Consider the following 57,236-nt stretch of genomic DNA (forward strand, 5'->3'; position numbering starts at 1 on the left):
TCCGCATTTTTTTCGAATAGACAGATATTGTTCTTCAGTGAATTTAGAGACTTCTTGTTCGTCAATCCAGATCTCCCCTTCATCCGGGGTTAACAGACCGACAAGATTTTTTAGCAAGACAGATTTTCCCGTCCCCGATGTCCCCAAAATAAAGAGGATCTCGCCCTCACGGATTTCTAAACTCAATCCATTGAGCACAGTTCTAGAGCCGAATCGTTTAACGAGGTTCCGAAATTCTATCACGTATGTATGTTAGAGAGGGCCTTAGGCCGTTGTCAATGGACCCTCGAGCAAACCGCGAATGAATTGATAAACTCGTGGGTCTTTGTGGTTTTTTGTTTCTTCCGGAGTACCCGTAATCAATAATCCGCCATCAACGACGACGCCGATTCGATCCGCCATTTGAAAAGCTCGATTCATATCATTCGTTACGGCTAAAACTGTCGATTTGTTTTTGGCTCTTAATTGCAAAATCAACTCGATTATTCTTTTTGATGTGATGGGATCAAGTCCCGCCGTCGGATCGTCATAAAAGATGATCTCTGGATCGAGTGCTAAGGCCCGAGCAATTCCTAAGCGCTTTTGCATCCCGCCACTGATTTCATCGGGATAAAGATCGCGTGCATGGGCGATACCTACGGCATCTAAAAAGAGCTCCGCTTTTTTAATGATCTCGATCTCTTCCAGGTCTGTAGTTTCGCGCAACGGGAAACAGATATTCTCAACACAAGTCAGAGAGTCAAAAAGAGCATTTCTTTGGAACAAAACGCCCATTTTTTTTAGCAACGGCAAACGCTCTTTATTGCTAAGCGTTAGCCAGTCTTGTTGTTCAATAATTACTTTGCCATTCTGCGGACTTATCAAACCTGACAACGTTTTTAGAAGTGTCGTTTTACCCTGGCCACTGGGCCCAATAATGACGAAAGATTCCCCACGCTGAATTCGCAAGTCGATATTTTTTAAAACGGCCTGACCATCAAAAGTCACACTGACATTTTCTAAGGCGATAACGTCCATAAGGGTCTCGTCCAGTTCTGCTTTGTAAGCTCTCAGCGCCGAGCGGTAATTGTTGTCTCTATATCTGATTTGATATTGAATGTGGCATCTACGCAAGTTTTAAGTTTTTCCATTCATTTTGCAGCCTTAAGGAGATAAGTCATGGCTTTCAAAAGAAATAAAATTGCTGTCATTGGTGCGGGTTTCGTTGGTTCAACAACGGCTCATTGGGCAGCTCAAAAAGAGTTGGGTGATGTTGTAGTTCTAGATATCAACGAAGGTGCTGCAATTGGTAAGTCATTAGATCTTATGCAAGCAGCCGCTGTTGAGCAATTTGATACTAACGTTAAAGGTACTAGCAACTATGCTGATATCGCAGATTCAGATGTCGTGATCATCACTGCAGGTATGCCACGTAAGCCAGGCATGAGCCGTGACGAACTTGTTGGCGTGAATGCAAAAATCGTTAAAGACGTTTGCGATGGTATCAAAAAATACGCTCCAAACTCATACGTTATCGTCGTTTGTAATCCCATGGACGTTATGGCGGTTTACGCAAAACAACTTTTGGGCTTCCCACGTGAACGCGTTCTTGGAATGGGCGGCTGCTTAGATTCCGCTCGCTTCCGTGCAAACATCGCTGAAGCGTTGAATGTTTCTGTTAAAGACGTTACTGGTATTGTTATCGGTAACCACGGTGATGCGATGATGCCCCTTGTTCGTATGGCTTCAGTCTCTGGCGTTCCTCTTACAGATCTTTTACCGGCTGACAAAATCGCCGCCATCGTACAAAGAACTAAAACAGGTGGCGCAGAAATCGGCGGACACCTTAAAACAGGTTCAGCTTACTATGCTCCATCACGGGGTGCGGTTGAAATGGCTGAGGCAATTCTTAAAGACCAAAAACGTGTATTGCCTGTTGCGGTTGAACTTAACGGCGAATTCGGCGTTAACGATAAATTGATGGTGGGCGTCCTTGCTCGCATCGGTGGCAAAGGCATGGAAGGCATTATCGATTTGAAAATGAATGCTGATGAAAAAGCAGAATTCGACAAATCCGTTGAGGCTGTTCGCGTACTTGTATCTGCACTTAAAAACGTAAACTAATTGTAATCGGAGTATTTCAAAATGAATATTCATGAGTATCAGGCCAAAGAGGTCTTGAGAAAATTCGGAGTAGCCACCTTAAAAGGTAAATTGGCTCACTCTCCTGAAGAAGCTGTTGCGGCAGCAAAAGACATGGGCGGAGCTGTTTGGGTTGTTAAGGCCCAAATTCATGCCGGCGGACGCGGTAAAGGTGGCGGTGTAAAGCTTGCTAAATCTATCGACGAAGTAGGCACGTTGACGAAACAAATCTTGGGTATGACTTTGGTGACTCACCAGACAGGACCTGAAGGGAAAGTTGTTCAAAAGGTTTTCATCGAACAAGGTTGCAACATCGCTAAAGAATACTACGTAGCATGTTTGATCGACCGCGCGACAGGTCGTGCCGCGATGATGGCCTCTTCTGAAGGTGGCATGGACATCGAAGAAGTGGCAGAACATCACCCAGAAAAAATCGTGAAAGTGGACATCGATCCAGTGACTGGTTTGATGCCTTTCCAAGCTCGCGAATTGGCATTCAAAATCGGCATGGCTCCAGAAATCGTCAATAAAGCCGTGAAATTCTTCACCGGTCTTTACAATGCTTTCATCACGACTGATTGTTCGATTGCCGAAATCAATCCGCTAGTGGTGACTAAAGAAGGCGAAGTTCTGTGCCTAGACGCTAAAATGAACTTCGACTCTAACTCTTTGTATCGTCATGCAGACATCGTTGAAATGCGCGATTTGAACGAAGAAGAGCCTTCAGAAATTGAAGCTTCTAAATTTGATCTAGCGTTCATCAAACTTGATGGAAACATCGGTTGCTTAGTGAATGGTGCGGGTCTTGCGATGGCAACCCTAGACATCATCAAGCTTCACGGCGCTTCGCCAGCGAATTTCTTGGATGTTGGCGGTGGCGCTAATAAAGAAAAAGTAACTGAAGCGTTTAAGATCATTCTTAAAGATCCAAACGTAAAAGGAATCTTGGTTAACATCTTTGGTGGTATCATGAAATGTGACATCATCGCCGAAGGTGTGATCGCGGCTTCTAAAGAGCTTGGATTGAAAGTTCCACTTGTTTGCCGCCTTGAAGGTACAAACGTAGAACTGGGTAAAAAGATGTTAAGAGAGTCTGGATTGAATATCACTCCAGCAGACGATCTTACAGATGCAGCTAAGAAAATCGTTGCTGCGATTAAAGGACACTAGTCATGGCTATTTTAATCAATAAAGACACTAAAGTTATCTGCCAAGGTTTCACCGGGGCTCAAGGAACTTTTCACTCTGAGCAAGCTATTGCTTACGGCACAAAAATGGTGGGTGGTGTGACCCCGGGCAAAGGTGGCACAAAACACATCGGTCTTCCGGTTTTTAATACAGTTAAAGACGCAAAAGCAGAAACAGGCTGTAACGCTTCTGTTATTTTCGTTCCACCTCCGTTTGCTGCTGACTCTATTATGGAAGCCGTTGATGCAGATCTAGATTTGGTTATCTGTATCACAGAAGGTATTCCGGTTTTAGACATGGTTAAAGTGAAGCGCTATATGCAAGGTAAGCGCACGCGTTTAATCGGTCCAAACTGCCCTGGCGTCATCACTCCAGGCCAATGCAAAATCGGTATCATGCCTGGTCATATTCACAAGCCAGGTCGTATCGGAGTTCTTTCACGTTCGGGTACATTGACTTACGAAGCTGTTGGTCAATTGTCAGCATTGGGACTAGGCCAATCAACGGCCGTTGGTATCGGTGGTGACCCCGTAAATGGAACAAACTTCATCGACGTTTTAAAATTGTTCAATGAAGATCCAGACACAGATGGCGTTATCATGATTGGTGAAATCGGTGGCTCGGCTGAAGAAGAAGCTGCTGAATGGATCAAAAAGAACTTCAAAAAACCTGTGGCTGCGTTTATCGCGGGTGCTGCGGCTCCTGCTGGAAAACGCATGGGTCACGCTGGTGCCATCATCAGCGGGGGCAAAGGAACAGCAGAGGCGAAGTTCAAAGCTCTTGAAGCGGCAGGTTGCAAAATCGCACGCAGCCCGGCTGACATGGGCACGACTTTAAAATCTATGTTGAAGTAATTTAATATTGGATTTGAAAAGTAAAAAGCCCCGGGAAACCGGGGCTTTTTTTTCTTAAAATCCCTCTACCGTACCAATCTTGCCCTTATCGTCGTCGTCAAAAGGCAGGATAGACTCGGCTTCCGCCGCGCGCGACTTTAATTTCGTCACATTTTTAGGGGACGCATGGCTTTCTCTAGAAGCCACCGCCAACTTAACTGGGGTTTTGGTCGCTGACGTGGCGTCCGGACCTTGATGATGAATTTCCCCACCATAAACAACTTTGTTTAACTGCCCGGTCAATTGTTGGGTCGTAGCAGCTAGACTGTTGAACTCTGAAATCGTTGAGGCAATGGCTTCCGCCGATGCCGCATTTGTTTGCGTCGAGGAATCCAATTGATTCATCGCCGCACTGATTTGTTGAATCCCGATAGCTTGCTCTTGAGAAGCCGTCGCAATTTCTGAGTTAAGGTCCGCCACTTTTTTTACTGAAACTACGATGCTGTTTAGCACCTCACCACTTTGATCAGCAATTTTACTGCCGGCCTCAACTTGGGATACAGACTCTTTAATAAGCGTCGTAATATCTTTGGCGGCCGCGGCACTTCTTTGAGCTAATGAGCGGACCGCTTCTGCTACGACAGCAAAGCCTTTACCTTGTTCGCCCGCACGAGCTGCTTCTACCGAAGCATTCAGCGCCAATAGATTTGTTTGAAAGGCAATGTCGTCTATAACATTAATGATTTCTTCAATTTTTCGCGAAGACTTAGAAATCCCCGTCATTGAATGAATAAGGTTATGAATTTCTTTTTCACCTTTTTCCGCAGCCCCTTTTGAAACATCTGAAAGAACCGCGGCTTCTTTGGCATTTTCAGAATTACGCTTCACCATCGAAGTCAGCTCCTCAAGCGAAGCAACGGTTTCTTCTAACGACGCGGCGGATTCAGAAGATGCCTGAGAAAGCTCTTCACTGGATTGACCTAGCTTATCGGCAGAGTCAGCAACGCTATAACCTGCGTTAGTTAAATTAGACGCCACACCCGCGATTGTCTTGGAAACAGATGTCGCAAATAGATAGCCAAACACCATCGACACCAATAAGGCTGCCACCCCAAAGACGACAATCAGAGTCTTACCATTGTCTTCCGAAACCACCGCCGCCGATACCGAGGCGGTTGACTGACTTATATTTATGTCCGTCTCTTTTTGCAAAGCCTCGTACACCGCGGCCGCCTTTACCGGGCACACGTCGCGGATCATAGAGACAATCTGATCGCGTTCTTTTTCGTAATTGTTTGTTTTAGAAATCAGCTCGCCACCGAATTTTTTAAATTCCATCCACGCCTGTTTAAGTTCAATGTAAGTCGCGCGATGGACGGCCTCGGGATCGACCTTTTCATATTCAACAAGGCTTTTTTCAATGGCTTCAATTTGCGGAAGAGTCAGGTCGACATATTTTTTTACATCAGCGGACGTCGTTCCCTCAAAAGCTACGCTTCGAACTTGAATCCGAAGCTCCCGGAACTCTCCGTGGAGATCTCCAAGAATCTTGATAAGTGGAAGATCCTCGGCGGTGATGGCTCTATAATTGGACGCAACTTTATTAAGGGTGAAAAACCCAACCACCCCACCAGCCATTCCTAACAGGGTAACAAAAAGGCAAAGTCCCATCATTTTGGTTCGCAAGCTCACATTTTTCATAAACGACCCTTGTGAAGTTATATTGACATTTACGGACCTATTTCTCGGTTTATTGTGCCTGATACGTAAGGAAATTGACCCAGAATTAAAATAATAAACAATAAACTGGCCTTAACTCATTTTTGTGGATTAAACGGATTTTTAATTTGTCCACTTGTTAACCTTTCTTGACCGATTACTTAGGCGATCAAATATTACTGTGTTGCAATACACATTTTGTACTCGCATTTTCCGAGCCTTAACCTTCTCTTTGCAAATAGGGTCGATGGACCGGCTGTTGGTCCAGCTCCCCTGCCCCCACCCATCAAGTTTCGTTTAAAGAACGCGTCCAAATCATTGCCTCTCTTCGGGTGTTTTCCTAACTTTTTTCCAAAAACCGACCTGGTCTTTCAGCTTAAGCCCCTCCTTACGGCATTTTAGTTTGACTCTCTTAGGGGGCAGACATATCAAGGGTCCCTCGGGAGAATCTAACATGAAGAAATTATTGATCTTTGTCCTATTATTGGGCGCCACGGCGCATGCCAGTAAAATTGATGAAATCCTAATCATGACAGATGAAAGCATTCAACAAACGCTAGGCCTTTACGAGCCCGGTGCGTATGAAGTCACTTCTCAAGACTTTACGAAAGCTGCTGTCGAGCGAGATCTCGCAATAAAAACAGAGTTGATCGAACTACGTGGACCAAGGAACGCTGCTCAACAGTGGACATGTGTCACTCAATTCGTTAAAACTCCCAAGTTCTTTAAAGTTTCAGAAACAGAGTGTAAATAACTAAGGAGATTCCATGGCTATCGAGCAAACATTCTCAATCATTAAGCCAAACGCAATGAAGAAAAACGCTATCGGCGATATCATCAGCATGTTTGAAGCAAACGGTTTGAAAATCGCAGCGGCAAAAGTAACTATTCTTTCTAAATCTAAAGCAGAAGAATTCTACGCTGAACACAAAGAGCGTCCTTTCTTCGGCGAGCTAGTTTCTTTCATGACTTCTGGTCCGGTAACTATCATGTGCCTTCAAGGTGAAAACGCAGTTGCGAAGAACCGTGAAATCATGGGCGCTACTGATCCTAAAAAAGCGGCTGTTGGTACAGTTCGCGCAAAATTCGGCGATAACGTAGGCGAAAACGCAGTTCACGGTTCAGACAGCACAGCGTCTGCAGCTCGCGAATTAGCTTTGTTCTTCGAAAAGCACGAAATCTGCAACGTTTAATCGTTCACAGAATTATTCAATGTCCAAAGATAATCTCAAGGGGGGAGCGCAAGCTCCCCTTCTTGGTTCTAAGATTCAGTTGAAAATAGAAAAGCTCGCTGTAGGTGGCTCCGGCATTGCCCGTCACGATGGCATGGTGATCTTTGTTCCGCTGGCTGCGCCCGACGATGAAGTCCTGGCCGAAATCACGCTGGCTAAAAAGAATTTCGCTGAGGCTCGCATCGTCGAGGTGTTAAAACCTGGACCTTCACGTCGCACCCCTCCGTGTTCTTATTTCCTACAAGGCTGCGGGGGTTGCAATTGGCAACATCTGACCGAAGACGAGCAACGTCGACAGAAACATCAGTTGGTTTTTGAAACATTGAAAAAATTCAATCCGCAAGTTGAATTTGAATACCTTCCTTTAAAACCAAGTCCTCGAGTTTTGCGCTACCGTAATCGTATTCAACCGAAGGCCAAGGGAAATCGTTTTGGTTTCTTTGAACGACATTCACATGAAATTTTGGATATCCAAGATTGCCTAATCACCGAAGATGCTTTGACGACAAAGTTTCCTGAAGTCCGCCAATGGGCCGTAAGCAAAGGCGCTAATGATCTTAAGAAACTCGAGATGTACATCGCGGATGATGAAAGTATTCGTTATGGACTCATCACTGACGAAGACGATGGCGTCGGTTTTTCTCAAGTAAATCGCTTTCAGAATGAAGATCTTTTGCAGACCGCACTTTCTTGGGCGGGGGATCATGAATACTCAAAAGTCTTCGATCTTTATGCGGGGTCCGGAAACTTCACCTTTCCCTTAGCAAAAAAGTATAAATCTGCACATATTTACGGTGTTGAGCTCAACCCCAAATTGGTGGATAAAGCGCGCACGCAAATACGAGACAAAAAACTCACATATTTTCTTTCAGACGTGGAATCTTATATGCGTCGGGCCGTTATCGGTACCAACGACTTGGTGGTGCTAGATCCTCCTCGAGCAGGAGCCAGTGAATACATTATGCGCGCGCTTGCCGCAGCACGCCCTCGTAAGATCATTTACATCAGCTGTCATCCGGTCTCTTTGGCCCGAGATTTACAATGGTTTTTTGACTGGACACAGAAGTTGGGACTGCGCGCCCATTTAGACCGAGTGCAAGCTTTTGAGATGTTCCCGCAGACCGACCACGTTGAGACTATCGCCGAGCTGAGGGTTGACTCTTAAGCCTCTAATGATACCTTTTTAACATGTTGAAATGGATCATCGCCCTAGGGTGTCTTTCGTTGATTGGCTGTGCAAGCACAGCGACTAAAAACAAAGAAAAAGCAGAACTCTATCTGCGGATGGGTTCTACCCAAATGGAGAGCGGCGACTATCCGCAAGCGCTTCGCAATATCTTGCAAGCCGAAGAGCTTGATCCAACAAATCCTGTCATTCAAAACAATCTCGGCATGGTTTATTTTATGCGTGAACGTTATGACTTAGCCGAAAAACACTTGGCTAAAGCAATCTCTTTGGACCCGAAATATTCGGATGCGCGTAATAATCTAAGCCGCGTTTATATCGAAGTTTCAAAATTTGATTTAGCCGAAAAAGAAGTCCAGCAAGTTTTAAATGATCTGACTTATCCAAATCCAGAAAGAGCTTACATGAATCTGGGGCTTGTGAAGTTTAATCAAAAACAATACACTTCAGCACGCGTGGCTTTTTCTAAAGCTCTTAAGCAAGTTCCAGATGACTGCGCGGCGGCGACTTACTACGGTCGCACTTTTTTTGAAGTGGGCGACTATTCTCAAGCTGCCGAGGCCTTAGACAAAGCCATCGGCTTCTGCCAAAAAAGTCAGTATGACGAACCTCACTACTACAGCGCCCTTGCGTATTACCGTCTTGGCGAAAAATCAAAATCCATCGCACGCTTTGAAGGACTGATTAAGTTCTATCCTTCCGGCACCTATCGTGAAAAGGCCAAGGGAATGCTGAGCCTGATTAGAAAGGGACACTAATGAAACGTACCGGAGAAATTCTAAAAAAAGCCCGAGAAGAAAAAGGGCTCTCACTTCACGAAATCGGTCTTTCATTAAAAATCAGCAGCAAAGTTCTTAAAGCTATCGAGGAAGGCGATGAATCTCAATTGCCCGCAAAAACTTTTTTGCGCGGGTTCGTCCAAAGCTATTCGAACTATTTGCACTTAGATCCCAATCAAGTTTTAGAGATTTTCTATCAAGAAATGGGGTCGACACGACCAAAACCTTATATCCGCACAAGCGACAACGAACGACCGCCATCAAAAGAAGACATCGCGGCCGAAACTCCGATGGAAACTCCGTTAAAACCTCAAGTGCGTTCCACACCACACGATGAAGCTAATGCAGAATCGGTCGTCACACCCTTTCGAAAAAAATCTTCATCAAGTGATCGTGAAAATTTGAAATCTTTGGGCCAACCTAAATCAACCAGAACAATTCTGATCACCATCCTGGTCGTTTTTTTGGTGGGCTTAATCATCTTTACTAAAAAGATGATCGACAAATACTCCAAAGAAGCCGAAGTTCCGACTAACGAAATTTCTCAGACCATGGAGGGCGCAACTCCTGTTGATGAAACTCAGCCACCAACAGAAGCCGTGGTGAGCGCTACTGAGGAATCAAAACCTGAAGAAGCAACCGCCCCGCTGACCCCAATTTCAACAAAAGCTTCACCGGCGCCGGTGACTCAGGCAAGTCCATCACCATCGCCGTCTGCAACGATAGTGGCTTCAACACCTAAACCTTCACCAAGCCCAAGTGCCACGCCAACGACCACTCCATCAGCGACACCGACAAGCTCTCCGTCACCGACAGCAAGTGTTAGCCCAAGCGTGTCTCCAAGCCCCGCGGCTTCAGCAACGGCAAGTCCTTCACCTACGACAACACCAACCCCAAAAGAAGCCAAGCCCGTTGAGCTTATCGTCGAAGCTTTAGACACAGTGGAAATTGAATACGCTTCGCCAAGTGGTAAGCCTCAGAAAATCAAACTTTCGGCGGAGCAAGTGCATACTTTCAAAAGCCGCAGTGGTTTAAAAATCAATTTCTCTAACGGAGGTGCTGTGAATCTTATCCTTAACGGAAAAGACATCGGTATCCCGGGCGATCTCGGAAAGCCTATTAAGCTGAGTTACTAAGAGTGAAAAACTCTTTCTGGCGCATCTTTTATATCAGTCTTGCGGTTAAACTTGTCTTAGCGGCCCTTATGCCGCTAGGGGCAGACGAAGCTTATTATTGGGTTTGGTCGCACCGTTTACAATTAAGCTACTTTGATCATCCGCCCATGGTGGCTTGGATTTTATATCTTGGACATTTCTTAGAACCCTTCATGCACGCCGTGCGCTGGCCGGCCGTGATCATGGGTCATATGGTGATCCTAATGTGGTATTACTTTCTTAAAGATCGTCTGCCTTGGGAGAAAATCCGACTGTGGCTTTATCTAGCTCTCTTCTCGCCGCTTTTAGGTTTTGGATCGCTGATCGTCACTCCAGATCTTCCGGTGGTTGTATTTTGGACTTTGTCTTTAATCCTTACGGTAAAAGCTTTGGAAACTCGTGAGACAAAATATTACGCCTTTTTAGGTATCGCCTTAGGATTGGGATTCTGCGCCAAATACCACATCGTTATTTTTATCCCTTGTTTGCTGGCTTATCTTTCTTTCGAAAAACGCTGGTCCAATGTGAACTGGAAGGGCGTTATTTACACCGGCATTTTAGGTCTGATTTTCTGTGCACCTGTATTATTGTGGAATTATCAAAATGACTTTGCTTCGTTTGAATTTCAATTGCGACACGGGCTTGAATCCGAGGCTTATGAGTTGGATTGGACGACTTCATATATCTTTGCACAGATTCTGATCATGTTCCCTTTGATTTTCTGGGCTATCATCAAAGCCAAACCCACGAATGACTTTCGCTGGTCCATTTATTTCACTTGGGGACCACTGCTTTTCTTTTTACTGACCTCCTTTCGCGCATTGGTTGAAGCTAATTGGCCGGTGATTGCTTATCCAAGCTTACTGACCTTAGCTTTGTTTCATCCAAAGACATTGAAATGGTCAAAATCCTATATGATTTTTTGGGGCACAGCCATCTCAGTTGTCGTATTAAGTATATGGGTCCCGCAGTTTCGTAATATCAATGAAAAGGTCAGCGAGCCTTACGAGTTTCAATCATTTGTGCCCTTGGTCCAAGAATATCAACCACTTTATGGGGCCAGTTATCAGATCTCATCTTCACTTTGGTATTTCAGCAAGATTCCGGTTTTTAAATTGAAAGATACCAGCCGTTTTGATTTCTTTGATACGTTGCCGGAATCAATACCCACAGGTTCTAAATTCTATTTACTAAAAAAAGAATGGACTGGGGCTCCTTACTGGGTGACCGAACAAGGCTGGCAAGCACGCGAAGTTAAGAAGCTGGATTATAAGTATGTGATTGTGGAGTTCACAAAACCATGACTCGTTTTTTTGCGCTTCTGTCATTTTTATTAATCGCTTACTTCATGTATGGGTTTTATATCAATCAATACGAAGTGTCGGTCATTCCTACGCAAATCGCGCGTGATCATTCCTCGTTACTAAACGATTACAAAGGGGTGATGAATGTGCACACGGATATTAGCAGCGGCTCAGCCCCGGCAAGCTTCGTTATTACTTCAGCTAAACTTGCCAATTTAGATTTTCTATTCTTCACTGATTTAAATATCTTCAATATGCCTTATTCGGTGGAATCATATCACGGGAATCTTTTGGTTTTTTCCGCCGGTAAATACAGCTATTTAGATTCGCGCTTACTTTACTATTCTTTGAATCAAGAGAGCATTGGCAGCAACCTAGGAGAAGCTCAGGTAAAGCTTGCTGATCTGTTGTCACAGAAAACGGGGGCCAGCAAAGACACCCTCACAATCCTGGCCCATCCTTATAAGGCCGGATTTTCGTGGGTCGGTGATATTCCTTCAGGCCTCGATGGTTTTGAAATTTTGAATATGAAAAGTTTGATCAATCGCGCTTGGGGCGAGTCCAAACTTTCAACGATCTGGAGCCTTTTAATTTATCCGTTCAACCCCCGCCTGTCTTTTTTACGTTTATACACCGAACCCGCTGAAGAGTTGGCCCTTTTTGACCGCCTTAGCAAAGACCGCCGCATCGTCGCCTATGGGGGCACGGAAGCTTCAGCACGAGTAATTCCTCTGGCGAACTATTTTATTCGTTTTCCAAGCTATAAGCGTTCGTTCGAGTTCATGAGCAATCATATATTGCTAAAATCTGAATTGACCGGAAACTTTACCAGCGATCGCCAAAAAGTTTTTACCGCCATGAAGAATGGAAACTTTTATGTTTCCTTAGATATGTTGGGCGACCCCAAGGGTTTTGTGGCGGTGATGGAAGAAGATGCGGGCAAAATTCATCTGATGGGGAACGAAGTTAAGTTCAATCCCAAAAAAGGCATGAACCTAAAAGTTTCACTGCCCACAAAACCCACGTCATTTTTTGAGATCGTAATTTACAAAGACGGCGAACCTGTCGCCCGTATTAACGAACCGGAAACAAGTTTTCCGCTGCCAGGACCGGGAACTTACCGTGTTCAAGTGCGCGTAAGCCCTTTATTGCCGCTGCCTGACGCTAAAAAATGGATCACCTGGATTTACACGAATCCATTTTACGTGAAGCCTTAAAAGCTGTAACCCAAGTATATTTTAAAAGCGGCCCATCGAGGAAAATAGCCCACGATCTTAAGGGCCGTATCAATATCGTCTTTGTTTTCTTGGTTTGTAGAGTTATCCACAAACGGGGCTTCTTTTTTTAAGATTACCAACGGCTGCGCCCAGCTGAACCAGTCAATGCCAAAAGAAAAACGATCATAAAACACCCAGCGATGTCCCACACCAAGAGTTAATCCCAACGTTTGCACGTTGAATACATCCGAAGCTCCATTAATCGCCGTGTTCATGAACGACTCATTGATCGTCGCACGGAAAGCATTATAGTTCACACCCCAGAACCAGTGAAAGGCGCCGCCGCCGAAGTTTCTTTTTAGCAAAGAAATTCTCGTTTCTTTCATACTGGCAAGATCAAAGTGATGAGCACTCGCGCTAACACTAGAATAAGAATAATCAAGCTCATACAAAGTATCAGCATCCTTATGCCAAGCAACCGTTGCACCCATCTTTGAAGGTAAAACTAATTCCAAAGCCGAATACGATAACAACACCGTTGCACCGTTATTTTTTCTTGAATCATAAGCCGCTTCACTCGAAGAGCGATAAGCATCAATCATTGCGTTGGAAGCTTTTTGTGCTCCTTCGGTTATCTTCTCTCCGATATCTTTTTCGTTTTTACCGGCAACTTCTTCTGCTGCGCCTGCAGACACACCTACACATAGAACCAACAATGCTGCAAAAATCTTCAAAGTTTTCCCCTTCTGACCACTAATCCGGAAATCGGATGAATTTGACATGCTAAGCGTTCATCATCGTTAAAGCCACGGTCTTCGGCCAATTCAAGCTCTTGTCCTTCGCGGGGAGGAAGACTTTCAAGTCCAGCTTCAATATGCACGACACAAGTTCCGCAAGTGGCGTTGCCTCCACAGGTGTGATCGATCGCGACACCCGCTCGTATAGCGACATCTAGGACCGAAGAGTCCTTATGACTCACTGGGACATTTAAGTCCTCGGGCAAAAACTTGATGTATATCCCGGCCTTAGGTTTCACTTGAAAAAAACTCCCCCGATTAGTGTTGAATCTAACCTCACCATTTTGTATCAATATTTTTATGAGATTCATAGCATTTGACTTAGAAACCACTGGTACAGTTCCTGGCGTTGACCAAATCGTAGAAATCGGAGCCGTTCGCTTCATCGACGGACAACCCGAAGCCGTTTTTGCTACTTTAATTGATCCACGTCGACCCATTCCTCCAGGGGCTTCGGCCGTCAACGGAATCAAAGATGACATGGTCAAGGGAAAGCCTTTTATCGAAGACATCTTGCCCGCATTTGCAGAATTCTGCGGTGATGATGCCTTAGTAGCCCACAACGCGCCTTTCGATGCTCAGTTCCTTACTGCTGATATTAAAAAATACGAAGTGCCGGCAGCTAAAGGTGTGATCCTAGATACATTGCCAATTGCGCGCAAAGTATTCCCGGGTCTGCCAAACTATAAACTTGGAACTTTAGTTCAACACTTGAAAATCCCAACAACGGATTTCCACAGAGCGGAAGAAGATGCTTCTTATTGCGGTCACTTATTCTTCCAAATGATGAAAAGAATTTCGATCGGCGGACAACCTCCACAAATCGGAAACTTAATTGCCTTAACGGGAAAACCAGAACAACGTTTCCCACAAATTGTCCGTCAGCCAAAGCAGATGGATCTTTTCGGAAATCTTCTTTAAGACTTCAACCCCGGCAAAACCAGGGTTTTTTTCAGTCTTGCGCCCGTCCGCTATTCAGCGGCCTTATGAGCAATCGGATAACGACGTCCACGGCCGAACGAGTGCGGCGAAACTTTCAAAATCGGTGGCGCTTGCCAACGTTTGAATTCGGTCTTCATTAAGATTGGCAATAACCATTTATCCGTTTTCGTTTTTGCAGCGCCTGATTTTTCAACCAAATAACTAACTGATTTATCAAGCTCTTCATAAGGCGGCAAAGAATCCTGATCTTTTTGATTGGCTCTTAATTCTGCCGTTGGGGCCCGATCAATAATTTCTTTGGGGATGATTTCACCTTGTTGATTATAGTATCGCGAAAGCTCGTACACTTGACCTTTGGTTAAATCCCCAATGGGTGCCAAGCCGCCGCACATATCTCCGTATAGCGTAGAGTAGCCCGTGGCATATTCGTCTTTATTACCGGTGGTCAGAAGCATGCTGTTTTCTTTATTAGAATATGCCATCAAGGTCATTCCGCGCAGGCGGGCCTGCAGATTTTCATTCACTAAGCTGAAACCTTCATGTCCCATGCCGGACTTTAAAGCACCTAGCATGCTTTCGTAAGCCGGATTGATATCGACGGTTTTCAGTTCGACACTTAGATTCTTCGCCAACTTTTGGGCAAGCTTCAGGCTGTCACCAGAACTGTAAGGACCCGGCAAAGCAAATGTTGTCACGTTCGAAGGCCCCAGCGCATCTACCGCTAAGGCCGCCACCAATGCCGAGTCAATACCACCGCTAGATCCTAAATGGACTTTTTTGATGCCCACTTTCTCACAGAAATCACGAATTCCCAAAACAAGCCCGCGACGAAGTTCTTCGAGCGAACTTAATGGCGCATTTTTATTCCAGACTTCTTTGGTTTTAATGTCGATAACGTTGATGTCTTCAACAAACTGCTGGCAGCTTAAAAGCTTTTTGCCTTTTTTATCTAAAACAAAACTGCCGCCATCAAAAATGATTTCATCTTGAGCACCAACCATATTCACGTACATGATAGGCGCGTTGAAATAGGCCGAGGTGCGAGTCGTCACATATTCACGCTGTTTCATTTTTCCCAGAAAATAAGGTGATGCGCTAAGGTTGATCACCATATCGATTTTCTTTTTTGGAACTTTGGCTAGAGGATTTGTTTTATAAGCGGACACTAGCTTCTTATCCTCCCATGCCCAGATATCTTCACAAATAGTCAGAAAAAACTTTTTCCCTTTCCATTGGAAATAGTTTTTAGAAAAATCACCGGGCTCAATAAATCGCGCCTCATCAAACACATCGCCCGTAGGTAATAATTGTTTGTGAAAAAATCTTGGCTTCTGACCTTTTGAAACAAGGGCCGCGCTGTTGAAATACGGCCGACCTTTTTTACTAGGGTTTTTCGTGATCAATCCAACGATGACACCGATATCTTTTGGTAAACTTTTTACTAAGGATTTGAACTCCGCTTCCTGTTTAGAAACCAAAGAGGCGCGCTCTAAAAGATCAAACGGATGATAACCAAAAAGCGAGCATTCCGGAAAAACAACCAGGTCGCATTTTCTTTGGTGTGCTTGGTGTACGAAGTCTAAAATTTTTTCTTTATTGCCTTTGAAATCGGCGAGTGTCGGATTGATTTGGGCGATTGCGATTCTCATTCAATCACTATACGCCCAGAAAACCCGTCTTGGTAGCCATGCCAATGATTAATTTCATTTTCTGGGAACTTCCAGCAATAGTAGCCTTCACCATTGTCAAAATCTGCCATCCAAAGGCCCTTTGGATCGGCTCCCAACTTCTCAATCTTGATTTGCCAGCGATCAATAACAGAGTTGATCTCTGCCTCAATCCCCACCACCGTAGGATGTGTTTTGTCTGAAAAGGCATCGATGCGGTTCAGCAACGCGCGCACTTCGCGGCTTGAATCTTCCGTCATACGGTAAATCAGAGGCAATAAGTCACGCGCCTCTGTCAAACTGAATGTCCTTTTGCGATTGATTTCAACCACATTTTCCAACTGAGAATCCCCCGTCCGCAATCGCTGAGGAGGCGTGTATCTACTAAAGCGCGACGTGATTCAAGGATATTAAGAGATGTCAGAAAACTTAAGAATTTCTATGAAGAAATTCTAAACGCGATGCGGTTATTTTTCTCCACTTTTCGACATTTGCAGAGCTTGACCGCCAATGAAAATCACGAGTGCGATCACCAGTGCGGCAATAAATAAATAACGTATAAAATTTCCAATTGTGAATGGCTTGTCTTCTTCCTGAATGATCGGTTTGGGTGGCGGTTTGATTCCGATTTTCTTTTTTTCTCTACGCACAGATTCCGAAGCGACCGTCATCCCTGCAGTACCTTCGGCTTTTTTCTCTAGCTCTTTTTTTTCGGCCTCTGTCAGGCCCGTAATTGCGATGGAGGAGGTTTTTCTTTGCGAAATGGCGTAGCTATTACCATTTTTATTGCCAAAGAATCCCCCGGCGCCGCCGTTCTCTAATGCGATTTCGACAACCTTACCGCTTTTTCTGGAGCTGCTTTCAACGCCGGAACTAGGTCTACGATTGATGTTGATATTGCTACTGCCCCCACGGGAAGAACTTCCCGCATAAGAACTTTTTTCAGACGCGGTAGATCCGCGGTTGTTATTCGTTTTCGTTCTTGAACCACTCGAACTAGAGCCTTGACCATCACTTCGTGGAGGACGACCCGCTGTGATAGTGCCGCCTTCAAAACGCTTATTACATTCCGAATCGTCTTCAACCTGTGATCCCGCAGTGGTACCAAGTGTCGGCAATTCCCCGTATTCTAAAAGGCAGGCTGTATATTTTCCCATATAGTTTGAGATGAATTCACCAAAAGGCTTAAATAATACCTGTGATAACGCCATCAAAATCGCCACGGTTACTAGCATGATCAGCGTGTATTCGATCACGGCCTGACCACGTACATTCCCAGGTCTAGATAAGAGAGGAGATTTCTTCACTGCAGAGGGCATTTAAGTCATACTACAACATATGAAGCATGGACTGAATTTCAATCGCCCGGTCATGAACTTGTTCTTGGCTTTCGTCTCATTATGGTACATCGGTATCGGATGCGCCTCGACTTCAGTTCAGGGCCGCGATGAGTTTGATGATTTCGCCGACGACAAAACACCGGCCCACGGAAAGAAATCACCCGTGGCAAGCAAACCCGCTCCAGTTAAGCCCGCCTTAAAACCTGAAGAACGCATCGAAGAATTAAAAAAACAGATCCGCGCCAATCCCAAAAATTATGGGCTTATCGTGGACCTGTCCGAAGAGTTTTATAAAACCGCCCAAGACCAAAAGGTCACCGTTCTTTTATGGAAATACGTCGACAAAATTGATCGCCGCGGATTGATTCTATTAGCAAAAGCTCATCAAAAAAGAAAAGAGCCCAACGAAATGATTCGCGCATTGAACATTTTGATTGGAAAAAACGAGCGTGACTTTGAAGCCCACACCATGATTGGTGATGCCTATGCGATGGCACTTAAAAATAAAGAGGCCTTAGAAAGTTACAAGCGCGCCTTAGAGCTGAATAAACAATACGAACCCGCGTATAATGGATTAGTGAATCTTTACGAAAAACGGGATCCACCTAATTTGTATGAGCTGCGCATTCTGTTTCAAGACATGATGGAGGCCATCGGTCCAAGGCCCCAATATTTACGCCGCCTGTGCGAAATTAACACTTCCGATGGAACTTTTGATGCCGCCATCCAGATGTGCAATGCCGCAATCTCTAAAGACCCTAATACGCCAGAGCCTTACGTTTATTTAGGTCTTTCGCAAAAGGCCTATGGAGACGAGGCGGAGGGCAATAAAACCCTGCAGAAGGCCGCTCAGAGCTTTCCTCAATCCGAACTGGCTCTTTATAACTATGCAAAGACCTTAGAAGAAAAAAAGAACTTCGTAGAGGCTTTAAACAACTACAAAAAGGGCACGGACGCAGATCCCAAGTCAGCACGCTCTTGGCTAGGCTTGGCCAACACATCTTTTGAGATTCGAAAATACGAGATCTCATTAATCGCCTACCGAAATGCCTGTCGTTACGACAAAAAAAATGCGGTGGCCTTTAGAAGAGCCACCACAGTTTTAAGAAATCAAAAAAATGGAGAGTGGGCGTCCAAGTTCGAAGAAGCCTCCGAAACTTGTACTTTTTAGGTCGAACTAGTTAACTTCGACGATTTCACCAATAAGATCGTATTCCATGCTGTCGGTTACATGAACTTTAACCATGTCACCCACCTCAGCCGTACCGTCATTGATCAAAACCACGCCGTCGATATCCGGAGCTTGGCCCCAGAAGCGGCCTTGCAATAGCAAGTCTGTTTCTTCACTGAAGCCTTCGACGATCACGTCGATAGTTTTACCAACAAAATCGCGGTGCTTTTCGCGAGAAATATTTTGCTGAACTTCCATCAAAGCGTCGTGACGATATTGTTTTACGTCTTCGTCGATTTGATTTTCCATACGGCCGCCAGGAGTATTTTCTTCTGGGGAGTACTTAAAGCAACCTACGCGATCAAAATTTTGGTCTGCTACGAACTGTAATAACTCTTCAAATTGCTCTTCAGTTTCACCTGGGAAGCCCACGATGAATTGAGTACGAATAACCGCTTCAGGAATGTATTCACGGATGTTCATCAGTGCCGTTTCAACTTCATCACGAGTCATTTTACGATTCATTGATTTAAGAACCGCATCGTTGATGTGTTGCAATGGCATATCGAAGTATTTCACGATTTTTTTGCTTTTCGCGATAACTTGAACCATCTCTTGCGTGATTCCATCTGGATACAAGTACATCAAGCGGATCCACTGCAAGCCTTCAACTTGGTCTAAGGCTTTAAGCAATTCGACCGGGCTTTCTTTGCGAGTTGGATCTTTACGACGGATATCCCAACCATAATCAGTGAAGTCATGGCTGATGATGATCAATTCTTTAACGCCACCCGCAACCAAAAGCTTCGCCTCGGCTACGATCGCATCGATAGAGCGAGATTGAAGGTTACCACGGATCAACGGGATCGCACAGAAAGCACAACGCTTCATGCAGCCTTCAGAAATTTTTAAATACGCACGGTGACCCGGTTGAGAGTTCACGCGCGGGGTCGCCTCTTCTTGCAAATACGTGGGCAAGTTGAAGAATGTTTTCTTCTTTTCGCCTTCATCAGAGTTTTTTAAGATTTTAGCAATATTTTGGAATTCACCAGAACCGACAAAAAGATCGGCCTCTGGCAAACCTTCGACAAGGTCGTCTTTATACCGTTGAGTCAGGCAACCCGCGACGACCACTTTTTTAATTTTGCCTTCTTGTTTTAACTCACTCATGTCCAAAATACGTTGGATAGACTCTTTTTTTGAATCTTCGATGAAGCCACAAGTATTTACGATAACGGTGTCAGCCTCATCCGCCTCGCCCACAACCTTATAACCGTCCTTCATCAAAGTTCCGGCCATAATCTCACTATCAACTAAATTCTTTGGGCAGCCCAAAGAGATAAAGTGAACCTTCTTACTTTCAACTGTTTCCTGCTTCATAGATCGGTAACCTGCGCGTCTTTTGGAGGTTGGTATTTAAACAAGTTCTTCTTCTCAGACTTCAGGAAGTTTACATTGGTGAAGGTCAACGTTGTCATGTTTCCAATGTCGTCTTTGTATGAAACTTGGTTCAATGTATTGTCTTTAGTATTTAATCTAAGGCTCATGGCTTTGATGTTCAGATCGTCTTGCAACGGTTGAACATCGACCGTCAAAATATCGCCATCTTTTTTATCACCCAAAACTTTGAAGTTCTTTTTGATATCTGTTCCGATAAGTGTCGAAAGCAAGATGTGTGATTTTGTTTTCTTGTCTACTTTGCCACGAGCCACCTGTACGGGTCCACCAAACTCAGGAGGAGGACTTTGCTCACTCCAGATTGTTTTACCGTCATACACCAACAATGTTTTTTCAGGCTTGGTATTTTCCCAACGAAATTTTCCTGCACCTAAAAAGATTTTGCCTTCGTGTTTTGTTTCTTTACCTAATAATTCAGACTTCACCGTTTTTTCCACATTCATTTCCACAAGCTTCGTGCTGCGGTATTTTTTTGTGATTTTTTGCAAAGCCGTTGTTGAACTCGCGATAGAGTTCGAAGCGGCAAAAGCGGTAGAAAGTGAAAACACGAAAAAGAGAAGGACTTTAAGCGACTTAAGCATTCAATCCTTATAACAGATCCTTGGACGCCCCGCAAGAGAGGCTCCTCTGAGCTAAAGCCCAAATCTGGAAGTTTGCTGGTCGGCCCAAGGCGATATGAGCAGACCTCGCGGTAGCCCCTGTGGTTACGATATCGTCGGCGAAAATCCACAGTATTTGCGACTCAAAATCCACAGTATCTGTATTATTTTCAATAAGTTCCATCTCAATAAGCGCCCGAGTGCCGCGGTCTGCCCCGCGCTGGGCATACTGTCCCGTCTTTCGCAGGCACGGCAGGAGTTCCGCCCCCAGAGCCTGACTCAAGCCTTGGGCCCAAAGCATCGCGTGATCCGTTTGCCCTTTTTTGGATGGCGCGGGAACCACATAGATTTTGAAATTCCTCGGCAAGGTCTCGCAGTAATTTCGAGACATTTCTTTAGCATAGTAATGCCAAGCTTCTTTTTGTCGAGAGCCTTTTAGCCATAAAATCAGGCGCGAAAGGATATCACTCCGCCCCGGAACCCAGCGGTATAATGAGCGAATTTGCAAACCACGCAAGGGTTGTGTTTCTAAGTCTTCCGCCCAAAACTTCAGGGCTCCCTCGCATGAATGACACAGACATCCTAAACTCGGTCGGAAAGATCCGCAGTTCAGACAACATCCCATGTATCTTCGAATTAGGTTAAGAATTGGTTTCATGACAATGCTTCACTGCAAAAACTTTGACAGCATTTTTAGACCGACCTAGAACTTAGGCATGCGTTTATTATCTATTTTAGTTTTGACCGGTTTTACATTGTCCATCTCTGCATTTGCTCAAGGTCTTTCTGCGGTTCGTGAGACCGGCGAAACCTATGAACAAGCCCAAGCTCGCAGCTTGATGCTTTATCAGTTAAAGAATATCGAATCTTTCACTCAGCCTGACACTTACCTGCGCCGCACTCCGATGGATGTTAAGGTCAGTCTTGAAAAATTAGACACCACAACCATCCCACAACTTTCTTCTTATGAAGTTTTGGAAAATGAATTTAAATATATTCGCGACACGCGTTTTTTTAATTCACCAGATCCTAAATTTCCGCGCCGCCTGACATGGCTTTATCCAGACGATGGATGTTATGCCCGTGCGGAAATGGCTAAAATCAAATTGGTCGAACACAAACAAATCGCGCCTAACAAAATCTTCGTCTTTGGGAACTTAAATGCTTCGACGAAGAATACTTTTAATGGACGTGTTCAGTGGTGGTATCATGTCGCCGCAACTTACCGCGTAGACACCAAGGTTTATGTTTTTGATCCTTCCATCGAACCCGAGCATCCGTTAACTTTGGACGAGTGGCATTTAGCTGTCGGGGGCGCCCAAACTTCTGTGAAATATGCCGTTTGCGCTCCAAACGCGTTTGATCCTAACTCAAACTGCGAACGCCCCGTTCAAACAAATATTTCGGATGTTATTTCTGAACAAACCGACTTCTTAGGTCCCGAGTGGGAACGAGTCGAACTTTTGCATCGGGACCCAACAAAAGAGCTTGGCGAGTTCCCGCCTTGGCTTCACTAAATATTGTGATACGGAATTTTTTTGATAATCGTAAAAGCGCGATAGATCTGCTCTAGGCTCATCGCTTGCGCCATCAGGTGGTTCATCACCATCGGTGAAAGACTGATCTTAAGATCTGCACGACGGCGCACATCTTCATTCACACCAAAAGCGCCGCCGATGATAAATACCGCTCTTTTTTTCGAGCTGCCCAAGATATTTTCGATTTTTTTAGAAAATTGAATGGAATCAAGAACCGATCCACGTTCATCAAACAGGACAACATAATCGTCACTATTTAGATTTTTTAAGATAAGATCGGATTCTTCGTTGCGTTTAAAGTCGGCATCTTCACGTGCCGACTTTTTTGCTTTAAGGGCCTGGATATCTAGCGGAATAAAAAACGAAATCTTTTTTTTGTACAAATCGCTGACTTCATCGGCCCAAGCCTCTTTAGCCGTGGCGAGATTGTACAAAACAAATTTCATAACTAGGGCGTTCCTGGTTTTCCAACATATGGATCTTTAAGACCCATGTCTTTACCGTCGCGCCACAAGTTTTCTAGATTGTATTCTTGACGAACAAAATCATAGAAGATGTGAACGATCAAAGAGCCGTAATCGACTAAAACCCAGCGGCCTTCATCGATACCTTCAACACTTTGTGGATGCACGTTGTATTCTTCTTTAACCGCCATCACGATATTTTCAGCCATTGCAGCCGCGTGACGAGTTGAGGTCCCTGAAGCAATCAAAGTGTATTCGCTTGGCGCCGAGCTGCCCGTTAAGTCAAACCCACGGACGTTAATGCCTTTTTTTGCAAACAGCACATCCGCGCAGAACGCAGAAAACTTTGTGAAGTCACCAATACGATCGCCAAGGTTGCGATACAGCTTGTGTTCTTTGATGTAAGATTCAACTGCAAGTGGAAGATATTTTTCTACGGGCTTTCCCGTGCGCAACCACTTACGAACTTCACTTGCCGAAATTTCGATATCACGCAAAGTGATGAACTGAATGCTGCGACCGGTGTTTAACTCAATAAAGTTAAAGTCAAAATCTGAAACCATTGGCTTCAAGTACGCTGGCATTTCTTCTAACGTTTCCGGCGTGTCGTAACCGGGGCGAGTCGTCACGATTAAGTTCACTTCCGAAAGAAGTTTTTGATAGTCTTTCCACTGAGAAAGCTCTTCAAATTTATCAGCGCCAACGATCAAAAACAAATCTGCCGCTTCATAGGATTTACGCAGACTCATTACAGTGTCGATCGTGTAGCTTAATCCGCCACGTTTGATTTCTTGGTCATCAACAAAGTAAGTTTCTCCGTATTGTTCAAAAGCCAAACGAGTCAGTTCTAAACGTTGGTCTGACGTTGGACCTTCAACCGGAGTTTTAAGAGGATTCTGGGCCGCCGGAATGATGTGCACTTTACCCAAGCCGACTTTTTTAGCGACGGTTTGAACGGCATTGATATGACCCATGTGTGGAGGATTGAAACTACCTCCGAAAATACCTATTTTCATGTTTGTTCTTCTTCTTTCTCGACAAGGATTTGACGAGCTAATTCTTGGATGAATTCTTTGATGTTGGTTCCTGTAACCGCAGAAATTGCGTATGGCTCTTGGCCAGAAGCTTCTTTAAACTTTTGTTTAAGTTTATGAAGTTGTTTTTCGCTCAAAGTATCAATCTTATTTAGCACCACAAACTGAGGGCGTGTCGCCAAAGGGAAAAACCCTTCTTTGTCGCTGTTAGTTTCGTCGTACATCTTAAGTTCGTTATTGATGTCGTTGTAATCATCAAGCGGATCACGGCCGGACATTCCTGAAGCATCAATCAAGTGAATGAACAAACGTGTACGTTCGATATGTTTTAAAAATTGAATACCTAAACCCACGCCAGAGTGAGCGCCTTTAACTAGGCCCGGAATGTCAGCAACCACAAACGAAGAGTAATCGCCCGCTTTAACGACACCCAAGTTAGGAGTCAGTGTTGTAAATGGATAATCCGCGATTTTTGGTTTCGCGGCAGAGATACGTGAGATCAATGTTGATTTACCCGCATTCGGAAATCCAACGATCCCCACGTCAGCGATCAGCTTAAGCTCTAACTTAACTTCAAGCTCTTCGCCTTCTTCACCGGGCTGCGCATATTCTGGAGCTTGGTTCACCGAGTTTTTGAAAAACTCATTGCCCATGCCCCCACGGCCACCTTTAAGCAGCGTGTATTCAGAAATACCGGTCATATCGACAACGATTTCGCCTTCAAGATTTCTTAGAACTGTTCCTTCTGGAACAACTAAAACGAAGTCTTCACCATCTTGACCGGATTTTTGACGTCCCATACCCATTTGCCCACTTTGGGCCGAGTATTTTTTATTGCGACGGATGTCGACAAGAGAGTTGATATGACGAGATGTACGGATAACGACGCTGCCGCCTTTACCGCCATTGCCACCATCTGGGCCCCCGCGGGCCTGCATAGATTCGCGGCGAAAGCTAACGCAACCTGGGCCGCCGCGGCCAGACGCAAGAGTGATATTTACTTCATCGATGAATTTCATAACAGCACCATCTATAACAAAAAAGGAGCCGCAAAGCGGGCTCCTTTTTATGTATTGAAAAAATGTCTTGGTGCTTATCTATAGAAACTGTCTGGAACTAGACAGCTTTTGGATAAACAGAGACTTTGAAACGCTCTTTAGAGAAACGTTCAAATTTAACAAGACCTTCAACTACTGAATAGATCGTGTAATCGCGACCCATTTTTACGTTATTGCCCAAGTGGAATTTTGTTCCACGCTGACGAACGATGATTGTTCCAGGAAGAACTTTTTCGCCACCGAAACGTTTTACGCCTAAGCGTTTACTCTGTGAATCACGTCCGTTCTTTGTACTACCGCCGGCCTTCTTACTTGCCATGACTGACCTCTCTTAAAGAAATTAAAAATTAAGCTTTCTTAGATGTTTTCTTAGCTGCTTTTTTCTTAGCGCCAGTTTTAGTTGCTTTTTTAGCTGTCTTTTTAACAGCTTTTTTCGCAACTTTTTTCTTAGCTACTTTTTTAGCGGCTTTTTTAACAACTTCTGCTGTGCCTTTGCTTTTGTTTTCGGCGCGTTCTTTACGATCCGCTACACGAGCTTGAGCTTTTTCAGCACGAACTGCTTTAACATCTACTACGTTTGCAGAACCTTCAGCTTTCGCAGTTTTACCGTCGAAAGAGATGGCTTTGATGAAAAGTTCAGAGAATTCTTGCTTATGAGTAGCAAATTTTCTGTAACCTTGACGACGTTTCTTTTTGAAAACGATCTGTTTACGAGTTTTTGCTTGTTTAGTTACAACAACTGTTACTGAAGCACCTTTTACAAGAGGTGATCCTAGAGTAGCTGTTTCACCACCAACCAAAAGAACTTCATTAATAACGAACTCTGCACCAAGATCTTGTGCAACTTTATCTACTTGAACTACGTCCCCGGCTTGGACCTTATATTGTTTGCCGCCTGTGCGAATAATCGCGTACATCTAAACCTCCAGCTACCCGAATTAAGCCAACCGTAAATGCCACTTTGCACCAGGCTTTGTCAACCTATTACATGCTATTTTTTTCAGCTTTTAGGGAGAGAAGAGAGATTAATGGTTTGAGGTCTCAAAGGCAAAGAGTTTTATTAAAACCCCGCTTATTCTAAGATTTGGTAAATAAATTCAAGGTCTTATTTCAAATAAAGACCCTCTCCCGCCCCGACTCAGCGCCACCAAGGGCCACTTGGGCCCAAAATCAAGCCCCTCTGGCTTGAAGTCACATCGCCCCAATCAGTCCCTCTCGCGACACTATATATGGAGCGACTTCCAAAGTTTGCAATCAAGAACCTATTTACTTGCTGGGTCCCCTTTTCGGTGTAGTATGCGTTTTGTTTATGGAGGCTTGCGTGAAAAAATGTGGCGATTTTCTGAAACAAAGTCGAGAGGCCCAAGGCCTTTCACAAAAAAATATTTCAACAATGTTGGGATATAACACGTCTCAGTTCGTCTCTAACTGGGAGCGCGGACTTTCGATGCCACCGATTCCAACCTTACGCAAATTAGCAAAGGTCTATAAGATTGATGCTGAAGTTTTGTTTAACGTTATCCTAGAAGCTCAAGTAGAGTCTGTCACTCAAAGCTTAAAAGAAAAGTTCGTGGCGGAATACCGGCGCGGCTTAGGCAAGTCCTCAAACCGCTCCCACCGTGCTTAAACAAAGAAGATTTCGTATTGTTCAATATGGTAATTCGGTTCGATCTTAAAGGCGACGGACCGGCCTAGTTTTTTCTCGATCATTTCCAAGCTTTCGCCTTCAACCTCATAAATCCAGTCAACCACTTGGCTGTGACAGTGAACCACCACATTGGTCTTTTTATTGATCAACATATCTGCATCACGCTCTAGCTCGCGGAAGATTTCATTAGCAACTGTGGATTTGCGCTTAATATACCCTTTACCATCACAATAAGAACACGGCTCACAAAGAGTCTTAATCAGACTTGGACGAATGCGTTTACGAGTCATCTCTACCAAGCCTAATTGCGACATCGAAACAATATTGGTGCGCGCACGATCCCGACCCAGCTCTTCCGCCAAAGCTTCTAACACTTTTTCGCGGTGAGATTCTTTTTCCATATCGATAAAGTCGATGATGATGATCCCCCCACAGTTACGAATGCGCAGCTGATGAGCGGTTTCACGAACAGCTTCAAGATTGGTTTTTAGAATTGTATCTTCCAGATCTTTTTTTCCGACAAACTTACCGGTATTGACGTCAATAACAACTAAGGCCTCAGCTTCATCGATAACGATATATCCACCCGACTTCAGCCAAATCTTACGCTCCATCGAGCGCGAAATCTCGATATCAATTTCGTACAAATCAAATAACGGTTTTTGTTCTTCGTAAAGCACGATATTTTGTTTGTACTTGGGCATGAATTGCGACACAAACTTCACAACTTTTTTATGAACTTCAACATCATCCACCCAAACGCTAGTAACATCTTCACTCATCAAATCACGAAGCGCGCGAAGCTCTACATCAAGTTCAGTGTGAACCCCGCCGGGAGTTTTCTTTTTTTCGTAACTTTTAAAGATCTCTTTACTTAATCGGTCTAGATATTCGATGTCCGCCTTTAACATCTCTTCAGAGGCGCCCTCACCCGCCGTGCGCACAATCACGCCACCAGAGGGGTTAATTTTTTGCACCAGTTGTCTTAATCGTTCACGTTCGGTTTCATCTTCAATACGACGAGAAATGCCCAAATGGCGAACCGTCGGCAAAAAAACCACGAAGCGACCCGGCAAAGATAGGTGCGTTGTTAAACGAGCACCTTTCGTTCCCAATGGATCTTTAGCGACTTGAACTAAAATCGACTGGCCTTCTTTTAGCAAATCTTGAATCGGAGTTTTCGTGGTGTGGGTTGGAAGCTTTTCATCATCGCCTTCCATCTCTAGTGGTTCATCACGATCCACTGATGATAAGAAGTTATCATCGACATCTTCGCGGATGTCGCCGACATACAAAAATGCTGCCTTGTCTAAACCGATGTCCACAAATGCTGCCTGCATGCCAGGCAGCACACGGCTCACGGTGCCACGGTGAATAGAACCAACTAAAGTCGGAGAAGTTTTTCGTTCAATTTTTAAATCAGAGAGTATCCCACCATCGACATAAGCAACACGGGTTTCCTGAGGACGAACGTTGATGAGGATTTCTGCAGACATACTTGGACTCCTGACAAGTTTTCATTGAAGCATACTTGTCAGGAAAGATCATTGAAATAGAACTTTTTTATTTCTTAATATTAGAAGCACGCTTTGAAGCGCTTCATATGCGGCATGATCTGCGTATTGCCGCGGCGAACTGGACCCCAGTAACTTCCTTTATCGCCACTTGCGGTGTGACCATCATCTAAAGTCGTGTCTTTCATCGTATCAATGGCGCAGCGAAGCTGTCCTTCACCCGAACCAAAGATCACTTTACATGCATCGCCGCGACGAGCTGCGCGATTCGCCGCACTTTTTTCTGCCGCAAACATACCCCAACCAAGCTCATTGTTGATTTTGATTCTGCGCCCACGCTTGTAGACATACATGGGATGTTCGATCTCTTGCACGCATTGAGTTTCTTCATTCGCCAAAGAGGCCCAGAACCAAGTCCAAGCCTGCAATTTTTCAGACTCCGTAAAGGTATTAAAGTTTGGACAGAATTTTCCAAGCGCGTTGCTTTTAGTGAAGGCATTTTTATATCTTGGTTCGCTCATAATTTTCATTGCGGCTCGGCCTAATTTTCCGAACTCACCATCGCGATTTATGAATGTGGCACAACGAGGGCTCATTTGTTTTGCCGAAGGTCCGATCAATGCATCTGCTAGTTGTTCTTCAGATGCGGGAACAGGAACATTTTCAATATTTTGCGAACACTCGGTACATTCAGGTCTTTTTGATGGAACCGGAACACGATTGACCTGTTGTTGACCGTAGGTGATCGCATCGATGGCATCACGAGCATCATTATTTTCTTTAGGTTTTGTTTCTTGGTAAGCAAGTTCAGAGGCCTTGTCCGTATCATCTATGCCCTTAATCGGACGCAATGTTTCCGCTCCTGCCGCCTGATCAATAGTTGTTTTTTCTGGTGTGATTTGATCCCAGGTTTGCGGGGGCGCATCGTAAAGCGCAAGATCTGGATTACTAACGTTATAGTATACCCAGTAAGACTTACCCGTGTATGGACCCGACATAACTCTTACTTTTAAGCCGTAATTGCCTGAACGCAGTTTCTTTTTCTCTAAAATTTCGCCACGAGTGCCTGTTGCTAGCACCGCTTTAACATTCGTGTCGATTTTACGAAATGCAGCCGAAGAGCGAGCATTCAAATAGCCTTCAAGTTCTACGAACTTTTCCTGACCGGAAAACGCCGCGAGGAACATCGCCAGACCAATAAGTGTGAATGATTTAAATCGCTTCTTCATTTCCATACAGACAAGCACTGCAAGGGTCGAGCGCATCTCTTGGCACGGGCAAACATCATTATTTTCAACAACTTAATTAGGCATTTTCAAAATGATACGGCTCCATAAAGCATCCAAATACGCACTTTGGTCACCCGACTGTAAGAAGTCTAGACATGGGCGGAAGTCTAGAAACGAGACGAAATCATCAAACTGCACACTCATCTTGCCGAAAAGATTATGGATTAAGACGTTTTTTTAACGGAGCTGCAATGGCAACAATCGACGAACTATTTAAACTCATGGTCGAACAAGGAGCATCTGACTTACATATCAGTAGCGGTGCGCCTCCTTACTTGCGCCTTCACGGAGACATGCTTCCGTTGAATTATCGCGAATTAACCAATCAAGATGTACAAGGTCTGCTATTTGAAATTCTCTCTGAGAAACAAAAAAAAGCTTTCGTCGAAAAATGGGAATTAGACTTCGCTTATACTTTGGCGGGTGTGGGTCGCTTCCGTTGTAACGTGTTTATGCAGCGTAAAGGCCTTGGCGCCGTGATGCGTGTGATTCCCGAAAAAATTAAAACAGCTCAAGAACTTGGCTTGCCCCCAGCCATCATGGACATGATTGATTGTGATCGCGGTTTAATCTTAGTCACGGGTCCTACGGGCTCAGGTAAATCAACGACGCTTGCGGCGATGATCCATCAGATCAATATGACTCGCGAAGCTCATATCATTACCGTGGAAGATCCGATCGAGTTCGTTCACCCAAATTTAAAATCTTTGGTCAATCAGCGCGAAGTTGGTAGCCACACTAAAAGTTTCGCAAATGCTTTAAAAGCGGCGTTACGTGAAGACCCAGATATTTTACTCGTGGGTGAGTTGCGTGACTTAGAAACCATTTCGTTAGCCTTGACGGCCGCAGAAACCGGTCACGTCGTTTTCGGAACACTTCATACTAACAGTGCTGCAAAAACTATTGACCGTATCATCGACGTTTTCCCCGCGGGACAGCAACAACAAATCAGAACCATGCTGGCAGAAAGTTTGCGTGGGGTTGTGGCACAAACTCTATTTGCTCGCGCCGATGGACAAGGTCGTGTTGCCGCTTATGAAATCATGAGAAATACCAAAGCGATTTCAAATCTGATTCGCGAAGGTAAGGTGCATCAGATTCCTTCAGCTATTCAGACAGGCTCCAGCTCAGGCATGGTGCTTTTCGAAAAATACATCGAAGACTTGGTCCGCAAAGGAAAAGTTTCCGTGGCCGATGCCAAAACTTTCTTGGGTCAAGCCGGTGGCGGCGACACCACCGTTCAGGGAACCATCCCTGGCGGTGGACCAAAAACCAAAGTGGGCTAAAACTCGAAATTCAATTGAACTAAAGGCATGGCCTTCGCATTTACCGCGAGGGCCTTTTTGTTTTGTATGCTTTCTCCAAATCCATAATCATTTCGGACTGGAACTTCTGGCTTTGAGGCCGCATACGCGGCGTAACTAGCGCCCGCAACAAATCCAAGCAGTGCACCTACGCTGATATTATCAGTATGTTCTTGCGGCTCTCCATAAAAAGGCAGCGTACTAAGACCTAGAACCGCCCCACCTAATGTGGAAAACAGGACCGTCGCTACGTGCCGTTTTACCATACGGGTTGAGGACTGCTGTGCCCACGTCGAGCTGCTCGCAAAAAGCACAACGGCCATTGCAAGGAAAATTCCCTTTTTTTGTCTCATGATTGCCTCCGTGCTTTAAGTGCGTTACTTTTTATTTAAACATTGTGAGGTGTTCTGTGCAACTAAGTCATTATATCGACCACACGCTTTTAAAGCCCGATGCGACACTATCGCAAATAAATACCTTGTGTAAGGAAGCTGTCCAGTATGGCTTTCACAGTGTTTGCGTGAACACTTCTTACGTTAAAACTTGTGCTGATCTTTTAAAAAACTCTTCGGTGAAAGTTTGCTGCGTGGTCGGATTTCCTTTGGGGGCCATGGACACCGATAGTAAAGCTTTCGAAACACAAACGGCAATTAAAAACGGTGCGACCGAAATCGACATGGTCATTAATATCGGTGCCGTGAAAGATCGCCGCCACGAATACGCTGTGAATGATATCGCCGCCGTGGTCGTCGCTGCCCAAGGTCATCCGGTGAAAGTGATCATCGAGACAGCTTTGCTAGACGATGACGAAAAGAAAATTGCTTGCCAGTACGCCTTGGAAGGAAACGCCCAGTTTGTAAAAACTTGCACGGGTTTTAGTGGTGGTGCAGCCTCTGTTGACGACGTTCGTATTATGAAAAAGGTTGTGGGCGATAGAATGGAAATCAAAGCTTCTGGCGGCATTAAAAGTCTCACCACGGCAGAGGCACTTATTCAAGCGGGCGCCACCCGCTTAGGCACAAGCTCTGGCGTCGCGCTTATTCGCGGCGGTCAAATTAACGGAGGCTACTAAAATGGCTTTTCTTCCGGCCGAAATCATCAAGGCTAAACGCAATGGCCAAGCTTTGAGCGATGACGAAATTTCAGAATTTATTTTGGGATATGCACGTGGACAGATTCCTGACTACCAAATGTCGGCTTTATTAATGGCGACATTTTTTAAGGGCATGACGACACAAGAAACCCTTTCTCTGACTAAAGCCATGCTTCATTCCGGCGAGGTGGTTGATCTTTCCAGCGTTTCTGGCTTTAAAGTGGATAAACATTCCACCGGTGGTGTGGGCGATAAGACAAGCCTGATTCTAGGGCCGATTGTCGCCGCCGCAGGTGTTCCCGTTCCCATGATTTCAGGTCGTGGCCTTGGTCACACTGGAGGGACATTAGATAAACTGGAAGCCATCCCCGGCTTCAACACACAAAAGTCTTTACCCGAGTTCGTAGAGCTTGTGGGCAAACATCTAATTTGTTTTATCGGGCAAACAAAAGAGATTTGCCCTGCCGATAAAAAAATCTATGCCTTACGTGACGTCACCGCGACCGTTGAAAGTCTGCCACTTATTTGCGCTTCGATCATGTCTAAAAAGTTAGCCGAAGGCATCGATGGTTTGGTCCTTGATGTGAAATACGGCACCGGTGCGTTTATGAAAACACCGGTTTTAGCAGAAGAGTTAGCGGTCAATTTAATGTCGATTGCTCGAGGTTATGGCAAGAAAGTCACCGCCTTACTAACAAATATGGATCAGCCTTTAGGAAGATACTCAGGAAACTCTTTAGAGGTCGAAGAGTGCGTGGCCATAATGAAAAACGAAAAGTTCATAGGGGCCGCAGGATATGATCTTTACGAAGACACTCGTGAGCTTAGTTTGCGACTTTCTGCACACATGCTGCTTTTAGCGGGTAAAGGCCCCAATGAAGAGGCGTGTTATCAATTGGCTGTCGAAGTTTTAAGATCCGGAAAAGCCCTAGCGAAATTTGAAGAGCTCTGCCAGATTCATGGCGGAAATCTTTCGGCTTTACCACAACCAAAACATCATTTGCCTTTGGTTAGTGATAAGTCAGGATTTATTCAAGGCTTCCACACCGAAAGCATCGGCGTTGCCGGAATTATCATCAGAGCAGGTCGCGCGCAGACCACAGATATCATCGCCCCTACCGCGGGTGTAGAATTCCACGTGAAGGTGGGTGATGAAGTGAAAGCGGGCGAGCCTATTTTCACTCTGCACGGGGATGATAAAGATCTTTTGCAGTCCGCTGTTCCGCTCTTAAAATCAGCAGTGAATATTTCCTTGCAAAAGCCGGCGAAGCCTAGTTTGATAATTAAGACCTTGTTGTAGGTCAGAAAAGAGCAGGAATTGGTCCTCAATAAACTTCAAGAAACCGTCACTTATATACGTACAAAAACCTCGGCAAAGCCGAAGGTCGGTGTGGTATTGGGCTCGGGGCTTGGGGCTTTTGTGAAGGATGTGCAAATCGAATGCACTCTTCCGTATAAAGACATTCCGCACTTTTCACCACCGACGGTCGAAGGCCATTCTGGCAATTTGATTTTCGGAAAAATTGACAATCAATCCATCGCGATTCTTCAAGGCCGCAATCACTATTACGAAGGTCACAGCATGGAAAGCGTCGTCTTTCCTACGAGAACCTTGGCGATGTTAGGGATTGAGACTTTGATTCTGACAAACTCTGCTGGGGGTTTCGGGGAAAATATGCAGGCTGGTGACTTCATGATTATTGAAGATCATATCAACCTGATGGGCACAAATCCTTTGATGGGACCTAACATCAAAGAACTTGGTCCTCGTTTTCCCGACATGACTGAAGCTTATGACAAACGCTTGATTTCGATGATGGAAAATCTGCTTTTAAAGCAAGGCACGCGTTTTCATAAAGGGGTTTATTGTGGTGTAAGTGGTCCTACTTACGAAACTCCATCTGAAGTTCGTTACTTAAAACTTATTGGCGGCAAAGCCGTCGGTATGAGCACCGTTCCTGAAACCATCGCGGCCAATCATCTTGGGTTGCGGGTGGCAGCATTAAGCTGTATCACAAATTTGGCGGCAGGTGTTTCCACTCAAAAGCTATCACATAGCGAAGTCACGGAGACGGCCAACAGAGTTGAATCTCAGTTCTGTTCTTTTTTACGTGAATTTATTCCACAGATCTAAAAATCTCCGCGTCCAAGGTCTAGTTTCACCCCTCATAGACTCAAAATAAGACAGTTTTCTGCCGACGAGTTAACCTGTCGGGCTCTTTATTCGCGTCTCTACAATAGGACCGAATTGGCCCGCACAAGGAGTGAACATGGATGTTCAAAAAAGTCTCTTGGCGGTTGCCTTCATCTTTGCGCTTTCAGCTTGCAGCAACCCAAAAACATCAAGCTCGGTATTTGGTGACAACGACACCTTAGATTCTTCTGCTTGTCGCGGAACTTCGATCAAAAGTAAGTTCATCGTGCAGTGGGAAGATGGCCGTTTCACCGTTGAATCTGGAAAAGATGCCGAAGATTTCAAAAAGAATTTTATCGAACCACAACTAGCCGATATTCGCTATGTGGAATACGATCGTGAAATAAAAGTTGAAAGCACCAACGAAGTTCGCACCGCAGGCTCCACAGATAGCTGGGGCCAAGACATGGTGCAAGCTCGCAGCCTTTGGGCTTTGGGAATCAAAGGTCAAGATATCAAAGTCGGTGTCGTAGATGCCTTTGTGGACCCAACTCACTCACAAATTCAACCGCGCATCGCTATTAACACCGCGGAAATTCCTAATAATGGAAAAGATGATGATGGTAACGGAATCGTCGATGACTATTATGGAGCGGCTTTTGTTTCTTCTCCCGCAACAGCAAGAGCCCCAAGCTCTCACGGCACACACGTGGCCGGCATTATCGCGGCAGACCCTCGTTTTGGATCGGTCGAAGGAATGGCCCCTTTGGCGCAAATCGTACCCGCGCAATTTATTTCGGATGATGGTGGTGGCTCTTTAGGGGATGCCGTTTTAGCTTTGCAATATGCGGCTTCACGTGGCGTTAAAATTATTAATGCTAGCTGGGGGGGAGCTCCCTGCGTGGCTTCATTAAGAAATGCCTTTCAAGAATTAGAAAGAAAAGGGATCTTGGTCGTTGTCGCCGCGGGCAATGATGGTCGCGACATTGACTCTTATCCGGAGTTTCCGGCGTCGTTTAATCTTTCAAATCAGTTAACGATCGCGGCTTCATCAGTGACAGATATTATGACGTCTTGGTCAAACAGTGGATTCCAATTAGTTCATTTGGCTGCCCCAGGTGATCGAATCTTAAGCACGGTTCCCGGCAATACGACGGCATACATGGATGGAACAAGTATGGCAGCCCCTTTTGTTTCAGGTGCCGCGGCTCTGTTGTGGAGTGCAAAGCCAAATGCGACGGCCAACCAAATTAAGACAGCCATTTTAAAGTCCGTGGACGTCACTCCAAACCGCGAATTTAGGGTAAATACTCGAGGCCGACTTAATGTGCGCAAAGCCCATGACGTCCTAAATCAGTTAGTTCCATAATTTCAAATAGATAGAAAATATATGCGGGGCATAATACACTATGCTCCGCGTCCTAGTTTTCACGTGTTTTCCCAAAAGCCCGTGCTAGATTAATTCCTTGGTTTTTTACGGAATTTTTCCGAAGGAAAAAGGAATTATATGAGCACAGAAATTTCATCTGGCATTCAAGCTCGTTTGCGTGATCTTGAAAAAAGAAACGAAGCAGCTATGGCCGGCGGTGGCGCCGCACGTATAGCAAAGCACAAACAAGGTGGTCGTTTATCCGCGCGTGAGCGTGTCGACGTTCTTCTTGATCCCGGCAGCTTTGTTGAAATGGATCGTTTTGTTACTCACCGTTGTACCAACTTCGGTATGGATAAAAACGTGGTTCCAGGTGACGGTGTTATTACAGGTTACGGTCGCATCAACGGCAAACTGGTGTACGTCTCTTCTCAAGACTTCACCGTGATTGGTGGATCGATGTCTCGCACTCAGGCAAACAAAATTTGCAAGGTGATGGATCTTTCCATGAAAAACGGCGCGCCTTTTATTTCTATCAATGACTCTGGTGGCGCGCGTATTCAAGAAGGTATTGAATCCTTGGGTGGATATGCCGACATCTTCACTCGTAACACAATGGCCTCGGGCCTTGTTCCACAAATCACGGCGATCATGGGCCCGTGCGCAGGTGGTGCGGTTTATTCTCCTTCGATTACTGATTTTGTCTTCATGGTTAAAAACACTTCCTACATGTTCGTGACCGGTCCTGATGTTATTAAGACGGTCACTCACGAAGAGGTCACCAAAGAAGATCTTGGTGGTGCGACAACTCACTCTGCAAAATCAGGTGTTGCTCACTTTGCCGCCGAAGATGACAAGCATTGTTTGTTGCTGATTCGCGAGTTGATGAACTTCTTACCTTCAAACAATTTGGATGATGCTCCGGTTTTACCAACTAACGACCGTCCTGATCGCGTCACTGAAAGTTTGACGACATTAATTCCTGAAAATCCGAAAAAACCCTACGACATGCTTTCCGTTATTACAGAATGTGTGGATGAAGGTTACTTCTTAGAAGTACACAAACACTTTGCGCAGAACATCGTTGTCGGCTTTGCTCGCTTCAATGGTCGCCCCGTGGGTATCGTTGGCAATCAGCCAAATATTTTGGCGGGTTGTTTAAACATCGAAGCTTCTCGTAAAGCCGCGCGCTTTATTCGCTTCTGTGATGCTTTCAATATTCCAATCGTATCGTTTGTTGACGTTCCGGGCTTCTTACCCGGTAAAGATCAAGAGTGGAATGGCATCATCACTCATGGTGCAAAATTACTTTACGCTTACGCCGAGGCGACAGTGCCTAAGATCACCGTTATCACTCGTAAAGCTTATGGTGGTGCTTACATCGTTATGGGATCAAAACTGTTACGTTCCGATGTGAACTTGGCCTACCCTTCGGCAGAAATCGCCGTGATGGGTGCGGATGGGGCCGTCAACATTATCTTCCGCGAAGAAATCAACAAAGCTAAAGATCCAACGGCAGAACGTGCGCGCTTAACCGCGGAATACGAAGCAAAGTTCAGCAATCCATATGTATCGGCAGAACTTGGTTATACGGATGAAGTGATTGAGCCAGGCATGACTCGCAAACGCATCATTGATTCTTTAGAGATGTTAAAACATAAACGTGAAATTCAACCGGCTAAAAAGCACGGCAATATTCCGCTATAGGAGCGAACATGGCTTTATTTAAAAAAATCCTGATCGCCAACCGTGGGGAAATCGCCATTCGCGTGACTCGCGCTTGTCGTGAGTTAGGCATTGGTTCGGTAGCGGTGTTTTCAGACGCCGATCGTGACAGTTTACATGTCTTCTTAGCAGACGAGGCCTATCACATTGGCCCCTCGCCTTCGAAAGAAAGCTATTTGAATTATAAAAAGATTATCGAAGTATGCAAACAAGCCGGCGTCGATGCTGTTCATCCGGGTTATGGTTTTCTTTCTGAAAACACAACCTTTGCGAAAGCTTTGGAAGAAGCCGGTATTACTTTCATCGGACCCACGGTGGCCAACATCGAATCCATGGGTGATAAACTTTCCGCTAAGGCCTTGATGAAAAAAGCGGGCGTTCCCACTGTTCCAGGCTCTGACGGCGGCGTTGAAACAGTTGAAGAAGCGCAGAAGATCGCTGAAAAAATCGGTCTGCCGGTCATCATCAAGGCGTCAGCTGGTGGTGGCGGTAAAGGCATGCGTGTGGTTCGGAAAATGGACGAACTTGAAAGCGCTTTCCGCGCTTGCCGCTCTGAAGGACAAAACTATTTTGCGGATCCAACCGTTTACATTGAAAAATTCGTCAACGATCCCAAGCATATCGAAATCCAAGTGTTCGGCGATAAACACGGAAACCATGTTCACTTGTTTGAACGTGAGTGCTCGGTGCAACGTCGTCACCAAAAGATTATCGAGGAATGTCCGTCCCCTTCTGTTCCTCAAGAAGTTCGTCTGCGTATGGGTGAAGCCGCGGTTCGCGCCGCTAAGCAAATCAACTACGTCGGCGCGGGAACTATTGAATTCATCTTTGATAACGCGACTAAAGATTTCTATTTCATGGAAATGAATACGCGCTTGCAAGTGGAGCATCCGATCACCGAAATCGTGACAGGATATGATTTGGTAAAAGAGCAAATTTACGTGGCCGCAGGGAAACCGTTGTCATTTAAACAAGCCGACATTCGCCAAAAAGGTCACGCGATTGAAGCGCGTATCTGTGCTGAAGATCCTGTGACGTATAAACCGCACCCTGGGGTTATCCGCGCTTGTCGCCATCCACAAGGTCCTTTTATGCGCGTGGATTCATACGCTTATCCTGGATACGAAGTTCCGATTTTCTATGACCCGATGATCGCCAAATTGATTACTTGGGGCGAAACTCGCGAAGAGGCTATCGACAGAATGCAACGAGCCCTTTCAGAGTTCGTTTTAACCGGTATCAAAACAAATATCGTTCTTCATAAAACGATTTTAGATCATCCGAAATTCCGCGATGGTTCTTACACGACTCAGTTCATTGAAAAGAACTTTGAAGTGATCGAACCCCAACTTTTTGCCGAAGTAGAAGATCCCGTGTTTTTGATCGCTGCCGCTATTACCGCGTACAACGACCGTAAATCCAAAGATGTTCGTCAGCTAAACCTGACTTCAAATTGGAAGCGTCTTGGTCGCAAAATGCAGTTAAGGACTTAAAGCTATGTATTTTGAAGCAGAACTAAAAGGTAAGAAATATAAGATCGACGTGGTCGAACAAAAAAGTATGTGGCGCGTATCTTTGCAAGAAGAAGGCAAAGATTGGAAACACTATGATATTTCCAAAAACGACTATAAGCAGGCCGAGCAATACATCAGCTTTCTTTTCGGTGGAAAGTCGTATTTGATCGATGTGATCGGACAAGACACGGAGTACACTGTATTTACGCGTAACTCGTTCCGCGCCATTAAAGTGTTTAATGACGAGATGCTTTTACATGAATCCTTGAAAAAGGGTGGCGGTATCGGTGGAGATCAAGAATTAAAATCTGGCATGCCAGGTAAAATCATTGAGATCTTCGCCAAAGAGGGCGAAATCGTTAAAGCCAATAAGCCGTTGCTAATCATGGAAGCCATGAAAATGGAAAATGAAATGCGGGCTTCTCGCGATGTGAAAATCAAAGAAATCCGCGTGAAACAGGGCGATTCGGTGGAGTCCGGAGCGGTCTTAATTAAGTTTGAAGAGCCTTAAAATGAACTCCCGGCGAGCTCCCTAGAGCTCGCACCACCGACAAAAGTTGACACCGTTTACGCCTTAGACGTCCATATCGAGTTTAGATGAGCTGATATGGACTTTTTTTTTGCTTGTATACGCTTTGAGGTGTTTTCAGACGCCTCGGCCCTGTCGGCAGCGGAAAGTCTTTACTCCCAACGTTCATCCATTTCCTTTTCGGAGGCAGAGACAGTTTTAGCCGATATCGGAGCTGGTTCAGAAAATGAGCTAGCTCAGCAAAAATATTCCTCGACGATGAAAGCTTTCATGGGCACGGACGTCATGACTTGGATTGATAAGAATCCGGAACTCTATCGCGCTATTAATGACTATGTTGATGATCCTCCAGATGGGTCCGATCCATTGTGGGAAACAACGAATGCGAAACTAAATCGAGGAAAAGCCTTAAGTGCTCGCGAAGCGGATTTTAAGAACCGCCTAGAGAAGGCCCTTGCAGTTCTTCCGAAATATAATTGCATTTGCTTCAGGGGCGGAGCTTTAAGCAAAAAGGGAGTTGAGTCTTACCGCGAGGGCTCTGTCATCACCATGGCAGGATTTTATTCGACATCCATTGACCCGAACATTGCGTACCAATTTGCACGCCAGGGATCTCAAGACTCATTTCAGACAATCTTCGTTATCAATGTACACTCAGGATCACCAATGTCTTCATTTCACCAGTTTCACTGGACTGAGTTTGAAGTGCTGATGAAAGCGGGCGAGAAAGTTCGTGTTGAGAAAGTTCTTATGGACCAAAATCAGAAAAAAGCGATCATCTTTTTAGAACAAATTTAAATGAAAAAGGGGCCTTAAGCCCCTTTTCTTTTTCTGCTTATTCTGCAGATTCTTCTTTATCACAGGTCGTATCGTCGTATTTCCAAACGCCTTCTTCTTTGACAAAGACCGTGTTGCAATCAAGGTACTTAGAGAGTTCGCAGCGCGGGCCCGCAGCCTCCGCGATGGACGTAACTACGATCAATGGGTTTCCGTAAAAGTCTTTAAGATGGTTGATAGCTTCTAAGCCCCACACATTGACCAATTCACAAGAGTTCGCGTCTTCAACGTAATTCTTTACGCCGATTTGCACAGCTTGGGCTGCGTCCGTTTCAGAGACTTCTGTGGATTTCCAGTTAAGGATAGGGCCGGCAAACGCCATTGAACCAACCATAAAGACAGCCAAAGAAAGCATAAGAGATCTCATAATTTACTCCCAATGCCTTCTTTTTAGCCATAGCGGCATTCAAATCAAGATGTTTTCTGCAATTTACAAAATTTTTTAGGGAAATAGGGTTCTATTCGATTTCGTTAAAGGATTGATCGCGGTTCTTTTCAAAGATGCCGACCACAAGAACCGCCCCCTCAAAGAGAATCCACATCGGAGTAAGCATCATAACCATGCTTAAAAGATCTGGGGGAGTAATAATAGCAGCAATCACCGCAATGGTCATGATGGCGTAGCGACGGTTCTTACGCAAAAAAGCTTGGCTTACGATGCCCATCATCCCTAAAACGACGATCACCAAAGGCAGCTCGAAGGCCACTCCAAACATCAAGCACATCTGCGTAAAAAAGCCCATGTATTGGTCAATGGAGATCATCGGCTTGTCGATGTCCCCACCAAAAGTCATCAGGAAATGAAAGGCCATCGGCAGGGCAATAAAATAAGAAAAACCCGAGCCTAAAAGGAACAGCACTGTTCCCGCCATGATAAAGCCCATCGTATACTTGCGCTCTTTTTGGTAAAGACCGGGAGCTACGAACATCCATACCTGGTAAAGCCAAAATGGACAAGAAAGGATAATACCACCCACAAACGAAAGCTTCAGATGGGCGATAAACTTATCCAGGGGGCCTGTGAAAATTAAACCCCCACCTGGTAAATAAGGAACGATCGGCTGACGCACAAAATTGAATATTTGTTCACTGAAGTTGTAACAAATGGCCGTACCGATAAAAAGAATCAGTGCACAGTTGATGATACGTTTACGAAGTTCCGCGAGATGCTCGTACAACGACTGGGCTTTTAAGTCTAGATCTTCACTTCTCATGATTTCTTCTTTTCGTCCGAGTCGTCGTTAGTAGATTCAGTAAGCTCCATTTGCTGAGGCTCTTCGCTAGTCGGTGCATGGGATTCATGATGTCCGTGGGGCGAATGGTGATCGTGCTGAGCTTGTTCATCACGAACTTGATCCCGGCGAGACATTGCCGAATCAAGATCAAAACGATCTAAGCGAGTTTGTTGTTTGATTTCATCCGTGAGGATATTGGAGCTGCGTTTTAGTTCATTCAGAAAGCGACCCAAGGTTCTAGCCAATTGAGGCAATTCTTTGGGGCCAACAACCACTAAAGCCAAGATGGCTAAAAAAATAATTTCTGACATTCCTAAGCCGAACATGGCGCCAGAATAGTGGAATCAGCCTTGCTTGCCAAGCTTTACTTGGTCTGCGGGAAGAGTCAGGACACCCATCTCTTTAAGTTTTTCTTTGGCGAGCTCGGAGCCGGTACGCATATAGCGTTCGTAAAGCCGAAGGATGCTTTCATCGCTCTTAATAAGGGATTGATGACTGATATAGGTCAAAACGTCGACAAACTCTAAAAAGCGCTCTGAAAAGGTCGAATACACCTTTATCATCGCGTCTTCACGCGTGCAGTGAGCCAAAGACGCATAGGCAGCGCCTCCAATCTCTGCATAATAGTCTATATCCACAATCTTGCGCGACAATGAATCGCCGAAAAAGCCACTGATATATAGAGTTTTATCGCCGAGTTTCCGCAACATCTCGGTGCGCACGAAAGGTTCAGAGTTTTGCGCGATTAAATAGGCTTCTGCCAAGGTCTGCGGAGAGCGCTGACCGCTTTCATTTTCATAAGGCTCGTCATAAAGATTTCTAGCATCAAGATAGTGCTGAAGAAGACGCACAAGATAGCTTTCCACATGAGGATAAGTGTTCACTTTCCTCTGACTGAGTCCTTGCTGAACCAGCTCTTGGAAGTATCCCTCGGGACTAATAAAAAGCTCTACAGTCGACGACTTATCCCTCATACCTATTATTTTAACAAAGTTCCCAGGAAATTCGGTTAGTGTTTTTTGTAAAAACCTTTTCTTCCTGGGCCTTTGTCGATCCTTGTCTCAGTATGAAACGCTAAGCCGCGACGTCGTCGGGTCCGACCAGGCTGATAATCGCCGGCTGGGCAAAAATCTTTTTGGCTAAGCGCTGAACATCTTCTGCGGTGACAGAAAAATATTTATCCGCCACATCAAGACTTTCGCGGTAGTCTAAGCCGTAAATGTCATCAAAAAGGATGGCGTTGCCGACCGTGCTTTTTCTTTGCAATTCAATATCATGACGACCGATTAAATATCTTTGCGCCCGAACCAGCTCTTCTTCGGAAATTTTTGTTTCCGCAAGCTTTGCAAATTCTGCTTTTAACATTTGAATAGCTTTACCCGATTTTTCAGGCGAACATCCGATATATCCACCAAAATATCCACACTCAATTCCTTCCATATGCATTGGGGAAACTGAGTATGCGAGAGAGTTTTTATCACGCAGTTCTAAGAATAAACGCCCCCCCTGACCACTCAAAATTGACTGAATGACTTCTAAGACGAAACGATCGTCGTCTTTTAACGTGAGTCCGCGATATCCTACAATGATGTGACTTTGTTCTTTTTTGAGGGGTTGAAAGATTTTTTTACTTTCCTTCACCGGTTGCGGCTGGAATGAGTTTTCAATCTTTTTGCCTTGCGGAAGCCGTGACGTTACCTTTTCTAAGTAATCCACCCATTTTTCCACATTCACATCACCCACTACCGAGAATGTCAGATTGCGCGCTTGAATTACTTTTTGATGATACGCATGCAGGTCGGCACAGGTAAGTGCGGCGATAGACTCTTCACTGCCCACCATATCCCGAGAATATGGGTGGCCTTTAAAGATTTCTTTCATAAAGTTTAAAACACAGATCTGCGCCGGGTTGTCGTTCCGCGCTTTGATTTGGTTTTTGATGATTGTCTTTTCGCGATCTAAAATGCTTTGCGGGAACAACGGATTTACCAAGCTGTCGGCAAAGATATCCATCATCGTATTTTCAAATGGCGATAAATAGTCCATCGAGAGCCCGACAGAGTTTCTGCCGCCAAATGCGCCGATACCCGCCGCCATCTCATCGACTTTTAAATTGATTTCATCTTCAGAAAAATTCTTAGATCCCGACAACCAGTTGCGCGAAAATAATTCCGTCAAACCATTCTGATTGTCATTTTCTACTCTCACCCCACCTAGGGCAGCGGCCTTAACCGCTACATACGGAGATTCTTTTTGCTGACGAATTAAAAGTGTCGCCCCTGAACTCAACTGGATTTTTTGGGTTTCCGGGTGGTTCGCGCCGGCTTCGGTATTGATATTAAATTTTTTCGCCTTAAAGGCTTGGCGTTCCTTAGACATGATAATTTTAGAAAGCGCTTTCTTTAAGTCCTTTGCAAAAGACTTAAGAATTTTATCCGCTTCCTTTTTGTCCATATTCGTCGTCAACGACAGGCCGAAGGTATTAGGACGGAAATACTTTTTGGCAACCTTTTGAATGTCTTGCGGCTTTAGGGAGTAAACCTGCTTCATGTACTTCGCATAATAGTTATGATCGCCGTAATAAAATTCATTGTTTCCTGCTTTGCGTGCAATATTATCCACGGTTTCCAGCGAATATACTTCATGACTTGCAAAGTTCGTGATCGCTTTTTGCATTTCTGCGGCCGTGGGTGGATGTTCAATGAGCTTAACAATTTCGGGTGTAATTTTACCTAACGCCTGTCCCAGGTTTTCTTTTTCCAGATTAAAAGACACGGCAAACAGTCCATCGTCCGGCATCGAGTAACTGAAAGCACCGACTGAATTTGTTAAAGGCTCTTTGATACGAAGGCTTTGCATTAAACGTGAAGAATCGCCCTGACCTAATATAGCCGCCAATACTTCAAGGGCCGCGATATCTTGATGTTTTACACCCGGAATTCTCCATGTCAGATAACCCGTCGTTTGTTCAAACTTAGTTTGTTCAATTTTAATGCGTATATTTTTTTGTACGGGCTCTTTTCCGCGAGCTACTTTTCTTAGTTTGTGCGGGGCAAAGCCGCCGAACATTTGTTCGACCTTTTTTTTCATCTCTTTTGATTCAAAGTCACCGGCGACAACCAAAAACATGTTGGAGGGAACGTAACGACTTTGATAGTAGTCTTTGATCTTTTTAGTAGAAACCGACTTAACAACTTTGTCGTAACCAATAACCGGACGACCATAAGGATGTTTTTTAAACACGTTAGTAAACAGAAGCTGGCTCGCGCGACGACCCGGGCTGTCTTGGCCGCGCTTAATTTCTTCGATCACGACCTCTCGTTCATTATCAATTTCAGTTTTATCGAATGTTGGGTAACCCATCATTTCGCTGATCACGTCTAAAGCTACATCTGTAAATTGCTTAGAGATCGTGACGTAAAAGACCGTTTGGTCAAAGGAGGTGTAGGCATTCAGCTCCCCGCCCGACCCCTCCACCGTAGAAGCGATTTCGCCCACTTTATACTTTTTGGTCCCTTTAAAGACCAGGTGTTCAATAAAGTGAGAAATACCCTCTTCCCCCTTTTTTTCATCGGCGGAGCCTGTTTTCACCCACATTTGAACTGAGACCACAGGGGACTTGTGGCTTTCAAGTAAAAGAACTTTCATTCCGTTTTTTAGTTGAAATTTTTTGGACATACTCTAGATAACTCCCATGGCATTTGGCATCTACGTTCATATTCCTTACTGCATTCAGCGCTGCACCTATTGTGACTTCGCGACTTACGAACAAAGTAAGATCCTGCCGCCGGATCAGTATGTCGAACTTCTGTTTAAGGAAATTCGCCAGAAGCACAAGTATTACCCACCACAATCGCTTGATACGATTTACTTTGGCGGAGGAACACCCAGCCTGATTCCCGCTCATCTCATTGTATCGATTATCAAAGAGCTGGGAAGATTTGGGTTCACAACTAGACCGGATACAGAAATCACCATCGAAATTAATCCGGCCACCATCAACGAAGAAAAGTTGAAAATTTATTTAGACAATGGGATCAATCGTTTTAGTGTCGGGGCCCAAACTTTCGATGATCGTTTGTTGAAAATGGTAAATCGTGAACACAATGCGAAGCAAACGTTGGAAACCCTAGACCTTTTGCGAGCTCACAACTTGAACTTCAGTTTCGATATTTTATTCGCCCTCCCTTCACAAACAGTTGCCGGACTAAAAAATGACGTAAAGATTGCGATGGAACAAGGCGCAAAACATATCAGCCCTTATTGCCTCACCGTTCCTGATGGCCATCCTTTGTCAAAAGGAAGGCCCATTGATGATGAACAAGTCGACATGTTTGATATCATCGCTGAAGAACTGAATGCGAATAAATTTAAACAGTATGAAATTTCAAATTTCGCCATTCCTGGTTATGAATCGCGCCACAACATGCTTTATTGGGTGGATCAGCCTTATTGGAGCTTGGGCTTAAGCGCGCATTCTTACTCTAAGGAGTCGCAATGGGGCACGCGCTATTGGAACATCAACTCGATCGGCGAATATCAAAAACAGATCTTAGCTCACGACGGTGAAGAGCACTCTTCTCCAAGCAAGCACCTGCCGCCAAGTCAGTTTGAAGTGTTAGAAATGAACCAAGCGCTCACAGACTTTTGTCATACTTCAATGCGTCTTATGCGCGGCCTGAATGTTCAACAGCTGGCATCAAAATTCCCGGCTGACGTGACTCAAAAAGTCGATAGCATCTTGAATCGCCTGAAAGAGAAATCCTGGGTTGCCTTTGACGATGGGCATTGGTTTTTGACTCGTGAAGGCTTAGTTCTTAGCAACAAAGTATTCCAAGATTTGACCTTTCTTTCTGAAGACCTAGACCAATAGAAATGCGATTTTTTAGAGGAGGCTCCGCATTGACATTCCCTAAGCAATACACAATCTTAAGTATTGCGAAAGGGAAACTCTATGTCCGAAGAAAATAACTCTCAAAATACTCCTCCCAACAACTCTGGCAACGCTGAGGGGTCAGACGTTCAAAAGCTGCAAGAAGCTGCGGAAAAGTATAAAAACGATTTCCTTTATTTACGCGCCGAATTTGAAAACTATAAACGTAATGCCATCAAGGAACGTGCTGATTTACTCAAATATGGCGGCGAAAGATTCATTCGTGATCTTCTTGAGGTCGTAGATAATTTTGAACGCGCTTTACAAACGCAAGTCACCGCTGAAAATTTAAATACCTTTAAACAAGGTGTCGAAATGACCGCACAAGAACTTCGCTCTGTTTTACAAAAGCACTCTGTCACCGAAGTTCCTTCTCAAGGCGCGGCCTTTGACCCCATGGTGCATGAAGCATTAGGCGCCGAACCATCTGATCAAGTGACTCCGGGCCATATTTTACGCGTGTTTAAAAAACCTTATAAACTTCATGATAAAGTCATCCGTACTGGCCAAGTCGTGGTCGCAAAAAAGCCAGAGTAAGAGGGTGTTGATTGTCTAAAAAAGACTTCTACTCTATTTTAGGTGTCTCCAGAACAGCTTCCCCGGAAGAGCTTAAAAAAGCTTATCGTAAGCTTGCGATGCAATACCATCCTGATAAAAATCCTGGTGACAAAAAGGCCGAGGAAAAGTTCAAAGAGATTAGCGAAGCCTATGACACTTTGAGCGACGCTAAGAAAAAAGATATGTACGATCAGTTCGGCCATGCTGGCTCGCAAGGGTTTGGCGGGGCTGGTGGTCCTTTTGGCGGCGCAGGAGGCTTTGGTGGTTTCGGTGGCGCCGCGGGCGGCGCGCGTTCACAGTCTAACGGTGGTGATCCGTTTCAAGATATCTTTGGTGATGTTTTCGGCGATATTTTTGGAAACGCTCGCGGACCGGGTGCTGGCCCACGCGGCCGTCGCCAACAAGCGAAGGGCACGGACCTTCGTTATACTTTAAATATTTCCTTTGAAGACTCGGCTTTAGGTTGCGAAAAAGTGATCAGCTTTATGCGCCAACGCTCGGGTAAAGAAGACTCTGCCAAACTTTCCGTGAATGTCCCTGCCGGAGTTAAAGAAGGTCAACGACTTAAACTTTCTGGCGAGGGCGACACCCCTGCTGGTGGCGGTACGGCCGGTGACCTTTACGTGATCATCAATATCCAAGAACATCCGCTTTTCAAAAGAAACGAAAACGATGTCACCTTGGATCTGCCAATTATGTATACCGACGCGATTCTAGGAACCAATATCGAAGTCCCCACTTTGACCGGTAAAGCCATGATTCGCATTCCTCCGGGAACTCACTCTGGCCAGACCTTTCGCCTAAAGGGAAAAGGTTTTCCTAAAATTGGCGGCTTTGGCGCGGGTGATATGTTGGTCCGAGTCGTTGTAGATACTCCGTCAAGTATTTCTGCCAAACAAAAAGAGCTGGTCGAAGAACTTTCTAAGTCCATTGAATCCACTCCTTTGGTAAAATCATTTCAAGACAAAGTCTCTCAGATTATGAGGAATAGAAAATGACATCAAGATTTGCACTTTTGCTGGTAGCGGGCCTTTTAGCTTCTTGCACAACGGTGGCGACGAAAAAACGATCTTCTCAAGCCCCGTTTAGACCTCCTACCGCAAGTGCAAAGCCACCGAAAGCCATTGGTGGAATGACTGGCAAACAGCCCGAACAAATTCAAAGCGAAGAAGTTAAGCTTCCCGAAGTTCGCCAGCAAGCCGAAGCCGGGTTGGTTTACCTGCAAGGTTTGGTAACAAAGTCGGTTCAAGCTCCGGATAAACAGACCCAAGAAACTTTCCGCATGCAAGCTGTTGAAATCGTAGAAAATCGCCTTAATGAAGAGCAATTAGAAGCCGTTGCCAACGGCAGTGACTATGGATTTTTACGGGGGCACGCGATGTTCCGTCTGGGTGAAACATCACTGGAACATCGGGATTCGGTAAATGCCAAAAAATATTTTACAGGCGTGATTGAATTTCTTCCGGGCAGCGATCTGGCGGTCCGTTCGCAAGAAATCTTAAACCAAATGGATGCGGTTAGAAACGTTCAAGCTCAAACCGTGGGTGTGGTCTTGCCTTTAAGCGGACGTAATGCGCCCGTGGGGCAGCGTGCGCTTCGTGGACTTGAAATGGGCCTGGGGCTTCATATTCCTGGCTCTAGCTTTAAACTTGCGGTTATGGACAGCGAAGGCAACCCCGACTCTGCCCGTCGCGGTGTTGAGCGTTTAGTGAAAGAAGATAACGTGATCGCGGTCGTCGGCAGTCTTTTAAGTAAAACGGCCCCAGCTGTTGCCGCAAAATCAGATGAATTAGGTGTACCCACTATTGCCCTTTCCCAAAGATCAGGGCTGACAGAGATCGGACCCACGGTATTTCGAAACTCCCTGACCAGTGGCATGCAAGTTCGCGCTTTGGTGCGCTCGGCGATGGAAGACTTCGGCATGAAGCGCTTTGCGATTTTATACCCTAATGATGCTTACGGAGTTGAGTTCACAAATATTTTTTGGGATGAAGTATTGGCACGTGGAGGCCAAATCACGGCAGTGCAAACTTATTCAAATAAAGAAACTGATTTCCGTTTGGTTATTCAACGTCTGACGGGAACTTATTTTGGAGAAGCTCGCCAAGACGAATTCAACATTCGCTTAAACGAATTAAAACATTCAGATAAAAAACGTTCTGTTCGTCAGTCCAACTTAGAAAACGTGCTTCAGCCTATTACGGATTTCGATGCGATCTTTATTCCTGATAGCGTGAAAGCCATGGGGCAGATTTCAGCGATGCTTTCTTATAATGACGTAAGAAGCGTAAAGCTTCTTGGTACGAATTTATGGAACACCAAGGACGTCGCAAAACGTGCCGGGAATTTCGCGAACAGCTTGTTGTTCGTAGATAGTATTTCACCCGCTCAAGATCGCTCTCGCTTTATGATGGAATATAAATCGATCTATGGCGAGGATCCTTCATTGATTGAAATTCAAGCCTATGACGCGGGTTTGATCTTACGCCAGCTGGTGGCAGCAGGGGCTAGCTCTCGTGAAGAACTGACTCGCCGACTGACTTCCCTCAATCGCTTTCCCGGCTCCCTGGGTACGCTTTCTATGAATGCAGAGCGTGAGATTGAACGCCCCGTTACGACGCTTACCGTAGAAAAAGGCGAAGTGACCCCGGTTAAGTATCGTCAATAGCTGCTATAAGAATATTTTATATCAAAAAATCGATGATTTTTTAACCCTGACCTAGGGCCCACTCGTCTAGTGAACACGAAGCGGCAGGACGTCGCTTCCATTCAAAAAGTCTTTAGAAAGGGGCCAGGGTTATGACGAATCGTTTATCAGAAAACCTCGTGATGGAGTGCAAAAAGAAACTTCTTATCGCCAAGCAGGACGTGCTGAATCGATTCAGAACCGCCCAAAGAGAAGTGATTCACTTGGATAAAGCCAGTGGGGACGAAGGCGATCAATCCGTCGCGCACATTGAAGAACATTCTTTTCTTGTTGCGCAAGAACGAATGAGAAATCAACTTTTAGAAATTGAAATGGCTTTATCACGCATCGAGCAAGGAACATTCGGCGTGTGTGAAGAGACAGAAGAAGTGATCGAATCAGATCGTTTACTAGCAATTCCCTGGACTCGTCTCAGCATTGAAGGTGCCGAAATTCGAGAAGCAGTCAGTCGTAGATTTGCACGCTAAATAATCACGCGCTGCTTTTTTGATGACATACATCTCATCCCCCGCAATAAGGATCGCGAGCCAAGCAATCATCATATCGGGGGGTTAGATGAGCGCAGAAGTTACTGAGCTTACAGAGATGGAACTCTTAACTTTGAAAGAATCAATGTTGACCCAAAAGGCGTTGATTCTTAATAAGAGCCACGAGTTCAAAGAAGAACAATCAAGCATGTCTGCTGTCGCGGAAGAAGCGGAAGCGGCTTCCCAAGACATCGCTAACAATATCTCCATTCACTTGCACGAGCGTGATCGTACGGCCCTTTACGCCATCGAAAGAGCGTTGGGTAAAATCGCCGACGGGACCTATGGCCAGTGCGAATCTTGCGGCGAGTGTATTTCCGCAAGACGTTTACAGGCGCGTCCATTCACAGCCCTTTGTATTGAATGTATGGAAGAACAAGAAAGCCATTCGAATATTTTCCAGTAACCGGGCTTTATGAAGTCCGGTCTGACATGGATGTCAGTCCAATTTTCTGAAATTATTTTAAATCTACATTTAGCAAATACTGTCTCACGCCGAGAAGTCTCATACCAGAAAACATAATTCCCGCATAAACGCGGAGGAGCGGTATGAGTTTTGACGATAAAGTCCTAGAAATCCCACAGACCCTTCCCATGCTACCTGTGAGAGACATCGTTGTATTTCCCTACATGATAATTCCACTATTTGTAGGTCGCGATGCTTCAATCCGTTCCGTAGAAGAAGCTCTATCAAAGAATCGTTTGATCTTCTTGGCTTCTCAAAAAGACATCACCGAAGAAAATCCAAATCCGGACAACATCTACACAGTAGGAACTGTGGCGATGATCATGAGAATGAGAAAGCTGTCTGACGGTCGCGTAAAAATCCTTATCCAAGGTGTCGCAAAAGGCCGCGTGAAAAACTTCACGAAAACTTCTCCTTCTTTTGAAGTCGCAGTTGAAAAGATCGAAGAAACTCCAGTTCAAAAAACTGTTGTTGAAAATGAAGCTTTGATCAGAACAGCCAAAGAACATATTGAAAGAATCATTGCGCTTGGTCGCCCTCTATCTCCAGACATCTTATTAGTTCTTGATGATGTCTCTGATCCAGGTCGCATCGCTGATTTGATTGCTTCAAACCTTGGTATCAAAGTTCAAGACGCACAAAAAGTTCTTGAAACTTCTGACGCCACAGAAAGACTGAAACTAGTAAATGAAATTTTGGCTGCAGAACTTGAAGTGATGCAGACTCAAAGCAAAACACGTCCTGGCGGTAAAGAGGACATGTCTAAAACTCAACGTGAGTACTTCTTGCGTGAGCAAATGAAGGCTATAAAAAATGAGCTTGGTGAAGGCGACTCTAAATCTGAAGAGATGGACGAACTTCGTGAAAAGCTTATCAACGCCGGCATGCCACCGCATGTAGAAACTGAGGCGTTGAAACAGTTGGGTCGTTTGGAGCGCATGCATCCAGATGCTTCTGAAGCAACAATGGTTCGCACATACCTAGACTGGATGGCGGATCTTCCTTGGAATAAGAAATCTGAAGATCATATCGATCTTAAACGTTCAAAAGAAATTTTGGATGAAGATCATTATGAGCTAGAAAAAGCTAAAGACCGTATCATGGAATTCTTAGCGGTTCGTAAGCTGAAGCCAAACCTTAAAGGCCCTATCCTTTGCTTTGGTGGTCCTCCAGGAGTAGGTAAAACATCTCTTGGTAAATCTATCGCTCGCGCGATGGGTCGCGAATACTTCCGTATCGCCTTGGGCGGCGTGAAGGATGAAGCAGAGATTCGTGGTCACAGAAGAACTTATGTTGGTGCGATGCCGGGTAAAATTATCCAAGCTATGCGCCAAGCTAAAACCAACAATCCAGTAATCGTACTAGATGAAGTGGATAAGTTAGGTTCAGACTTCCGTGGCGATCCATCAGCAGCAATGCTTGAGGTTCTAGATCCAGAACAAAACTCCACTTTCCGTGATAACTATTTGAATGTCGATTTCGATCTTTCAAATGTGTTGTTCATTGCAACTGCCAACGTGTTGGAAAATATTCCACCCGCATTGCGTGACCGTATGGAAATCTTGAACATTCCTGGTTACACAGAGAATGACAAGTTATTGATCACGAAAAAACATTTGATCCGCAGACAAATTGAAGCCAACGGTATTACTGATGAAAACATCAAGTTTACTGACGAAGGTATTAAATACCTTATCGCTGGCTACACTCGTGAAGCGGGTCTTCGCAACCTTGAGCGTGAAGTCGGTTCCGTTTGCCGTAAAGTAGCCAAAATGGTGGTTATGGAAGAGGCGAAGTTCGTCGAAATCAACGCTCAAACAGTTCCAGAGTTGTTAGGTCCTCCGCGTTTCCAACGTGATGACAAATTCGAAGACTCTCAAGTGGGTGTCGTTCAAGGTCTTGCTTGGACTCAAGCTGGTGGTGAAGTTCTCACTATCGAGGCTTTGAAAATGAAAGGTAAAGGTCACTTGGCTTTAACAGGTCAATTGGGTGACGTGATGAAAGAATCTGCACACGCCGCGATGTCATATGCTCGCGCTCATCAAGAAGAATTGGGCATTCCTGAAGACTTCTTTGAGAAGTATGATGTGCACGTTCACTTGCCAGCAGGTGCAATCCCTAAAGATGGCCCGTCAGCAGGTATCACGTTAACAACCGCATTGGTAAGTCTGATGACTGGTACGCCAGTACGTCATGACATCGCGATGACGGGTGAGGTGACGTTGCAAGGTCGTGTTCTTCCTGTCGGTGGTATCCGCGAGAAGTGCTTAGCGGCTTTGAACCTTGGAATCACAAACATCATTATCCCGATGGCTTGCAAAAAGGATATTGCTGATATTCCAAAAGTATTTAAAGACAAAATCAATTTCATCTTCGCTGAAAACTTAGATGAAGTATTTGCGGTGGCTTTCGATAAAACGGCTAAGGGCGATAAAAAGTCTGCACCGAAAACAGGGACACCGAAAAAGAGCAAAGGTCTTGCAGCGTAGTTAACCCTCGCTAAAAGAACATTGCCCCTCCCGAAACTAAAAAGGACCGGTCTTCCGGTCCTTTTTTTTTCGTCAAAGCCAAATAAAAGGATTTGGGCCCCTCTAAGACGTGAATTTTTTGGACTGTTCTCTTTGGCGAACGCCCGAATTCTCTATTGTGTTGACCCCCCATAGAGACCGCTACTAAGAAACGTTATGATTTTTCAGCACACCGAATACCGCGTCTTTCTTAAGGATGTCCTTGAACTTCGCGCCAAGGAAAATCCCCATCATTCATTGAGGTCTTTCGCGGCCAAGTTGAATATCTCAACTTCTTTTTTGTCAGAAGTGCTCAATTCCAAAAAGTCCTTATCCGTCGAGCTGGCTTTTAAGATCGCGGTGAAGTTGGGCCTGACGGACTTGGAAACTCAATATCTGTGCTTGCTGGTACAGATGGAAAACGAACAAGATCCAGAGTTCCGCGCAGAATGCCTGAAAAGATTAAATGCTTTGAATCCTCATCGCGTGCATTACGACTTATCTGTGGATATCTTTAAGACCATCAGCGAATGGCATCATATCGCGATATTAGAAATGACCCATTTGCCAAATTTTTCAATGGATGCCGGTTTCATCGCCGACAAGCTGGGTATTTCAAAAGTCGAAGCCGAGCTTTCTATGAAACGACTTTTGCGCCTGAAGCTGGCGGAAAACACAGATCAGGGCTGGAAAAAAGCCCATACATATATCCTAAGTGAATCCAAAATTCCTCACTCAGCCTTACAACAGTTTCACCGACAGTACTTGGAAAAAGCCTCTCAGTGTTTTGCGGCCTATGACACCAAAGAGCGCGTGAACTCCACAGATGTCCTGGCTATGGATTCCAAATTTATTCCCGAAGCCGATCGCTTGGCGAGAGAGTTTTCATTGGCCGTGATGCGCTTGGCAGAGAAGTCAAAAACCAAAGACCGCGTTTATGCCTTGAGCCTTCATATGTATCCGGTAACGCAATGGGGAGGACAAAAGTGATGAGATTTTTACGAGCGTTTTTAAGCAGCATCGTCGTTTTATCCTTATCCTGGTCCTGGGCCTCTGGCACCAGCGTGCGCGGCGGCGGTGACGACGTTGGGCTGGAATTCCAGTCGGCATTTATGTTTGCGTTGCAGGATATTCGCTTAAATCATCAGGATCTTTACAGCCAGATCGCCCCTTCCGGTGTGTATCAAGTCGCTCTGCAAACCAAAATTTTCGTCTTTGACGGGCCCTTATTTTTAGATGACACCACCCAAGATCAAAATGTTGTGGCCCTCAATGATCCCAGCAATTACAGTATCGCTCTCAGCCGCCCTCGTTGGGAACAGATCTTGGATAAAAATGTTCAAAGAGGCGTGGCTCTTCATGAGGTCTTAAGCCTGGTGGGATTAGAGGGCAGCGGACGATATCCCTACTCCGCCACCTATTTAAACATCCTTCGAGCTCAAGAAAAAATGCCCGGAGTTCAATCTTGGGCCGCGTTCGACATAGGATCTGACGGACCTAGAAAAATTGACTGCGTTATGGTCACCGCCAAGGTCAGTGAAAATCACACGCTGCAAGGTGCTTCGCGAGATTTTGGTATTCAGTTGAAGTGTGGCGGAAATTTCGTTTCGGTCAATCATCTGAAATACAACAAGCTCACGGCAAAACTGGTTCGTGAGGCCCTGGATACCGGCGCCCTGTGGTCGTATGAAGTGACCAGTATCAAGTTCGGAGCTATCTTGAAAATTAACGGTGTGGATGTGAACTTTACCGACGAGAGCTCTGTTCCTAACTATGTTTTACCGGGGAAAAAATATTTAAACCCAGGACAAAACATTCGGATTTCGGGATCTGCCATCACGGATTTATTAGTCACACATCTTGAGACTCTGTCTGCGGTGGGCTATCTTTTTGCGGCCGACAAGCTCCATAGCGCATTGCTGATCGGTGGTGAAAGTGGACAAGGTCTTCTGCACTACTCTAGTGGGGGAAAGGGATATAACATCACCCTGAGCGGAAATTTAGCCTTGACCGTGATGAGCTCCCTACGCAAAGCCGGAATTCCTTTTACAGATTTCATTCGTGAGCGCCCAGGACAAACCGATCACATCTCTCGATTGTCTCTTCAAAGATCTTATCGAGAAATCGGCGACATCTGCGAATCTATTTTTAATGTTGAAAGCGGATTGTCCACTCACACTTGTTATTTGGAAGTGGACACTCTTAGCTTTCTTTAGAATCCGTAGCTAGCCGCTGGATATTTTTCCGGAAATTGCCGTTCATTTGTGGTGGACATGGATGCCGGCATGGTTTGTTTGATAGCGTCTGGGTCTAGCCAGTAAATTTGCCCACCCATCGTACTTGTCGCATCGATGGACAGATCATGAATGTAGTGCATCCGTACAGTGCCGGATGTGGGCTGAACCCCTTCAAGCCAGTCGATATCCAAATAGATCGCGTCGTTTGTCACGGGTGCCGAAATCTTTCTGATCACCCCAAAAGAAGTTGGGGGCAAAGATCCCTGCAATACAATCGCTCCTTCCCATGCCGCCGACACCCATCGCTCCGCTTCGGGTGAACTAAGGGGAATGATCAGACGATTTCCACTCCACGTGGCATCAGTGCCCAAGACCGCCCGCGGTTCGGGGTTGCCGGATCCCACGGCGAAGATCGCGGTATCCGTCCGCGTGATGTTGGTACCAACAATCTCAATTTTCTGCGTCGACCATGGTCCTCGAACGTAAAGCGGCACTGTGATATAGTTTTCATTCGTGGCATCCATAACAGAATTCTGAATTCGCAGCTGACGGGGCATTAGCGACATTGTCGCTGACTGAGAATTGCGCAGGAAAAGAAAATCAGTAGAAGTATATTCCAACATGGCCTCTTGGAATTGACTGGAGTCTACAATGAACATGCCGACTTGTTTGTCTCCTTCGGATGATCCCAAGACCGAGTTCACCAGACGTCCGTGACGGAGGTTGCTGGGCACCAAATGAGGCATCACGCAGTTGTTGAGTTCTGCATCAAGGACGCCTTCCATTTGCACCATTTCTCCCTGTATCTCAGTGCCGTCCGGGTTGGCGACGAATTCAAGATCATGCCATGTGGAACGCAAGACCAAACGATTTTGTCGAGGGTTGACTCCACCCACTCCGCCCCGATCCAGGGCGACGATCCGAGCTTTACCTAATGAATTGGGATCATTTACTTCCAAGGCGTCGTCGCGATGGATATGACGAATTTTTCGATCCAAGGTGACCACGGATCCGACCACACTCACCACTTTGACATATTCAAAGTACCGGTTGTTCGGCGGAAATCCATACATCTGTTGGTCATAAGAGATCACCATATGATAACGACCGGGCTTGATGTGAGTTCCATCGCCGGGATTTTTCAAAATAATCTGATTGGAACCGACCGTCGTGGTTTGGATCTTATAGGCATAAGCACGGGGATTTTCATAGTTCGCTTCATCAGTCGCATTATAGTTGTAACCCCAGCTTTGGCCGACACGAATAATGGTGCCTTGCAGACTGTTCCATCCAGTCGTGCCAGTTCCTTGCAACTGCGGACGAGATAAAGATGGATCATCCACCGGATTTGTTTGCACCGTCAGATATTGAATTCCCCAAGGCCAACGATTATTTGCATACTGATAAAGCGTATTGCGCCGGAACTGAATCGTGGCGCGCAAGTTGCCGTCACCCGCTGCCTCTTGGTCGGCAATAATGGTGTTGTGAATGTTCATAAGAACTGTTGAATAATCCGAGCCCGTCGGCGAACCAAATCGGGCGCTGTCATCGACGTTATAAGTTTTATGCAGGATCTGAGTGCCCGTGCGATTGGCGGTGACACCTTCAAGAACGTGGACTTTGACTATATATTGAGAACTCTTGCTAATGACTTTTCGGTTGGTGACAGTCACTACGAACGAATAATCTCCCGGTGAAAGGGGGCTAGAAAGACTCATCATTCCAGTTTCCGCATCCACCGTGAGGCCCGTGGGGGCGCCGGTAAGGGTGTATGAATAGCTATAGCCGAATTCATCACCCCCCCATGCTTCAAGATATCCGATGCGACCTTTTTCCAAGCTGGAAACGGTAAAACTGCTTTCAGCCAGCCACTGTGCGCTTCCCGGAACCGGAGGCAGAAGAGTCAATTCACTTTCTCCATCATCACCAACACTAGGAGCACTCAGAGATGGCGAATCCGAATCGTTCGTGATCTGACCTCCTAAAAAGAAAAGGGAAGAATTACATCCAGCAAGCACAAGCATGAAGATACAAGAAAATACCAGTCTCATGAGATCCTCCGAAAAAATGAGTATTTTTATTCATTTATATTTTCGGGATCTTCCGCGATGTGAAAAGACAAATTTTCTTATAAGGATGCAGAGAAATTTTTATTTTAGACCAATCCGACCCATTGAAAGACTAAAATGGCGCTCAGATGTAAATAAGAAGGAGAACAGCGAAACTGCGTTGTTCGCCTCAGAGAACGAGAATTTAAATCAGCCCGACCTAAAGAGCGGGCTGATTTACATTTTCACACGTTTATTCGT

Annotated in this window: 58 protein-coding genes (2 of these 58 cut by a window edge); 32 read left to right on the plus strand and 26 right to left on the minus strand. The window is 45.2% G+C overall.

Annotated elements, in window-relative coordinates; genetic code table 11:
* Positions 1-243, minus strand: the beginning of a protein-coding gene (locus AZI86_RS06150; RefSeq protein WP_061834188.1) for an ABC transporter ATP-binding protein. Its footprint begins 486 nt before the window's first position; 243 of the gene's 729 nt are visible here — the first part of the coding sequence; the start codon lies at positions 241-243; its stop codon lies beyond the left edge, outside the window.
* A 21-nt stretch (positions 244-264) separates the two neighbouring features.
* Positions 265-1,017: an ABC transporter ATP-binding protein gene (locus AZI86_RS06155; protein WP_061834190.1), complete on the minus strand. Its 753-nt coding sequence runs from the start codon at positions 1,015-1,017 to the stop codon at positions 265-267.
* 141 nt (positions 1,018-1,158) lie between these two features.
* Between AZI86_RS06155 and mdh the strand changes: the two genes are divergently transcribed.
* The 3 genes from mdh to sucD are packed head-to-tail and all read left to right on the plus strand — an operon-like array spanning position 1,159 to position 4,163.
* Positions 1,159-2,103: a malate dehydrogenase gene (gene mdh, locus AZI86_RS06160; protein ID WP_061834192.1), complete on the plus strand. Its 945-nt coding sequence runs from the start codon at positions 1,159-1,161 to the stop codon at positions 2,101-2,103.
* Between the two features lie 21 nt (positions 2,104-2,124).
* Complete coding sequence (gene sucC / locus AZI86_RS06165) at positions 2,125-3,291, plus strand: ADP-forming succinate--CoA ligase subunit beta (protein WP_061834194.1); 1,167 nt, start codon at positions 2,125-2,127, stop codon at positions 3,289-3,291.
* A gap of 2 nt (positions 3,292-3,293) precedes the next feature.
* On the plus strand, positions 3,294-4,163 hold the full coding sequence (gene sucD / locus AZI86_RS06170) for a succinate--CoA ligase subunit alpha (RefSeq protein ID WP_061834196.1): 870 nt from the start codon (positions 3,294-3,296) through the stop codon (positions 4,161-4,163).
* Positions 4,164-4,217: 54 nt separating this feature from the next.
* Here sucD and AZI86_RS06175 read toward each other — a convergent pair whose 3' ends face one another.
* A complete protein-coding gene (locus tag AZI86_RS06175; RefSeq protein ID WP_061834197.1) occupies positions 4,218-5,843 on the minus strand; it encodes a HAMP domain-containing methyl-accepting chemotaxis protein in 1,626 nt (541 codons plus the stop codon).
* A gap of 472 nt (positions 5,844-6,315) precedes the next feature.
* Here AZI86_RS06175 and AZI86_RS06180 point away from each other — a divergent pair, with 472 nt between their 5' ends.
* From AZI86_RS06180 to AZI86_RS06210, 7 genes are read left to right on the plus strand one after another with little or no spacing between them, the layout of a single operon-like run.
* The gene (locus tag AZI86_RS06180; protein ID WP_061834198.1) at positions 6,316-6,615 is read left to right on the plus strand and encodes a hypothetical protein; all 300 of its coding nucleotides are present in this window, start codon (positions 6,316-6,318) and stop codon (positions 6,613-6,615) included.
* Between the two features lie 13 nt (positions 6,616-6,628).
* Positions 6,629-7,054 carry a nucleoside-diphosphate kinase gene (gene ndk / locus AZI86_RS06185; RefSeq protein WP_061834199.1) on the plus strand — a complete coding sequence of 142 codons (426 nt, stop codon included), beginning with the start codon at positions 6,629-6,631 and terminating at the stop codon, positions 7,052-7,054.
* Between the two features lie 19 nt (positions 7,055-7,073).
* On the plus strand, positions 7,074-8,258 hold the full coding sequence (locus AZI86_RS06190; protein ID WP_061834200.1) for a class I SAM-dependent RNA methyltransferase: 1,185 nt from the start codon (positions 7,074-7,076) through the stop codon (positions 8,256-8,258).
* Positions 8,259-8,281: 23 nt separating this feature from the next.
* The gene (locus tag AZI86_RS06195; protein ID WP_061834201.1) at positions 8,282-9,037 is read left to right on the plus strand and encodes a tetratricopeptide repeat protein; all 756 of its coding nucleotides are present in this window, start codon (positions 8,282-8,284) and stop codon (positions 9,035-9,037) included.
* Positions 9,037-10,194: a helix-turn-helix domain-containing protein gene (locus AZI86_RS06200; protein WP_061834202.1), complete on the plus strand. Its 1,158-nt coding sequence runs from the start codon at positions 9,037-9,039 to the stop codon at positions 10,192-10,194. Before AZI86_RS06195 ends, AZI86_RS06200 begins: the two co-directional genes overlap by 1 nt.
* Positions 10,195-10,196: 2 nt before the next feature.
* Positions 10,197-11,516: a glycosyltransferase family 39 protein gene (locus tag AZI86_RS06205; RefSeq protein ID WP_061834203.1), complete on the plus strand. Its 1,320-nt coding sequence runs from the start codon at positions 10,197-10,199 to the stop codon at positions 11,514-11,516.
* A complete protein-coding gene (locus AZI86_RS06210; RefSeq protein ID WP_061834204.1) occupies positions 11,513-12,733 on the plus strand; it encodes a hypothetical protein in 1,221 nt (406 codons plus the stop codon). Before AZI86_RS06205 ends, AZI86_RS06210 begins: the two co-directional genes overlap by 4 nt.
* Here the strand turns inward: AZI86_RS06210 and AZI86_RS06215 are convergent.
* Positions 12,730-13,467, minus strand: coding sequence for a hypothetical protein (locus AZI86_RS06215; protein WP_061834205.1), 738 nt, complete (start codon positions 13,465-13,467; stop codon positions 12,730-12,732). The genes AZI86_RS06210 and AZI86_RS06215 overlap by 4 nt on opposite strands.
* Positions 13,464-13,769 (minus strand): 2Fe-2S iron-sulfur cluster-binding protein, encoded by a 306-nt coding sequence (locus AZI86_RS06220; RefSeq protein WP_253715786.1) that lies wholly within the window; start codon positions 13,767-13,769, stop codon positions 13,464-13,466. Before AZI86_RS06220 ends, AZI86_RS06215 begins: the two co-directional genes overlap by 4 nt.
* Before the next feature lie 61 nt (positions 13,770-13,830).
* Between AZI86_RS06220 and AZI86_RS06225 the strand changes: the two genes are divergently transcribed.
* Positions 13,831-14,451: a 3'-5' exonuclease gene (locus AZI86_RS06225; protein ID WP_061834206.1), complete on the plus strand. Its 621-nt coding sequence runs from the start codon at positions 13,831-13,833 to the stop codon at positions 14,449-14,451.
* 50 nt (positions 14,452-14,501) lie between these two features.
* On the opposite strand, the gene AZI86_RS06230 is transcribed toward AZI86_RS06225, so the two are convergent.
* From AZI86_RS06230 to AZI86_RS06240, 3 genes are all read right to left on the minus strand, one after another.
* Positions 14,502-16,121, minus strand: a complete 1,620-nt coding sequence (locus AZI86_RS06230) for an NAD+ synthase (protein WP_061834207.1) — start codon at positions 16,119-16,121, stop codon at positions 14,502-14,504.
* A complete protein-coding gene (locus tag AZI86_RS06235; RefSeq protein WP_253715869.1) occupies positions 16,118-16,471 on the minus strand; it encodes a DUF2203 domain-containing protein in 354 nt (117 codons plus the stop codon). Before AZI86_RS06235 ends, AZI86_RS06230 begins: the two co-directional genes overlap by 4 nt.
* Before the next feature lie 135 nt (positions 16,472-16,606).
* Complete coding sequence (locus AZI86_RS06240; protein WP_253715788.1) at positions 16,607-17,446, minus strand: hypothetical protein; 840 nt, start codon at positions 17,444-17,446, stop codon at positions 16,607-16,609.
* Positions 17,447-17,477: 31 nt separating this feature from the next.
* Here AZI86_RS06240 and AZI86_RS06245 point away from each other — a divergent pair, with 31 nt between their 5' ends.
* Positions 17,478-18,650: a tetratricopeptide repeat protein gene (locus tag AZI86_RS06245; RefSeq protein ID WP_061834210.1), complete on the plus strand. Its 1,173-nt coding sequence runs from the start codon at positions 17,478-17,480 to the stop codon at positions 18,648-18,650.
* Between the two features lie 6 nt (positions 18,651-18,656).
* Here AZI86_RS06245 and rimO read toward each other — a convergent pair whose 3' ends face one another.
* Genes rimO through AZI86_RS06260 form a run of 3 tightly spaced genes read right to left on the minus strand, consistent with a single transcriptional unit; the run spans position 18,657 to position 21,224 of the window.
* Positions 18,657-20,030: a 30S ribosomal protein S12 methylthiotransferase RimO gene (rimO, locus tag AZI86_RS06250; protein ID WP_061834211.1), complete on the minus strand. Its 1,374-nt coding sequence runs from the start codon at positions 20,028-20,030 to the stop codon at positions 18,657-18,659.
* Positions 20,027-20,689, minus strand: a complete 663-nt coding sequence (locus tag AZI86_RS06255; RefSeq protein WP_061834212.1) for a LolA family protein — start codon at positions 20,687-20,689, stop codon at positions 20,027-20,029. Before AZI86_RS06255 ends, rimO begins: the two co-directional genes overlap by 4 nt.
* Positions 20,690-20,696: 7 nt before the next feature.
* Entirely contained in the window at positions 20,697-21,224 is a 528-nt protein-coding gene (locus tag AZI86_RS06260; protein WP_157684644.1) for a phosphoribosyltransferase, read from the minus strand.
* A 199-nt stretch (positions 21,225-21,423) separates the two neighbouring features.
* On the opposite strand from AZI86_RS06260, the gene AZI86_RS06265 reads away from it, so the two are divergent.
* On the plus strand, positions 21,424-22,224 hold the full coding sequence (locus AZI86_RS06265) for a protein-glutamine glutaminase family protein (RefSeq protein ID WP_061834214.1): 801 nt from the start codon (positions 21,424-21,426) through the stop codon (positions 22,222-22,224).
* Here the strand turns inward: AZI86_RS06265 and AZI86_RS06270 are convergent.
* The 5 genes from AZI86_RS06270 to rplU all read right to left on the minus strand — a co-directional run bounded on the left by AZI86_RS06270 (position 22,221) and on the right by rplU (position 25,718).
* Positions 22,221-22,691: a 23S rRNA (pseudouridine(1915)-N(3))-methyltransferase RlmH gene (locus AZI86_RS06270; protein ID WP_061834215.1), complete on the minus strand. Its 471-nt coding sequence runs from the start codon at positions 22,689-22,691 to the stop codon at positions 22,221-22,223. The genes AZI86_RS06265 and AZI86_RS06270 overlap by 4 nt on opposite strands.
* A 2-nt stretch (positions 22,692-22,693) precedes the next feature.
* A complete protein-coding gene (gene nadD, locus AZI86_RS06275) occupies positions 22,694-23,725 on the minus strand; it encodes a nicotinate (nicotinamide) nucleotide adenylyltransferase (RefSeq protein ID WP_061834216.1) in 1,032 nt (343 codons plus the stop codon).
* A complete protein-coding gene (gene obgE / locus AZI86_RS06280) occupies positions 23,722-24,762 on the minus strand; it encodes a GTPase ObgE (protein ID WP_061834217.1) in 1,041 nt (346 codons plus the stop codon). Before obgE ends, nadD begins: the two co-directional genes overlap by 4 nt.
* 97 nt (positions 24,763-24,859) lie before the next feature.
* Positions 24,860-25,120 (minus strand): 50S ribosomal protein L27, encoded by a 261-nt coding sequence (gene rpmA, locus AZI86_RS06285; protein ID WP_011166148.1) that lies wholly within the window; start codon positions 25,118-25,120, stop codon positions 24,860-24,862.
* 28 nt (positions 25,121-25,148) lie between these two features.
* Positions 25,149-25,718 carry a 50S ribosomal protein L21 gene (gene rplU / locus AZI86_RS06290; protein ID WP_061834218.1) on the minus strand — a complete coding sequence of 190 codons (570 nt, stop codon included), beginning with the start codon at positions 25,716-25,718 and terminating at the stop codon, positions 25,149-25,151.
* A 404-nt stretch (positions 25,719-26,122) separates the two neighbouring features.
* Here rplU and AZI86_RS06295 point away from each other — a divergent pair, with 404 nt between their 5' ends.
* Positions 26,123-26,428: a helix-turn-helix domain-containing protein gene (locus AZI86_RS06295; protein WP_253715790.1), complete on the plus strand. Its 306-nt coding sequence runs from the start codon at positions 26,123-26,125 to the stop codon at positions 26,426-26,428.
* Here AZI86_RS06295 and AZI86_RS06300 read toward each other — a convergent pair.
* On the minus strand, positions 26,425-27,945 hold the full coding sequence (locus AZI86_RS06300; protein WP_061834220.1) for an Rne/Rng family ribonuclease: 1,521 nt from the start codon (positions 27,943-27,945) through the stop codon (positions 26,425-26,427). The two genes, AZI86_RS06295 and AZI86_RS06300, sit on opposite strands and share 4 nt — an antisense overlap.
* An 80-nt stretch (positions 27,946-28,025) precedes the next feature.
* Positions 28,026-29,198, minus strand: a complete 1,173-nt coding sequence (locus AZI86_RS06305; protein ID WP_061834221.1) for a hypothetical protein — start codon at positions 29,196-29,198, stop codon at positions 28,026-28,028.
* A 245-nt stretch (positions 29,199-29,443) separates the two neighbouring features.
* On the opposite strand from AZI86_RS06305, the gene AZI86_RS06310 reads away from it, so the two are divergent.
* Positions 29,444-30,538 carry a type IV pilus twitching motility protein PilT gene (locus AZI86_RS06310; RefSeq protein WP_061834222.1) on the plus strand — a complete coding sequence of 365 codons (1,095 nt, stop codon included), beginning with the start codon at positions 29,444-29,446 and terminating at the stop codon, positions 30,536-30,538.
* Here AZI86_RS06310 and AZI86_RS06315 read toward each other — a convergent pair.
* The gene (locus tag AZI86_RS06315) at positions 30,535-30,909 is read right to left on the minus strand and encodes a hypothetical protein (RefSeq protein ID WP_253715801.1); all 375 of its coding nucleotides are present in this window, start codon (positions 30,907-30,909) and stop codon (positions 30,535-30,537) included. The genes AZI86_RS06310 and AZI86_RS06315 overlap by 4 nt on opposite strands.
* 56 nt (positions 30,910-30,965) lie before the next feature.
* Between AZI86_RS06315 and deoC the strand changes: the two genes are divergently transcribed.
* The 8 genes from deoC (at position 30,966) to AZI86_RS06355 (ending at position 39,718) form a co-directional block, all read left to right on the plus strand.
* Positions 30,966-31,628, plus strand: a complete 663-nt coding sequence (gene deoC / locus AZI86_RS06320; protein ID WP_061834223.1) for a deoxyribose-phosphate aldolase — start codon at positions 30,966-30,968, stop codon at positions 31,626-31,628.
* A 1-nt stretch (position 31,629) separates the two neighbouring features.
* Positions 31,630-32,949, plus strand: a complete 1,320-nt coding sequence (locus tag AZI86_RS06325; protein WP_061834224.1) for a thymidine phosphorylase — start codon at positions 31,630-31,632, stop codon at positions 32,947-32,949.
* Between the two features lie 18 nt (positions 32,950-32,967).
* Entirely contained in the window at positions 32,968-33,783 is an 816-nt protein-coding gene (locus AZI86_RS06330; protein ID WP_061834225.1) for a purine-nucleoside phosphorylase, read from the plus strand.
* A gap of 136 nt (positions 33,784-33,919) precedes the next feature.
* Positions 33,920-35,152, plus strand: a complete 1,233-nt coding sequence (locus tag AZI86_RS06335; protein ID WP_061834226.1) for a S8 family peptidase — start codon at positions 33,920-33,922, stop codon at positions 35,150-35,152.
* 138 nt (positions 35,153-35,290) lie between these two features.
* Entirely contained in the window at positions 35,291-36,859 is a 1,569-nt protein-coding gene (locus AZI86_RS06340; RefSeq protein WP_061834227.1) for an acyl-CoA carboxylase subunit beta, read from the plus strand.
* An 8-nt stretch (positions 36,860-36,867) separates the two neighbouring features.
* The gene (gene accC, locus AZI86_RS06345) at positions 36,868-38,370 is read left to right on the plus strand and encodes an acetyl-CoA carboxylase biotin carboxylase subunit (protein WP_061834228.1); all 1,503 of its coding nucleotides are present in this window, start codon (positions 36,868-36,870) and stop codon (positions 38,368-38,370) included.
* A gap of 4 nt (positions 38,371-38,374) precedes the next feature.
* Complete coding sequence (locus AZI86_RS06350; RefSeq protein ID WP_061834229.1) at positions 38,375-38,902, plus strand: acetyl-CoA carboxylase biotin carboxyl carrier protein subunit; 528 nt, start codon at positions 38,375-38,377, stop codon at positions 38,900-38,902.
* A 96-nt stretch (positions 38,903-38,998) separates the two neighbouring features.
* Positions 38,999-39,718, plus strand: coding sequence for a hypothetical protein (locus AZI86_RS06355; RefSeq protein WP_061834230.1), 720 nt, complete (start codon positions 38,999-39,001; stop codon positions 39,716-39,718).
* 37 nt (positions 39,719-39,755) lie between these two features.
* Here AZI86_RS06355 and AZI86_RS06360 read toward each other — a convergent pair whose 3' ends face one another.
* The 5 genes from AZI86_RS06360 to AZI86_RS06380 form a co-directional block, all read right to left on the minus strand.
* Positions 39,756-40,124: a hypothetical protein gene (locus AZI86_RS06360; RefSeq protein WP_061834231.1), complete on the minus strand. Its 369-nt coding sequence runs from the start codon at positions 40,122-40,124 to the stop codon at positions 39,756-39,758.
* A 91-nt stretch (positions 40,125-40,215) separates the two neighbouring features.
* On the minus strand, positions 40,216-40,971 hold the full coding sequence (gene tatC, locus AZI86_RS06365; protein ID WP_061834232.1) for a twin-arginine translocase subunit TatC: 756 nt from the start codon (positions 40,969-40,971) through the stop codon (positions 40,216-40,218).
* Positions 40,968-41,303: a Sec-independent protein translocase subunit TatA/TatB gene (locus AZI86_RS06370; protein ID WP_253715802.1), complete on the minus strand. Its 336-nt coding sequence runs from the start codon at positions 41,301-41,303 to the stop codon at positions 40,968-40,970. The genes tatC and AZI86_RS06370 overlap by 4 nt, the downstream gene beginning before the upstream one ends.
* A 33-nt stretch (positions 41,304-41,336) precedes the next feature.
* Positions 41,337-41,966, minus strand: coding sequence for a hypothetical protein (locus tag AZI86_RS06375; RefSeq protein WP_061834234.1), 630 nt, complete (start codon positions 41,964-41,966; stop codon positions 41,337-41,339).
* 100 nt (positions 41,967-42,066) lie between these two features.
* Positions 42,067-44,670 carry a M16 family metallopeptidase gene (locus tag AZI86_RS06380; protein WP_061834235.1) on the minus strand — a complete coding sequence of 868 codons (2,604 nt, stop codon included), beginning with the start codon at positions 44,668-44,670 and terminating at the stop codon, positions 42,067-42,069.
* A gap of 16 nt (positions 44,671-44,686) precedes the next feature.
* On the opposite strand from AZI86_RS06380, the gene hemW reads away from it, so the two are divergent.
* The 9 genes from hemW (at position 44,687) to AZI86_RS06425 (ending at position 54,906) form a co-directional block, all read left to right on the plus strand.
* Complete coding sequence (gene hemW, locus AZI86_RS06385) at positions 44,687-45,865, plus strand: radical SAM family heme chaperone HemW (protein ID WP_061834236.1); 1,179 nt, start codon at positions 44,687-44,689, stop codon at positions 45,863-45,865.
* Positions 45,866-45,946: 81 nt separating this feature from the next.
* Positions 45,947-46,462, plus strand: coding sequence for a nucleotide exchange factor GrpE (locus AZI86_RS06390; RefSeq protein WP_061834237.1), 516 nt, complete (start codon positions 45,947-45,949; stop codon positions 46,460-46,462).
* 11 nt (positions 46,463-46,473) lie between these two features.
* Complete coding sequence (locus tag AZI86_RS06395) at positions 46,474-47,481, plus strand: DnaJ C-terminal domain-containing protein (protein WP_061834238.1); 1,008 nt, start codon at positions 46,474-46,476, stop codon at positions 47,479-47,481.
* Positions 47,478-49,151, plus strand: a complete 1,674-nt coding sequence (locus tag AZI86_RS06400) for a penicillin-binding protein activator (RefSeq protein ID WP_061834239.1) — start codon at positions 47,478-47,480, stop codon at positions 49,149-49,151. The genes AZI86_RS06395 and AZI86_RS06400 overlap by 4 nt, the downstream gene beginning before the upstream one ends.
* A gap of 131 nt (positions 49,152-49,282) precedes the next feature.
* The gene (locus AZI86_RS06405) at positions 49,283-49,657 is read left to right on the plus strand and encodes a TraR/DksA family transcriptional regulator (protein WP_061834240.1); all 375 of its coding nucleotides are present in this window, start codon (positions 49,283-49,285) and stop codon (positions 49,655-49,657) included.
* An 88-nt stretch (positions 49,658-49,745) separates the two neighbouring features.
* Positions 49,746-50,123: a TraR/DksA family transcriptional regulator gene (locus AZI86_RS06410; protein ID WP_061834241.1), complete on the plus strand. Its 378-nt coding sequence runs from the start codon at positions 49,746-49,748 to the stop codon at positions 50,121-50,123.
* Positions 50,124-50,266: 143 nt separating this feature from the next.
* A complete protein-coding gene (gene lon, locus AZI86_RS06415) occupies positions 50,267-52,672 on the plus strand; it encodes an endopeptidase La (RefSeq protein ID WP_061834242.1) in 2,406 nt (801 codons plus the stop codon).
* Positions 52,673-52,867: 195 nt separating this feature from the next.
* Positions 52,868-53,680 carry a TIGR02147 family protein gene (locus AZI86_RS06420; protein WP_061834243.1) on the plus strand — a complete coding sequence of 271 codons (813 nt, stop codon included), beginning with the start codon at positions 52,868-52,870 and terminating at the stop codon, positions 53,678-53,680.
* On the plus strand, positions 53,677-54,906 hold the full coding sequence (locus AZI86_RS06425; protein ID WP_157684646.1) for a hypothetical protein: 1,230 nt from the start codon (positions 53,677-53,679) through the stop codon (positions 54,904-54,906). The genes AZI86_RS06420 and AZI86_RS06425 overlap by 4 nt, the downstream gene beginning before the upstream one ends.
* Here AZI86_RS06425 and AZI86_RS06430 read toward each other — a convergent pair.
* Positions 54,903-56,978, minus strand: a complete 2,076-nt coding sequence (locus AZI86_RS06430; protein WP_157684647.1) for an Ig domain-containing protein — start codon at positions 56,976-56,978, stop codon at positions 54,903-54,905. The genes AZI86_RS06425 and AZI86_RS06430 overlap by 4 nt on opposite strands.
* A gap of 250 nt (positions 56,979-57,228) precedes the next feature.
* Positions 57,229-57,236: the final stretch of a L,D-transpeptidase gene (locus tag AZI86_RS06440; protein ID WP_081111799.1), read on the minus strand. Its footprint extends 634 nt past the window's final position; only the last 8 of its 642 coding nucleotides appear in the window; its start codon lies beyond the right edge, outside the window; its stop codon occupies positions 57,229-57,231.

Source organism: Bdellovibrio bacteriovorus (assembly GCF_001592735.1).
In the GTDB taxonomy this organism is placed as follows: Bacteria; Bdellovibrionota; Bdellovibrionia; order Bdellovibrionales; family Bdellovibrionaceae; genus Bdellovibrio; species Bdellovibrio bacteriovorus_D.

What these genes read in the sequence shown, in the direction of transcription:
- AZI86_RS06155 (WP_061834190.1), bottom strand. Translation starts at nt 1,017, where the DNA reads ATGGACGTTATCGCCTTAGAAAATGTCAGTGTGACTTTTGATGGTCAG.
- mdh (WP_061834192.1), top strand. Translation starts at nt 1,159, where the DNA reads ATGGCTTTCAAAAGAAATAAAATTGCTGTCATTGGTGCGGGTTTCGTT.
- sucC (WP_061834194.1), top strand. Translation starts at nt 2,125, where the DNA reads ATGAATATTCATGAGTATCAGGCCAAAGAGGTCTTGAGAAAATTCGGA.
- sucD (WP_061834196.1), top strand. Translation starts at nt 3,294, where the DNA reads ATGGCTATTTTAATCAATAAAGACACTAAAGTTATCTGCCAAGGTTTC.
- AZI86_RS06175 (WP_061834197.1), bottom strand. Translation starts at nt 5,843, where the DNA reads ATGAAAAATGTGAGCTTGCGAACCAAAATGATGGGACTTTGCCTTTTT.
- AZI86_RS06180 (WP_061834198.1), top strand. Translation starts at nt 6,316, where the DNA reads ATGAAGAAATTATTGATCTTTGTCCTATTATTGGGCGCCACGGCGCAT.
- ndk (WP_061834199.1), top strand. Translation starts at nt 6,629, where the DNA reads ATGGCTATCGAGCAAACATTCTCAATCATTAAGCCAAACGCAATGAAG.
- AZI86_RS06190 (WP_061834200.1), top strand. Translation starts at nt 7,074, where the DNA reads ATGTCCAAAGATAATCTCAAGGGGGGAGCGCAAGCTCCCCTTCTTGGT.
- AZI86_RS06195 (WP_061834201.1), top strand. Translation starts at nt 8,282, where the DNA reads ATGTTGAAATGGATCATCGCCCTAGGGTGTCTTTCGTTGATTGGCTGT.
- AZI86_RS06200 (WP_061834202.1), top strand. Translation starts at nt 9,037, where the DNA reads ATGAAACGTACCGGAGAAATTCTAAAAAAAGCCCGAGAAGAAAAAGGG.
- AZI86_RS06210 (WP_061834204.1), top strand. Translation starts at nt 11,513, where the DNA reads ATGACTCGTTTTTTTGCGCTTCTGTCATTTTTATTAATCGCTTACTTC.
- AZI86_RS06225 (WP_061834206.1), top strand. Translation starts at nt 13,831, where the DNA reads ATGAGATTCATAGCATTTGACTTAGAAACCACTGGTACAGTTCCTGGC.
- AZI86_RS06230 (WP_061834207.1), bottom strand. Translation starts at nt 16,121, where the DNA reads ATGAGAATCGCAATCGCCCAAATCAATCCGACACTCGCCGATTTCAAA.
- AZI86_RS06245 (WP_061834210.1), top strand. Translation starts at nt 17,478, where the DNA reads ATGAAGCATGGACTGAATTTCAATCGCCCGGTCATGAACTTGTTCTTG.
- rimO (WP_061834211.1), bottom strand. Translation starts at nt 20,030, where the DNA reads ATGAAGCAGGAAACAGTTGAAAGTAAGAAGGTTCACTTTATCTCTTTG.
- AZI86_RS06255 (WP_061834212.1), bottom strand. Translation starts at nt 20,689, where the DNA reads ATGCTTAAGTCGCTTAAAGTCCTTCTCTTTTTCGTGTTTTCACTTTCT.
- AZI86_RS06265 (WP_061834214.1), top strand. Translation starts at nt 21,424, where the DNA reads ATGCGTTTATTATCTATTTTAGTTTTGACCGGTTTTACATTGTCCATC.
- AZI86_RS06270 (WP_061834215.1), bottom strand. Translation starts at nt 22,691, where the DNA reads ATGAAATTTGTTTTGTACAATCTCGCCACGGCTAAAGAGGCTTGGGCC.
- nadD (WP_061834216.1), bottom strand. Translation starts at nt 23,725, where the DNA reads ATGAAAATAGGTATTTTCGGAGGTAGTTTCAATCCTCCACACATGGGT.
- obgE (WP_061834217.1), bottom strand. Translation starts at nt 24,762, where the DNA reads ATGAAATTCATCGATGAAGTAAATATCACTCTTGCGTCTGGCCGCGGC.
- rpmA (WP_011166148.1), bottom strand. Translation starts at nt 25,120, where the DNA reads ATGGCAAGTAAGAAGGCCGGCGGTAGTACAAAGAACGGACGTGATTCA.
- rplU (WP_061834218.1), bottom strand. Translation starts at nt 25,718, where the DNA reads ATGTACGCGATTATTCGCACAGGCGGCAAACAATATAAGGTCCAAGCC.
- AZI86_RS06300 (WP_061834220.1), bottom strand. Translation starts at nt 27,945, where the DNA reads ATGTCTGCAGAAATCCTCATCAACGTTCGTCCTCAGGAAACCCGTGTT.
- AZI86_RS06305 (WP_061834221.1), bottom strand. Translation starts at nt 29,198, where the DNA reads ATGGAAATGAAGAAGCGATTTAAATCATTCACACTTATTGGTCTGGCG.
- AZI86_RS06310 (WP_061834222.1), top strand. Translation starts at nt 29,444, where the DNA reads ATGGCAACAATCGACGAACTATTTAAACTCATGGTCGAACAAGGAGCA.
- AZI86_RS06315 (WP_253715801.1), bottom strand. Translation starts at nt 30,909, where the DNA reads ATGAGACAAAAAAAGGGAATTTTCCTTGCAATGGCCGTTGTGCTTTTT.
- AZI86_RS06325 (WP_061834224.1), top strand. Translation starts at nt 31,630, where the DNA reads ATGGCTTTTCTTCCGGCCGAAATCATCAAGGCTAAACGCAATGGCCAA.
- AZI86_RS06335 (WP_061834226.1), top strand. Translation starts at nt 33,920, where the DNA reads ATGGATGTTCAAAAAAGTCTCTTGGCGGTTGCCTTCATCTTTGCGCTT.
- AZI86_RS06340 (WP_061834227.1), top strand. Translation starts at nt 35,291, where the DNA reads ATGAGCACAGAAATTTCATCTGGCATTCAAGCTCGTTTGCGTGATCTT.
- accC (WP_061834228.1), top strand. Translation starts at nt 36,868, where the DNA reads ATGGCTTTATTTAAAAAAATCCTGATCGCCAACCGTGGGGAAATCGCC.
- AZI86_RS06350 (WP_061834229.1), top strand. Translation starts at nt 38,375, where the DNA reads ATGTATTTTGAAGCAGAACTAAAAGGTAAGAAATATAAGATCGACGTG.
- AZI86_RS06355 (WP_061834230.1), top strand. Translation starts at nt 38,999, where the DNA reads ATGGACTTTTTTTTTGCTTGTATACGCTTTGAGGTGTTTTCAGACGCC.
- AZI86_RS06360 (WP_061834231.1), bottom strand. Translation starts at nt 40,124, where the DNA reads ATGAGATCTCTTATGCTTTCTTTGGCTGTCTTTATGGTTGGTTCAATG.
- tatC (WP_061834232.1), bottom strand. Translation starts at nt 40,971, where the DNA reads ATGAGAAGTGAAGATCTAGACTTAAAAGCCCAGTCGTTGTACGAGCAT.
- AZI86_RS06370 (WP_253715802.1), bottom strand. Translation starts at nt 41,303, where the DNA reads ATGTCAGAAATTATTTTTTTAGCCATCTTGGCTTTAGTGGTTGTTGGC.
- AZI86_RS06375 (WP_061834234.1), bottom strand. Translation starts at nt 41,966, where the DNA reads ATGAGGGATAAGTCGTCGACTGTAGAGCTTTTTATTAGTCCCGAGGGA.
- AZI86_RS06380 (WP_061834235.1), bottom strand. Translation starts at nt 44,670, where the DNA reads ATGTCCAAAAAATTTCAACTAAAAAACGGAATGAAAGTTCTTTTACTT.
- hemW (WP_061834236.1), top strand. Translation starts at nt 44,687, where the DNA reads ATGGCATTTGGCATCTACGTTCATATTCCTTACTGCATTCAGCGCTGC.
- AZI86_RS06390 (WP_061834237.1), top strand. Translation starts at nt 45,947, where the DNA reads ATGTCCGAAGAAAATAACTCTCAAAATACTCCTCCCAACAACTCTGGC.
- AZI86_RS06400 (WP_061834239.1), top strand. Translation starts at nt 47,478, where the DNA reads ATGACATCAAGATTTGCACTTTTGCTGGTAGCGGGCCTTTTAGCTTCT.
- AZI86_RS06405 (WP_061834240.1), top strand. Translation starts at nt 49,283, where the DNA reads ATGACGAATCGTTTATCAGAAAACCTCGTGATGGAGTGCAAAAAGAAA.
- AZI86_RS06410 (WP_061834241.1), top strand. Translation starts at nt 49,746, where the DNA reads ATGAGCGCAGAAGTTACTGAGCTTACAGAGATGGAACTCTTAACTTTG.
- lon (WP_061834242.1), top strand. Translation starts at nt 50,267, where the DNA reads ATGAGTTTTGACGATAAAGTCCTAGAAATCCCACAGACCCTTCCCATG.
- AZI86_RS06420 (WP_061834243.1), top strand. Translation starts at nt 52,868, where the DNA reads ATGATTTTTCAGCACACCGAATACCGCGTCTTTCTTAAGGATGTCCTT.
- AZI86_RS06430 (WP_157684647.1), bottom strand. Translation starts at nt 56,978, where the DNA reads ATGAGACTGGTATTTTCTTGTATCTTCATGCTTGTGCTTGCTGGATGT.